The 45,406-nt window shown below is 62.7% G+C and carries 36 protein-coding genes; 20 read left to right on the top strand and 16 right to left on the bottom strand.

Annotation, left to right across the window (positions count from 1 at the left end; all coding sequences use genetic code 11):
* Positions 1–316, top strand: a 316-nt coding sequence (locus tag BMX99_RS19780) for a hypothetical protein (protein WP_175480278.1), incomplete at its 5' end; no start/stop codon positions are given.
* Positions 317–452: 136 nt separating this feature from the next.
* Here BMX99_RS19780 and BMX99_RS18315 read toward each other — a convergent pair.
* From BMX99_RS18315 to BMX99_RS18340, 6 genes are all read right to left on the bottom strand, one after another.
* Positions 453–875 carry a VPLPA-CTERM sorting domain-containing protein gene (locus tag BMX99_RS18315; RefSeq protein WP_093455031.1) on the bottom strand — a complete coding sequence of 141 codons (423 nt, stop codon included), beginning with the start codon at positions 873–875 and terminating at the stop codon, positions 453–455.
* A 330-nt stretch (positions 876–1,205) separates the two neighbouring features.
* Positions 1,206–1,949: a rhomboid family intramembrane serine protease gene (locus BMX99_RS18320; RefSeq protein WP_093455032.1), complete on the bottom strand. Its 744-nt coding sequence runs from the start codon at positions 1,947–1,949 to the stop codon at positions 1,206–1,208.
* A gap of 41 nt (positions 1,950–1,990) precedes the next feature.
* Entirely contained in the window at positions 1,991–3,463 is a 1,473-nt protein-coding gene (locus BMX99_RS18325) for a hypothetical protein (RefSeq protein WP_093455033.1), read from the bottom strand.
* Between the two features lie 25 nt (positions 3,464–3,488).
* Complete coding sequence (locus tag BMX99_RS18330) at positions 3,489–4,097, bottom strand: polysaccharide biosynthesis/export family protein (protein ID WP_244525693.1); 609 nt, start codon at positions 4,095–4,097, stop codon at positions 3,489–3,491.
* A gap of 973 nt (positions 4,098–5,070) precedes the next feature.
* Positions 5,071–7,548, bottom strand: coding sequence for a tetratricopeptide repeat protein (locus BMX99_RS18335; RefSeq protein WP_170848868.1), 2,478 nt, complete (start codon positions 7,546–7,548; stop codon positions 5,071–5,073).
* A gap of 183 nt (positions 7,549–7,731) precedes the next feature.
* The gene (locus tag BMX99_RS18340) at positions 7,732–8,430 is read right to left on the bottom strand and encodes a sugar transferase (protein ID WP_093455035.1); all 699 of its coding nucleotides are present in this window, start codon (positions 8,428–8,430) and stop codon (positions 7,732–7,734) included.
* A 689-nt stretch (positions 8,431–9,119) separates the two neighbouring features.
* On the opposite strand from BMX99_RS18340, the gene BMX99_RS18345 reads away from it, so the two are divergent.
* The 9 genes from BMX99_RS18345 to BMX99_RS18385 all read left to right on the top strand — a co-directional run bounded on the left by BMX99_RS18345 (position 9,120) and on the right by BMX99_RS18385 (position 16,847).
* Positions 9,120–9,977 carry an ExeA family protein gene (locus BMX99_RS18345; protein ID WP_093455036.1) on the top strand — a complete coding sequence of 286 codons (858 nt, stop codon included), beginning with the start codon at positions 9,120–9,122 and terminating at the stop codon, positions 9,975–9,977.
* A complete protein-coding gene (locus BMX99_RS18350) occupies positions 9,977–11,539 on the top strand; it encodes a GumC family protein (RefSeq protein ID WP_093455037.1) in 1,563 nt (520 codons plus the stop codon). The genes BMX99_RS18345 and BMX99_RS18350 overlap by 1 nt, the downstream gene beginning before the upstream one ends.
* 31 nt (positions 11,540–11,570) lie before the next feature.
* Positions 11,571–12,410, top strand: coding sequence for a tyrosine-protein kinase family protein (locus BMX99_RS18355; RefSeq protein ID WP_093455038.1), 840 nt, complete (start codon positions 11,571–11,573; stop codon positions 12,408–12,410).
* Between the two features lie 49 nt (positions 12,411–12,459).
* Positions 12,460–13,029: a dTDP-4-dehydrorhamnose 3,5-epimerase gene (gene rfbC / locus BMX99_RS18360; RefSeq protein WP_093455039.1), complete on the top strand. Its 570-nt coding sequence runs from the start codon at positions 12,460–12,462 to the stop codon at positions 13,027–13,029.
* Positions 13,026–14,078 carry a dTDP-glucose 4,6-dehydratase gene (rfbB, locus tag BMX99_RS18365; protein WP_093455040.1) on the top strand — a complete coding sequence of 351 codons (1,053 nt, stop codon included), beginning with the start codon at positions 13,026–13,028 and terminating at the stop codon, positions 14,076–14,078. The genes rfbC and rfbB overlap by 4 nt, the downstream gene beginning before the upstream one ends.
* The gene (locus tag BMX99_RS18370) at positions 14,078–14,776 is read left to right on the top strand and encodes a sulfotransferase family 2 domain-containing protein (protein WP_093455041.1); all 699 of its coding nucleotides are present in this window, start codon (positions 14,078–14,080) and stop codon (positions 14,774–14,776) included. The genes rfbB and BMX99_RS18370 overlap by 1 nt, the downstream gene beginning before the upstream one ends.
* Positions 14,773–15,627, top strand: coding sequence for a dTDP-4-dehydrorhamnose reductase (gene rfbD / locus BMX99_RS18375; protein ID WP_093455042.1), 855 nt, complete (start codon positions 14,773–14,775; stop codon positions 15,625–15,627). The genes BMX99_RS18370 and rfbD overlap by 4 nt, the downstream gene beginning before the upstream one ends.
* Positions 15,624–16,499 carry a glucose-1-phosphate thymidylyltransferase RfbA gene (gene rfbA, locus BMX99_RS18380; RefSeq protein ID WP_093455043.1) on the top strand — a complete coding sequence of 292 codons (876 nt, stop codon included), beginning with the start codon at positions 15,624–15,626 and terminating at the stop codon, positions 16,497–16,499. The genes rfbD and rfbA overlap by 4 nt, the downstream gene beginning before the upstream one ends.
* A gap of 84 nt (positions 16,500–16,583) precedes the next feature.
* Positions 16,584–16,847, top strand: a complete 264-nt coding sequence (locus tag BMX99_RS18385) for a spike base protein, RCAP_Rcc01079 family (RefSeq protein ID WP_093455044.1) — start codon at positions 16,584–16,586, stop codon at positions 16,845–16,847.
* Position 16,848: 1 nt separating this feature from the next.
* On the opposite strand, the gene BMX99_RS18390 is transcribed toward BMX99_RS18385, so the two are convergent.
* Genes BMX99_RS18390 through BMX99_RS18405 form a run of 4 tightly spaced genes read right to left on the bottom strand, consistent with a single transcriptional unit; the run spans position 16,849 to position 20,826 of the window.
* Positions 16,849–18,195, bottom strand: a complete 1,347-nt coding sequence (locus BMX99_RS18390; RefSeq protein WP_093455045.1) for an oligosaccharide flippase family protein — start codon at positions 18,193–18,195, stop codon at positions 16,849–16,851.
* A gap of 7 nt (positions 18,196–18,202) precedes the next feature.
* Complete coding sequence (locus BMX99_RS18395) at positions 18,203–19,174, bottom strand: glycosyltransferase family 2 protein (RefSeq protein ID WP_244525694.1); 972 nt, start codon at positions 19,172–19,174, stop codon at positions 18,203–18,205.
* A complete protein-coding gene (locus tag BMX99_RS18400; protein ID WP_093455047.1) occupies positions 19,167–19,835 on the bottom strand; it encodes a serine O-acetyltransferase in 669 nt (222 codons plus the stop codon). Before BMX99_RS18400 ends, BMX99_RS18395 begins: the two co-directional genes overlap by 8 nt.
* Positions 19,828–20,826, bottom strand: a complete 999-nt coding sequence (locus tag BMX99_RS18405; protein ID WP_170848869.1) for a glycosyltransferase family 2 protein — start codon at positions 20,824–20,826, stop codon at positions 19,828–19,830. The genes BMX99_RS18400 and BMX99_RS18405 overlap by 8 nt, the downstream gene beginning before the upstream one ends.
* A 278-nt stretch (positions 20,827–21,104) precedes the next feature.
* Between BMX99_RS18405 and BMX99_RS18410 the strand changes: the two genes are divergently transcribed.
* Positions 21,105–23,705 (top strand): AMP-binding protein, encoded by a 2,601-nt coding sequence (locus tag BMX99_RS18410; protein ID WP_170848870.1) that lies wholly within the window; start codon positions 21,105–21,107, stop codon positions 23,703–23,705.
* A 16-nt stretch (positions 23,706–23,721) separates the two neighbouring features.
* Positions 23,722–24,675: a glycosyltransferase family 2 protein gene (locus tag BMX99_RS18415; protein WP_093455049.1), complete on the top strand. Its 954-nt coding sequence runs from the start codon at positions 23,722–23,724 to the stop codon at positions 24,673–24,675.
* Between the two features lie 56 nt (positions 24,676–24,731).
* On the opposite strand, the gene BMX99_RS18420 is transcribed toward BMX99_RS18415, so the two are convergent.
* On the bottom strand, positions 24,732–26,009 hold the full coding sequence (locus BMX99_RS18420; RefSeq protein WP_093455050.1) for a glycosyltransferase: 1,278 nt from the start codon (positions 26,007–26,009) through the stop codon (positions 24,732–24,734).
* A gap of 123 nt (positions 26,010–26,132) precedes the next feature.
* On the opposite strand from BMX99_RS18420, the gene BMX99_RS18425 reads away from it, so the two are divergent.
* Positions 26,133–26,942, top strand: coding sequence for a WecB/TagA/CpsF family glycosyltransferase (locus BMX99_RS18425; RefSeq protein ID WP_254772009.1), 810 nt, complete (start codon positions 26,133–26,135; stop codon positions 26,940–26,942).
* A gap of 83 nt (positions 26,943–27,025) precedes the next feature.
* Here BMX99_RS18425 and BMX99_RS19785 read toward each other — a convergent pair whose 3' ends face one another.
* Complete coding sequence (locus tag BMX99_RS19785; RefSeq protein ID WP_175480279.1) at positions 27,026–30,499, bottom strand: calcium-binding protein; 3,474 nt, start codon at positions 30,497–30,499, stop codon at positions 27,026–27,028.
* A gap of 287 nt (positions 30,500–30,786) precedes the next feature.
* Entirely contained in the window at positions 30,787–31,920 is a 1,134-nt protein-coding gene (locus BMX99_RS18435) for a sulfotransferase family protein (RefSeq protein ID WP_093455052.1), read from the bottom strand.
* A gap of 18 nt (positions 31,921–31,938) precedes the next feature.
* On the opposite strand from BMX99_RS18435, the gene BMX99_RS18440 reads away from it, so the two are divergent.
* The gene (locus tag BMX99_RS18440; protein ID WP_093455053.1) at positions 31,939–33,258 is read left to right on the top strand and encodes a glycosyltransferase; all 1,320 of its coding nucleotides are present in this window, start codon (positions 31,939–31,941) and stop codon (positions 33,256–33,258) included.
* On the top strand, positions 33,255–34,328 hold the full coding sequence (locus tag BMX99_RS18445) for a glycosyltransferase family protein (protein WP_093455054.1): 1,074 nt from the start codon (positions 33,255–33,257) through the stop codon (positions 34,326–34,328). Before BMX99_RS18440 ends, BMX99_RS18445 begins: the two co-directional genes overlap by 4 nt.
* Positions 34,329–34,337: 9 nt before the next feature.
* Here BMX99_RS18445 and xrtD read toward each other — a convergent pair whose 3' ends face one another.
* Positions 34,338–35,951: a VPLPA-CTERM-specific exosortase XrtD gene (gene xrtD / locus BMX99_RS18450; RefSeq protein ID WP_093455055.1), complete on the bottom strand. Its 1,614-nt coding sequence runs from the start codon at positions 35,949–35,951 to the stop codon at positions 34,338–34,340.
* 400 nt (positions 35,952–36,351) lie between these two features.
* Here xrtD and BMX99_RS18455 point away from each other — a divergent pair, with 400 nt between their 5' ends.
* From BMX99_RS18455 to BMX99_RS18470, 4 genes are all read left to right on the top strand, one after another.
* On the top strand, positions 36,352–36,561 hold the full coding sequence (locus BMX99_RS18455) for a hypothetical protein (protein WP_093455056.1): 210 nt from the start codon (positions 36,352–36,354) through the stop codon (positions 36,559–36,561).
* A 219-nt stretch (positions 36,562–36,780) separates the two neighbouring features.
* Positions 36,781–38,235, top strand: coding sequence for a mannose-1-phosphate guanylyltransferase/mannose-6-phosphate isomerase (locus BMX99_RS18460; RefSeq protein ID WP_093455057.1), 1,455 nt, complete (start codon positions 36,781–36,783; stop codon positions 38,233–38,235).
* A gap of 3 nt (positions 38,236–38,238) precedes the next feature.
* Positions 38,239–39,405 (top strand): nucleotide sugar dehydrogenase, encoded by a 1,167-nt coding sequence (locus BMX99_RS18465; RefSeq protein ID WP_093455058.1) that lies wholly within the window; start codon positions 38,239–38,241, stop codon positions 39,403–39,405.
* A gap of 43 nt (positions 39,406–39,448) precedes the next feature.
* On the top strand, positions 39,449–41,302 hold the full coding sequence (locus BMX99_RS18470; RefSeq protein ID WP_093455059.1) for an acyltransferase family protein: 1,854 nt from the start codon (positions 39,449–39,451) through the stop codon (positions 41,300–41,302).
* A gap of 8 nt (positions 41,303–41,310) precedes the next feature.
* Here BMX99_RS18470 and BMX99_RS18475 read toward each other — a convergent pair whose 3' ends face one another.
* Together BMX99_RS18475 and BMX99_RS18480 are read right to left on the bottom strand one after the other, a co-directional pair.
* Positions 41,311–42,810, bottom strand: coding sequence for a hypothetical protein (locus tag BMX99_RS18475; RefSeq protein ID WP_093455060.1), 1,500 nt, complete (start codon positions 42,808–42,810; stop codon positions 41,311–41,313).
* Between the two features lie 149 nt (positions 42,811–42,959).
* On the bottom strand, positions 42,960–43,949 hold the full coding sequence (locus BMX99_RS18480) for a replication initiator protein A (RefSeq protein WP_093455061.1): 990 nt from the start codon (positions 43,947–43,949) through the stop codon (positions 42,960–42,962).
* 517 nt (positions 43,950–44,466) lie between these two features.
* On the opposite strand from BMX99_RS18480, the gene BMX99_RS18485 reads away from it, so the two are divergent.
* Positions 44,467–45,406, top strand: a 940-nt coding sequence (locus BMX99_RS18485; protein WP_093455065.1) for an AAA family ATPase, incomplete at its 3' end; no start/stop codon positions are given.

The raw sequence follows: 45,406 nt of genomic DNA on the forward strand, positions 1-45,406 counted from the left end.
CAAGCCGATCCGCTTCTCGGATCCGCTCCCGCAGGATGGGGAATTCTGGCTGAAGTACTGGATTGATGCCTACAGCTATGCCCGCGATGCGGCAGGGCCGAATTGCCATTTCTTCTGCTATGAAAACCTTCGGGAACATCCGGTCGAGACGCTTTCTGGGCTGGCCGATTGTTTGAGTATTTCGGACAAGGCCGGGTTCATCGCTAATCAGTCACAGATCCGCGCTCCGCGTCATATGCCCGATGAAGGTCCGAAAACGGACCTCGAGGCTGAAGCATTGGCCCTCTACGAAGATTTGCGTCAGCGCGCTCTTTGAGCATTCTCGATCAGGATTTCACATAAGAAGTCTTGCGCGTCATCTTGTGCTGTACCCACCCTCACAACAAAAAACTGCCCCGAAGGGCAGCCTTTCGTCATCCGGAACGGATGATACTGGGAAGCGGTAGAGGGCCTCAGGCCGCCTTGGTCTTGCGGCGGGCAGCGTAGCCCAGGCCGCCGAGGCCGAGGGCCAGCAGCGGGGCAGAGGCGGGCAGCGGGACGGCGGGGGCGCTGTCTTCGGTCTCGATGGTGAATTCGACCGTGGTGCCCGCGTAGGCGGGGTTCAGGATGAAGGCGATGTAATCGCCGGCCACCAGGTCGGCGGTCAGTGTCTCGGCACCGGCGGCGACGGGGCCGCTGAAGCCCGAGAAGAGAACGATCGAGAAACCGCCCACATCGGTGCTGAAGGAATAGGTGGTGTCTTCAGCCAGGGTGAAGGAGGTGGCGCCAGCGCCGAAGCCGGTGTTGACGGTCAGGGTCTGAACCGTGACGGCCCAGGCCGAGCTGGCAACGGTGAATGCGGCTGCAGCGACGGCTGCAAAAAGGCTTTTATTCATAACGATTACTCCTGATGAGCGGATGAACAACTGTTTCCCAAGGTAGCACGGTTTGTTGATCGAAACATTACAATGCCACCCCGGGACGATGATTTTTCTGCAGGTGCGAAGCTTTTGCGCGACTCTTCGCCGATCTCTGTCTGGTTTGCCCGGTTTGACGCCGGTTTTCAGATCTCGACCGCTGCATTTTGCGGCGTCTTGCTTAAGAAAGCGTTAATTTGACCTTGCTTCATTGGGGATTTAGGCCGCGATCCACACCGGTCCAGTGCCCCTGCCCCGGTTTTTTCCGCCCCGGACCTGGAATATTTCTCGCCTCAGGGTGGTGTCAGGTCAACCGGATTCGCCGCGATTCCCGGCCTCTTCGCCCGGAGAAATGCTGCGGTCCAGCACAGAGATCGCCAGCCAGCCGCCCAGGAACCCGCCCAGGTGCGTTTCCCAGGCCAGCTGCCCGCCCATGACGTAATACATCAGCACGTTCAGCGCGATCAGCCCCAGCACCGACAGCGTCAGCGCCCGCACCACCAGCCGCCCCGGCTCGCGGCTGTCGATCCTTTCGGTGATCGACACCACGATGACCCCGGCGGCCAGGCCGAACAGCGCACCCGAGGCGCCGACCATCGGGGTGATGCCCGTGCTCATCAGCGCATAGCCCACGGCACCGCCCAGGATCGACAGGGTATACAGCAGCAGAAACCGCCGCTGGCCCAGGCGCTCGATCAGGATCTGCCCGAGCGAGACCAGCGTCATCATGTTCAGCACCAGGTGCCACAGACCCGCATGCAGGAAGCCGTAGGTCAGGAACATCAGCGCCGGCTGGCCGGGATAGTTGGGCTTCCAGTCGCCCAGCAGCCCGGGCCAGAAGGCACCGTATTGATAGACCAGCTGGCGCAGCCGCGCGGGCGCCCCGGACCACAGGCCCAGATCGGCGGCCTGCAGCGCGGCCTCGGGCAGGATGGACAGGATCAGCAGGACGATCAGCGCCGGCTGTCTCCAGCCGCGACCCTGGGCAGGACCTTGGGCGGGACCTTGGTCAGCACGCTGGTCTGCGGGGGGCGGGGAAGCCGCCCCGCTCATGGCCGGGCCTGGCGGCTGTGGCGCGCGCTGCCCCGCATGGCTCAGGGCCGGATGTCGAAGCTGCGACCCAGGGTGACGAAGACCGCATTGCCCTGCGCCGTGCCGGCGGCGCGGTGATAGCGGCGATGCTCGACGCCGGCGCTCATCTGCCAGTCTTCGGTCAGGGCGCGGTTGTAGGTCACCGAGATCGTGCTGCGGTCGCTTTCGGCGGTGGCCCCTGCCCCGCCGTCCTCGACACGGGCAAAGCTGACGCCGAAATCAACCGAAGAGACCGCGTCGATCTCGTGGTTGTAATTGGCGTTGAGCCGGGTCGAGAGCACGTCTTCCAGCGCGTCATTGGTCGCGACGCCGCGCGACAGCGACAGCCCCATGGATCCGCGCAGCAGCTCTCGCGAGACGCTGGCGTCGGCAATGACCGAGGTCGTGCCGGCCGTCCCGCGGGTCAGGCCAAGCGACAGGCCGATCTGCATCAGCGGGGTTTCGCGGTTGTGGCGCAGCTGCAGCGTGTCGCGGCTGCCATTGGTGTCCAGGCTGCGGCTGTAGCTCAGCCCCAGTTGTCCGGTCGGCAGGGCGCGGGTGGCGCCAAGCCCGAAGGTGGTGCCTTCGCGCACGGTCGTGCCGCCGAATTGCAGGATCTCGATCCGGCTGGTGCCGACACTGGCGGTCAGCTGCATCAGCTCGCCGATGTCATGGCTGAGGCCAAGCGACAGGCTGCGCGTCTCGCGCTGTGTCGCGGCCAGGTCGCGGGCGGTGTAATCGCTACCGCTGGCGGTCAGCGTCGCCACGGTCGTGGGCGTCAGATCCAGCCGCAGGCTGGCGCTGGCGCTGTCGGTTTCCGTGTCATAGCGCGTGGTGCCGACAGTGCCGTCATAATCCAGTTCGGAGTGATCCAGCCGCAGGCTGAGCCCCAGGGGCATGTCGCGCCCGGTCTCGTAGCCCAGGCCATAGCCCAGGGCGGTCCGGGTGCCGGTCGAAGGCGTCAGGATCAGGTTGCCCGGCGCATTGGGATCTTCGATCAGGATCGGATCGCGCAGGGGATCGACGAAATCCAGATCGGCGCGGTTGTAGCGCGCGTTCAGGGTCAGGCTGCTGCGGGCCCCGGTGCGGGTATAGCCAAAGCGCAGGCTGGGATCCTCGATCGCGGACAGCGATCCGGCTGGGGCGGGAAGCCGCGCCGCCCGGGCCGTGGTCGCCGCCGAGAAGGTCAGGGTGGAATTCCGCGTCTCGCTGGTCAGATCAAAGCTGAGCTGCGTGTCAAAGACCGTGCCACGCCCGCTGGAGGGCGTGGAGAGGTTGTAGTTGCTGTCAGAGCGCAGCGAGGATTGCACGCCAAAGCGCATCTGCAACCCGCCGCTATCCTGGGCCCAGACGGGCGTCAGCGCGGCCAGGGTCAGCCCGCCGCAGCAGGTCGCGGCAATCAGCGCCTGGGATGTCCTGCGCCGACTGCCGGCAGGCGCAACAGGTCTGCCGTCGGATGGCCCGATATGGCGGCCGGCCGTCTGCCTTCCCCGCATGGAGAGCCCCCCTCAGGTTGTCCGGTTACTCAAACAGGCCGCGTTCCGGAACGACGATCACATCGCCTTCGGAAAGAACCGTGGCACCAGAGATGCCGGCGCCGGTCTTGTAGTTGTAGGTATAGACCCGCGTCTTGCCGCCCTGGGTGCGGCGCAGCTGTACGCGTTTCTGCGCCCCGAAGCGGGTGAAGCCACCGGCCTGGGCAAGCGCCTGCAGCAGGGTGGTCGAGGGGTCGACCTCGATCAGGCCGGCCTGGTTGACCTCGCCCATGATGTAGATCCGCATGGTGTCGGGGGCCGCGGGCACCAGCGGGCCCTTGTCGGCCAAGCGGGCGACGGTGACGAAGACATTGGGCTCATTCGCGAAGTTCGAGGCCAGCTTGCGGGTGATCACGGCGCGGACCTGCGACACCGACTGACCGGCGGCGCGGATGGTGCCGACCAGCGGGAAGGTGATCGTGCCATCGGGCAGCACCAGGGTGCCGCGGTTCAGGCTGCTGTCTTCCAGCACTTCGATCTGCAGCTGGTCGCCGGGCTGAATGGCGTATTGGGCCGCGGCCTTGCCCCCGGACAGGGTCAGGAAACCGGCGGCGGCGATCAGGGCCAGCATCAGGCCGGACAGAAATCTGGTCATGGAAAGATCCTCGATGTCCCTCGTTTTTTCCGCACCTTACGGGCAAAGCCCCTGTCCCGCTAGTGTCCTGCGCACCGGGATGCGGCTTTCGCAGGGTTTTTTGGCCCGAGTGACGCAGGAAAGCCGCGTTTCCCGGGGTCTGCGGCGGGCTGCGGGGATTTGAGGGTGGATCCGGGCGTGATTTCGGACGGGATTTGGCAAAAACGCGTGTTTTTGGCCCTGAGGTACCAAATCCGGCGTCAAATTTTGCGGAAAATGGGTGTTATCCTTTTGTTTCTGAAAGGTATTGTTGGTTGGGGCTGTTTCCACGAAAATTTTCGCGGACTTAACAATACTTAACACTTTTGCCCGACGCGCGAGAGCGGGATTCGACGGATTTGAGGGCGGGATCGGGTGTGGTTTCGGGGGGCGTTCAGGTCCGGGACGCGCAACAGGGTGTTTCCTGAAGTCGGGGGATCCGCTGCCCCCCTCACCCCCCTAGATACCCTTGGGCAAAGGCACCCGCCCGGCGTATACGCCGGGCAGCGCCGTCCCGCCCCCCTGGGGCGGCGCTTATGCGCCACCCCGCGGGACGGCGCTGCCCTTTGTGATGACCTCTGAGGTTGGCGGTCCGGTTTGAGGGAGACTGTGCCCCGGGGCTCCGTCCGTGATCAGGCTTCCTGCGGACGGCCCGTGCCCTCAGCGCTGACCTCTGAGGGTTGGCGCGCCGGTTTGGGGCTGGAGGTTCGCCGCGAAGATCAAGCTTCGTGGTGCCTCTTTTGGAATGAGGCTGCCCTTTGCAATGAGCCTTGGTGTGGGGAGAGCGGGTTTGAAGGGACCTGCGCGCGCCAGAAACCAAACGTCCAAAAACAGATCGCGCCCCCGGATGGGAGCGCGATCAAGGCTTGAGGTGGGACGTCAGATCCGGGGGCCGTTTGCTACGAACAGCCCCGGATCAGCCCCGGATCAGCCCAGGATCAACCCGGGGTCCGGATCACTCCGTGGTACCCGTCTCTGCCGAGCCGGGGGCCGGCAGGGCCTTCAGACCGTCGGAAATGCGCGAGGCAAGTCCCGGCGGCTGAGTGTTGGCGTCCTCAAGCAGCTGCATGGCAGTCTCATAGGCGCTGCGCGCCTCTTCGGTGCGGCCCAGGGCGGCATAGACCTCGGCCAGGTGGTAGCGGACCGTGGGGTCGCCCGGCAGGCCTTCGGCCGCGGCCTCCATCGGGGCCAGCGCTTCCTGGGCGTCGCCCTTGCGGAAGGCGATCCAGCCATAGGTGTCCTGGAAGGCGGGGGTGTTGTTGCCCTTCAGGCGGCGGGCCACGGTATAGGCGCGGTCGATGCTTTCGGGGTCGTCGCGATAGCTCGACAGCAGGCTGGCCAGGTTGTTGGCCACGACCACCAGGGTCGAATTCTGCTCGTAAAGCTTTTCGTAGATCCCGATCGCGCCGTCGATGTCGCCTGCGGCTTCCAGCTCACCGGCCTTGATCCACTGCAGGTTCAGGCTGCCGGGGTTGGCTTCCAGCGCGCGGTCCAGCGCGTTCGAGGCCTCTTCCGGCTGATCGGTGCGGCGATAGGCGTTGAACAGCGCGCTCCAGGCCTGTTCCGCCTGCGGCGCATCCTGAACCGTTTCCTCCAGCATCGGGATGCCGTCTTCGAAGTCCCCGGTGATGGTCAGCACCAGCGCGCGGATGAAGCGGGCGGCGGGATCCTCGGGGTTGGCCTCGATCAGCGCCTGCGACTGGCTCAGCGCCTCTTCGGTGCGCCCCGACAGCAGGTTGGCGCGGATCACGGCGGCGTCCGAGTTCACGTCGCCCTGCCCCAGCTGTTCAAGGAAGCTGGTCAGGTCGTCGGTCTTGCGCTGGCGGGCCAGAAGCTGGGCCTGCATCTCGTCGGCCAGGGCGGTGGCGCGGGGATCGTCCAGCTGGCGCAGCCGTTCGATGTCCTGCTCGGCCCGGGCCCAGTCTTCCATCGCCAGGTGCACGCGGCCCAGGGTCGACAGCAGGCCAAGATCCTGCGGGGCCAGGCGCAGAGAGTTGATCAGAACCTCTTCTGCGGCGCGGTATTTTTCCTGCTGTGCCAGGAAGTTGGCATAGCGGATCGAGGTCTGCGGTGCCCGGTTCGAGGCCTCGACCGCCAGCGACAGCATCTCGGCCATCAGCTCTCGGTTGCCTTCGCGTTCATAGGCGGCGGACAGCAGGGTCATGATCTCGGCGTCGCGCGGCGCTTCGGACAGGGCCGAGCGCAGGTTGACGATCGCCTCGGCGGTCTGGTCGTCCATCACCTGCCAGCTGGCCTTGAGCTTGAGCGCGCTCACATCCGAGGCATCCGCGGCCAGGACCTCTTCGACCAGCGCACGTGCAGCGACCTGGTTGCCCACGGCGCCCTGCATCTGTGCCAGCGAGACCTTGTAGCGGTTCAGCCGGTCCAGCGCCTCGCCCTCGGGGGTTTCGGTGCCCTGGGCGTCGACCAGGTCCTGCATCTCGGCAATGGCTTCCTGGGTCTTGCCGGTCGAGAAAAGGAAACCCGCGTGCAGCGCCCGGAAGGTCGCGGGATCGGCGGCCACGTCGGCAGGCTGCGGATCCATGGCCAGGGTGGTTTCCAACTCTTCCAGCGCCGGCTGCGGGCCGCGCAGTTCGGACAGGAAGCGCACCAGGGTCAGGCGCGGTTCGGGATTGTCGGCGGCCGGGTCGATGCGGTCGCGCAGCCAGGCCTCGGCCTCGTCGATGCGCTTTTCCGAGATGTACCAGCGCACCAGGGTGGCGCCGACATCGTCATCCTCGGGGAAGAGCACGACCATGCGCTTCAGCTGATCTTCGATCCCGCCCTTGTCGCCCAGCTGGCTGAGCACGGAAAAGCGGATCGCGTAAAGATCGCGGTCGGTTTCGTTGCGGGCCAGGCCCGCGTCGATGGTTTCCAGCGCTGCGCCGAAGCGCTGCTGGCGCAGCAGGTCGGCAATGACCACGCGGCGCGCCACGTCCAGGCTGTCGTCACTGGCCAGAAGCTCGGCCGCGTCACGGCCGGCGGTGCCCATGGCCTCGTCGCTTTTGTCCAGGGTCGCCTGGCGATAGGCCAGCGCGGTGCGGATCGCGGCCAGTTCGGAATCGCCGGGGGTCAGTTCCTCGGCCTTGTCCAGGTAGCGTTCGGCGTCGGTGAACTGGTTGGCCTGGAAGGCGATCAGCGCCAGTTCGCGGTTGCCGGCGGGATCCTCGGGGAAGGCTTCGACCAGGCGGCGGTAATTGTTGAAGGCGCCCTGGACGTTGCCGCGTTCCTTCTGGATCTCGGCCATCATCAGCAGCGCGTCGTGGTTCTTGGGATCCAGCTTCAGCGCATTGCGCAGCTCGATCACCGCGCGATCCGGGTCACCGGCTTCGACATATTCCACGGCAGAGGAAAGGTGTTCCTTGGCGCGGTCCTCGGCAGAGTCACACGCAGATGCCAGCAACAGCAGGGCAATAACGAAAATCTTTTTCACGAATTTGGTCCCGATTTCACACTTTGGCAGGACGGTAGCATGCCCGATCCGGGCCTCCCACCCTGAACCGTTCACATCCTGGTGCCGGCCCCCCGGCGGCACATGGTGTCATCAGGCCGCCCAGCCGGCCGTTCAATCTGGTCTGCCCGAAAGGATGTCGCATCGTTCCGGACAGGGTGCCGGTCAGAGACCGGTGCTGCGCAGCACGACCGAGACGGTCCGCCAAAGCAGACGCAGGTCGGTGCCGAAGCTGACGTCGCGGTAGTATTCCGCATCGAACAGCGCGCGATCGGCAAAGGTCGACTGGTTGCGGTCCGAGACCTGCCAGGGACCGGTGATGCCCGGACGCAGCGCGTAATAGGCCTTGCCCGGATAAAGCGCGCGCTGGCACTCCATGAAGGGGCGCGGGCCGACCAGGCTCATGTCGCCCTTCAGCACGTTGACCAGCTGCGGCAGTTCATCCAGCGAAGACTTCCGCAGGAAGTTGCCGAAGCGGGTGATCCGGGGGTCATGGCGCAGTTTCTGGTGGCTGTCCCATTCGGCGCGGGCCGCGGGGTTGGCCGCCAGGTAGTCCTCGAGCCGCTGTTCGGCATTGGGCACCATGGTGCGGATCTTGTAGATATCGTAGACCCGACCGTTCCGGCCGATGCGGCGCTGGCGGTAGATCGGGGAATGTCCGTCGAGCGAGGCCAGCACCAGGATGATCGCCATCAGCGGGATCAGGACGGGTGCAGTCAGGATGAGGGCGGCGGAAACAACGAAAATGTCGATCCCGCGCTTCAGGCGATCCGCATAAATACGGCGGCTTACCTTGTGATCCTTGCGCAGAAGGCTTCGCGGAAGCGGCTCGGCAACAGGCGTTTCACGCAGTTGAAAGGTCATAGATCAAAGATCCGTTCGTCTAAATATGGGTGCACGTCTAAAGGCCTGGTGGAACTCTGGCAACTGGGTTCCGGCGGTGTCTGCCGTGCTCTTGGTATCAAAAGTATGGGGTGCTCTGGCTGCAAGTAAACTAAATCTTTTGAGCTGAAAAAAGGCAAAAAATGTTATCCGCTTGTAATGTATGGGAAAAACCATAGGCGAGATCATGCCGCAACGCGGCATTTGCCTAGAATCGGGCAGTTTTGCTGGAACAATCGGCAGATGGGCTTCGTGATTGTTCCAGAGGCGTGAACCAAATGTGACGCGAGCATGGCAAAATGCCCCCGTGCGGTCATAGAATCGGCGCAACCAAGCGTCAGTTTGCCGCCAGCCCAAGGTCCCGGCGAAGGACCCGGCGCAGATCCGGTGCCGGCCTGGTCCTGGCAGGTTGGGGATTGGGCAGATTGAGAGGCGGTCAGGACCAGTCCTGCCCCGCAAGAGAGATTGTTTCGGCTTTTGCCCGCGCAGAATGCGGCAGAGGTCACAACTTTGCAGGAGGGCGGTCCTTTCCATGCTGCAGGCTTTAACTGCCCCCCGGGCATCCCTATACAGTTGCCAACCCGAAGGGCCTTGGTGCCGCCTGTTGCGCGCGCCGGGGGCCAACAATATCGGGCCCGAGTATTCGAGCAGGTATTTGAGCAGCGAGATCCATGTCGTCTGAAACCCTTTATGCAGACTTTTTCGGGCTGAACGAACGACCGTTCACCCTGCTGCCGGACCCCAGTTTCCTTTATTGGTCCAGCCAGCATGTCCGTGCCTTTTCCGTTCTTGAATTTGGCGTGCTGTCGCGCGCGCCCATCACGCTGATCACCGGCGAGGTCGGCGCCGGCAAGACCACGCTGGTGCAGCATCTGCTCAGCCGGCTTGATGTGGATCTGACCGTGGGGCTGATCTCGAACGCCCAGGGCGGCCGGGGTGAGCTGCTGCAATGGGTGCTCAATGCCTTTTCGATCGACCTGCCCAATGGCCAGGTCGATTACGTGCGCATGTTCCAGACGTTCCAGGATTTCCTGGTCAGCGAATACGCCGAGGGCCGGCGCGTGGTGCTGATCATCGACGAGGCGCAGAACCTGTCCGTCGAGGGCCTGGAAGAGATCCGCATGCTGACCAACGTCAATGCCAACAAGGACCACCTGATCCAGCTGATCCTGGTCGGCCAGCCCGAATTGCGCGACATCGTGCGCAAGCCTGAAATGCGCCAGCTGGCGCAGCGGGTCTCGGCCAGTTTCCACCTCAAGGAAATGGATGCCGAAACCGTGTCTGCCTATATTTCGCACCGTTTGACCAAGGCGGGCGGCACGGGCAACGAATTCACCCCCGAGGCCATGCGCATCGTGTATGAACAGACCCGTGGCGTGCCGCGCCTGGTCAACCAGTTCTGCGAATTCGCGATGATCTATGCCTGGAGCAGCGAACAAAAACGCGTCACCGAAGAGCTTGTCCGCCAGGTGCTGGACGACGGTCTTTTCTTCAGCGCGACCCCTGTTGAAAGCGAGGAACAGGTCTGATGTCGAATATCCGCTACTATATTTCCATCTTTGCCCGGCGGATGCCCTGGTTCCTGATCGTGGCCGGCCTGATCTCGGGTTTTGCGGTGGCGGTGGCGATCACCCTGCCCCCGGCCTATGTCTCCTCGACCCGGCTGCTGGTGGAAAGCTCGCAGATCCCCGGTCAGCTGGCCGCGCCCACGGTCGAGCTGTCGGGCGAGGAACGGCTGCAGATCTTCGAGACCCAGCTGCTGACCCGCGCCAACATGCTGGAAATCGCCCGCGAACTGGATGTGCTGCCCGATCAGCGCAACCTCAGCCCCGATGAAATCGTTGCCGGCATGCGCTCGCGCACCTCGATCCGCAACCAGGCGGGCCGCAACCGGGCCACGCTGATGACCATCAGTTTTGAAAGCGAGGACCCCCGCAAGGCGGCTGCGGTGCTGAATGAATACCTGACGCGGGTGCTGAACCTCGACACTGAATACCGCACCGGCCGCGCCACCCAGACCCAGCAGTTCTTCGAACAGGAAGTGCAGCGCCTGGGCGAGCAGCTGGACCAGCAAAGCGGCGAGATCCTGCGCTTCAAGACCGAACATGCCGACGCCCTGCCCGATGCCCAGGACTTCCGCCGCAACCGCCAGACGGCGCTGCAGGAACGCCTGGTCCAGACCGAGCGTGACATCTCGGAGCTGGAAGACCAGAAACAGCGGTTGGAACAGGTCTTCGTGGCCACAGGCCAGGTCCAGGCGGGCGAAGTGGGGGCCAATCGCAGCCCCGACCAGGTTGCCCTGGACGAAGCCCGCACCCAGCTGCGCGAGGCGCTGCTGATCTATTCCGAGACCAACCCCCGGGTGAAGATGCTGCAGGCGCGTGTCGACCAGCTGGCGCTGGTGGTGGCCGAAGCCCAGGTCGAGGCCGAGGGCAGCGGCACCCGCGACGCCACGGTGCCGGTGAACCCGGCGCAGACGCTTTATGAACTTCAGGTGGCCGAGCTGGACAGCAAGCTGGCCTCGCTCACCGATCAGAAACAGCGCACCGAGGTCGAGCTGGACAAGCTCGAGGATGCGATCGCCCGGACCTCGGCCAATGCCATCGCGCTTGAAGCGCTGGAGCGTGACTACACCAACATCCAGGACCAGTATAACCAGGCCTCGGCCCGGCTTGCGACCGCCTCGACCGGGGAACGGATCGAGCTTCTGTCGCGCGGCCAGCGAGTCACGGTGGTGGAACAGCCCTCGGTGCCGACCGAACCGACCAAGCCCAACCGCCTGAAGCTGGGCGCGGCCGGTGTCGGTGCGGGGATCCTGGCGGGGGCGGCGCTGATCGCCCTGCTGGAAATGCTCAACACCTCGGCCCGCCGTCCGATCGACCTGGTCAACGGGCTGGGCATCACGCCGCTGGCCACCGTGCCCTACCTGCGCACCCGGCGCGAAAAGTTCCGCCGCCGGGCCAGCCTGATCGCGGTGATCCTGGTGATCGGCGCGGCGATCCCCGCCTCGATCTACGCGGTGCACACCTATTACCAGCCCCTCGACCTGATCGCGGATCGCATCATGAACAAGCTGGGCGTGCGCGGCTGAGGCCGCCCCCGGAGAGAAGGACCCAGAGACGATGGAAAAGCTTCAGATCGCATTGGAAAAGGCCCGCGCCAGCCGGGCAGAGGCCGCCCTGGGGGAACGCGCCGCCAAGGCCGCGCCCGCCGCGACCCGCACAGCCCCCGCCGGCCGCGACGCGCTGGACGAGGCCTGGTCGGTCTTCCCCGCGCTCGACATCAACAAAAAACGCCTGGAGGCGCGCCGCCTTCTGGCCTTTGAAGGCGGGCCGGCCGCGGCGTCCTATGACCTGCTGCGCACCAAGCTGATCCAGGCCGCCAGCCGCGAAAACTGGAAACGCATCGCGGTGGTGTCCCCCGGGGCCGGTGCCGGCAAGACCACGACCATGGCCAACCTGGCCGTGTCGCTGGCGCGCCAGCCCGACCTGCGCACCATCGCGCTGGATTTCGACCTGCGCCGCCCGGCGCTGCACCAGGTGCTGGGGCAAAGCCCGTCGCAGGGCATGGTCGACGTGATCTACAACCGGGTCGGCTTTGACCAGCATGGCCGCCGCCTGAACCGCAACCTGGTCTTCGGCATGAACGACCGCGCGGTGCGCAATTCCTCCGAGGTGCTGCAAAGCCACCAGACCGAGGAACTGCTGAGCGCGCTGGAGGAGACCTTCCAGCCCGATTACATGCTTTTCGACATGCCCCCGATGCTGGCCGCCGACGATGCCTATGGCTTCCTCACACACGTGGATGCGGCGCTGATCGTGGTCGAGGCCGAGAAGACCCCGATGGCCCAGGTCGACGTGGTCGAGCGCCAGATCTCCGAGGTCACGGGCGTGCTGGGCGTGGTTCTGAACAAGTGCAATTACACCGATGGCGTCTATGCCTCGGACTATGGATATTATTGAGCTGACGGATCTGTCCGGGTCCCGGACCCGGGCCTGAAAGGAATTTGAGATGCAGATCGACACCACCGCATTGGACGGTGTTTACGTGATCACGCCGAAACGCTTCGGCGATGCGCGGGGCTTCTTCTCGGAAAGCTGGAACCGCAAGGCCCTGCTGGCCGAGGGCCTGGAGCTGCCCGAGTTCGTGCAGGACAACCATTCCATGTCGGCCCAGACCGGCACCATCCGGGGCCTGCACTTCCAGTCGCCCCCCCATGCCCAAGGCAAGCTGGTGCGCTGCGGCCGCGGCCGCCTGTTCGACGTGGCCGTGGACGTGCGCAGGGGCTCTCCCAGCTATGGCAAATGGATCGGAGAGGAGCTGTCCTTCGACAATGGCCGCCAGCTCTGGATTCCGGCCGGTTTCCTGCATGGCTTCCTGACCTTGGAGCCGGATACCGAGATCATCTACAAATGCACCGACCATTACGCGCCTGCGTGTGACGGCGCGGTCAGATGGGACAGCTGCGGCGTGGACTGGCCGATTTCCCCTGAAACAGAGCCGCTTTTGTCGGAAAAAGACGCTGCCGCTCAGGTGCTGGCGGAGTTCGACAGCCCGTTTGTCTGGGGGGATGCGCAATGAAACTCCTCATCACCGGCGGGGCCGGGTTCATCGGGTCCGCCGTCGTGCGGCTGGCCATGGCGCGGGGGCACGAGGTGGTGAACCTCGATGCGCTGACCTATGCCGCTTGTCTGGACAACGTGGCGAGCGTGGCGGATCAGCCGGGCTATGTCTTTGAACAGGCCGACATCCGCGATCTGCCCGCGCTGAAACGCATCTTTGCCGAACATCAGCCCGATGCGGTCATGCATCTGGCGGCGGAATCCCATGTGGACCGCTCGATCGACGGGCCGGGGGCCTTTATCGAAACCAACGTCATGGGCACCTACAATATGCTCGAGGCCGCGCGCGAGTATTGGATCGCGCAGGGCCGGCCCGAGGGCTTCCGATTCCACCATATCTCGACCGATGAGGTCTTCGGCTCTCTCCCCGCCGATCCGAGCGTGATGTTCACCGAAGACACCGCCTATGATCCGCGCTCGCCCTATTCGGCGTCCAAGGCGTCCTCGGATCACCTGGTCCGTGCCTGGCACGAGACCTACGGGCTTCCCGTGGTCCTGACCAATTGTTCCAACAATTACGGTCCCTTCCACTTCCCCGAAAAGCTGATCCCCGTGGTCATCCTGAACGCGCTGGCCGGCAAGCCGCTGCCGATCTATGGCAAGGGCGAAAACATCCGCGACTGGCTTTATGTCGAGGATCACGCCGACGCGCTGCTGCTGGTGGTCGAGAAGGGCGCGCTTGGCCGCAGCTACAATATCGGCGGCGAGAATGAGCGCACGAACCTCGACCTGGTCAAGACGCTCTGCGGGATCCTGGATGCGAAACGCCCCCGGGCGGATGGTAAGCCTTACGCCGAGCAGATCACCTTTGTCACCGACCGCCCCGGCCATGACGCGCGCTATGCGATCGACCCGTCGCGCATCCGCGATGAACTGGGCTGGCGGCCTTCAGTGACGGTGGAAGAAGGGCTGGACCGGACGGTCCAGTGGTATCTTGAGAACGAAGACTGGTGGCGTGCGCTTCAGGAGCGTGACGGGGTTGGTGAACGGCTGGGGAAAAGCGCCTGATGCCCATCCTGAGAATTGAGGAAAAGCTTGTCTATTTCGCGCATGTGCCTAAATGCGCGGGAACTTCGGTCGAGGAATATGCAATTAAGCGCTTCGGTCCTATTGCTCTTCAAGATCGGCGCTTTTTCGACTTGTCTCCTGTGACCCGCTGGAGCCGAACGTCACCACAACACATTGACGCGGCTTCTTTGGAGCGACTGTTCCCCCGGGAATTTTTTGTCGATGGTTTTACGATTGTACGACATCCGGTTCACCGTCTCATTAGTGCTTTCCGGCACGCGCAGCGCCATCGGGGTTTAACATGGGTCGGATTTCCGAAATTCATGGAAAGGCTTGAACGGGATAGAAATCAGGATCCATTCTGTTTTGACAACCATTTCAGACCAATGAGTGATCTGGTGCCTGATTGGACTACGACAGTTTTGAAGCTGGAAGATGGTGAAGCGCCGATCATTGCTTATTTTGATCGGTTGGCCGGCAATCAGGATGGGCCGCGGGCTTTACCTCATGCGCAAAAAGGCCATGAAACGGTCGAACCGGCCAAGGGCCTACGTGGCTTCAAGCGCATGAAAGAGCGTCCATCGGTGCCTTTGCTTACGGAAGAATTGTGTCGTCGGATCCATGCCGTCTACCGCGAGGATTACGAGCGTTTCGGCTATGGATGGGATGATATTTTACATGAAAAGACAGTGATATGACCCTCCTCGTCTTCGGCAAAACCGGCCAGGTCGCCACCGAACTTGCCCGCCTTGCGCCTGATGCGATCTTCCTAGGCCGCGATCAGGCGGATCTGTCGGATCCGCAGGCCTGCGTGCAGGCGATCCGCGCCCATGCGCCGAGCGCGGTGATCAATGCCGCCGCCTGGACCGCCGTCGACAAGGCCGAGGATCACGAGGCCGAGGCGCTGGTTATCAATGGCGATACGCCGACGGCGCTGGCCGTCGAATGCGCCGCGCGGGACATTCCCTTCGTGCATATCTCGACCGATTACGTCTTTGCGGGCGACGGAACGACCCCCTGGACCCCCGAGGATGTGGTGAACCCGGCCAATGCCTATGGCCGCACGAAACTGGCCGGAGAGGATGGCATCCGCGCCGCCGGCGGGCGCTTTGCGATCCTGCGCACGTCGTGGGTGTTTTCCGCCCATGGGGCGAACTTCGTGAAGACCATGCTGCGTCTGTCCGAGACGCGCGATGCGCTGAGCATCGTCGGCGATCAGATCGGCGGCCCGACCCCTGCGGCGGATATCGCCGGGGCCTGCCTGCGGATTGCAGAAGTGCTGCAAAACAGACCCGAAACCAGCGGAACCTACCATTTTTCCGGGGCACCGGACGTCTCCTGGGCCGATTTCGCCCAGGCGATCTTTGATCAGGCTGGGCGGTCCGTCACCGTGACAGAAATCCCCACGGCCCAATACCCCACCCCCGCCGCGCGACCGCTGAATTCCCGCATGGACTGCGGCGCGCTTCATGCGGCATTTGATATTGAAAGGCCCGACTGGGCCCGCGGCCTGCGCGCCGTCCTGACAGATCTGGGAGCATTGAAATGACCAAACGCAAGGGCATCATCCTGGCCGGGGGCTCGGGGACGCGGCTCTATCCGATCACCATGGGCGTCTCGAAGCAGCTGCTGCCGCTTTATGACAAGCCGATGATCTACTACCCGCTGACGGTGCTGATGTTCGCCGGCATCCGAGAGATCCTGATCATCACCACTCCCGACGACCAGGCCCAGTTTCAGCGTCTTCTGGGCGATGGATCGCAATGGGGGCTGTCGCTGTCCTACGTTGTCCAGCCCTCGCCCGATGGTCTGGCGCAGGCCTATCTTCTGGCCGAGGATTTCCTGGACGGCGCGCCTTCGGCCATGGTGCTGGGCGACAATATCTTCTTTGGCGTGGGCCTGCCCAAGCTGCTGGCCTCGGCCGATGCCAAGCCCCAGGGCGGCACGGTCTTTGGCTATCACGTGGCTGATCCCGAGCGTTACGGCGTGGTGGACTTCGCCCCCGACGGCACGGTGAAGGAGATCATCGAGAAACCGCCCGTGCCGCCTTCGGATTACGCGGTGACGGGGCTGTATTTCCTGGATGGCACGGCGCCCGAGCGCGCCAAGGCGGTCACTCCTTCGGATCGCGGAGAGCTTGAGATCGTGACGCTGCTGCAGATGTACCTGGACGACGGTCTTCTGTCGGTGGAACGGATGGGCCGCGGCTATGCCTGGCTGGACACCGGCACCCATGCCTCGCTTCTGGATGCGGGCAACTTCGTGCGGACCCTGACGATGCGCCAGGGCCTCCAGGTCGGCAGCCCCGACGAGATCGCCTATGAACAGGGCTGGATCGACGACGAGGGGTTGATGCGCCGCGCCGCGCTGTTTGGCAAAACGGAGTACGGCAAGTACCTGGCGCGGCTGGCGGGGAAGTGACGCAACGCACGGTCGCTTAAGGGGTCGTAAACCGGTTCGGAGCATAAGCACCGGACCCGCGTTTGACCCCGAAAGGATGCGCCGATGCCCCAGGATCCCTTCGCCGGCACCCAGTCCGGCCTGCAAAGCCCCGCCCTGCATATCGAGGCGATCACCCCAGACGACACGACCGACCTTGCGCGGGTGACCCGTGCGATCAACGTCGCTCAGGCGGGAACCCTGCGCGTGATCACGGCCACTGGTGTAACGGGCGATGTGCATGTGGCGGCCGGCGTGGCCTTCCCCCTGCGCGTGCGCCGGGTTCTGGCGACAGGCACGACGGCCCTGGGGATCGTGGGGCTGTCGTAGGTCAGTAGGTCAGATAGACCGCCACGGCCGTCAGCAGGATGGCCACGACCCAGAGCACCTGCCGTGCGGCGTAACCTTCGCCCAAGAGCGGCCGGATCAGCCAGATCGTATAGGGTGCCGAACTGAGAGGCGTGAGCGCCACTGCGAGAAGCGCGCCAGGTACCTCTGCCACTGCAAAAGCTGCAGGTAGAAGAGACACGACGACAACAGCGCGTATACCGGAGACAACCATCATAGCCCGGCTGTTTCCGTGATTCAGAATGAGCATGTTCATTGAGTCGAAGCGCAGTGTCAGAAAGCCTAGGCTAAGAAGTGTCAGATAGTGACCCGCTGTCTGATAACTTCCGGTATAAAGAAGATTGATGAAAGGCTCTCCAAAGAAAAACATCGCGATGAAGGCTAAAATGCAAAGGCCGTCAAATACACGCTGAAACCGCTTGAACAAAGAAGGTGCGTCATTTGGACGGACTCTCAACACCTCACCGATAGCAGCAAAGCCAACGCCTTGGGATAGGCGGTTCAATAATGTTTGACCGGCAGAAATCCACACCAATGCAATAGCATAAAGCCCAAATTCTGCCGACTCCAGAAAGCTGGCCAAAATAAATTTATCGGCATTTGTTGCTGCGAATGTTAACGTGGAGGAGGCCATCAGGAATTTCCCAAAATTCCAAATGCGGTTAGATATTTCTTGGTTTGGCTTCCAAGCCATCCTTGGACCTTGAAATACCAAATGTGAAATAAGTGTCTTCACTAATTGCCCCAAGGTGGTGCCAATGATCAGGGACCACACTGAAGGCCAAAAATACGCGATAGAAACCTGTACTACGAGTGCCGAAAATTGACCCGCAATCTGAACTGCAGCAGATCGCCCGTTGTGAAATAGACGCGATGCTAAAAATTGGTTGGTGGATTTCAGTGCATCCAGAAAGGGCACAAGGGTAATAGCTGCCAAAAGGAAAGGAAGTTGCGGGTCTGCATAGACCGTACCTTCCGGGGCATAATGCGGCGCAAACAAACCTGTCAGGACCGCAGTCAGAAAAATTCCTGCAGCAATCAGGCTGCCGCGATAAATCTGGAGAACCCATGCTGCACGCAAATAGTGCGTAGTATTTCCATCTGCATCTCGAATGACAGAACGTTGAATTCCGATATCGCTCAGCAAGGTAAAGGCTGTGACGATAGTCATTACAAAAGACATCAAGCCGAACGCTTCAGGAACCAGAAGCCGCGTCATGATCAAGTTGCTGCCTAGGCGCATCAGGTTCCCAAGAACAACTTGGAAAAGCTGCCACCCGCCCGCTTTCACGGTGCGCTTTTTCAGGCTGCCCTGTGGCTCTGCGCTCATCTCTGCCTCACTTGTATTCGATCAACCCCGACCGGCGGCCCGACAGCCGGCTCCGGTGGTATTGGAGTACGCCCTGGGTCTCGGCGAACTTGCCGACAGTCAGAAGCCAGGCGCGTTCCCAGGCCTCCCCGCCGCCGCCCGAGCGCAGGGCCAGCCGGGCGATCTGTAGCGGATAGATCAGCACCAGCGCCAGGGCCCAGGGGCTGACCAGCAGCGCCAGCGCCAGAATCACCAGGGGCAGCACCAGCCCCCAAAGCAGCACGCGGCGGACCTGCGGCACGCTGTGGCGTTCCGGCGGGGCCCCGTGCATCGCGGCCCCCTCGGCCCAGGCGTGGCCGCCCCGCTTGGCGCGTTTCCAGAACTGGCCAAAACGCATCATCGCGGCGTCGTGCAGGGTCATCTCGGCATCCAAGCGCCAGATCTCCCAGCCCTTGGCGCGCAGGCGGACGCACATCTCGGGCTCCTCCCCCGCGATCAGCGTAGGATCATAGCCGCCGACTTCCTCCAATGCTTCCATCCGCATCAGAGCATCCCCGCCGCAAGAACGCGTCTTGCCCAGGGGCGTGTCCCATTCGAAGTCGCACAGCCGGTTGTAGATCGAGGCCTCGGGGAAGCGTTCGCGGCGCCGGCCACAGGCGACAGCGGCCTGGGGGTTGGCCACAAGGAAGGCCCGGGCCGTGGCGATCCAGCCGGGCTGCAATTCGCAATCGCCGTCGATGAATTGCACCAGATCGGGCGTTTTTCCCTGACGTAGAGCCTCAATTCCCGCATTGCGCGCCCGCGCGGCGGTAAACGGCTTGCTCATGTCGAGCGCCACGACCTCGGCCCCCGCGGCCCGCGCTGCCTCGACCGAGCCATCGGTGGAGCCGCTGTCCACATAGACCACCCGGTCCAGATCCTTGACCGAGGCGAGGGAGGCCAGCAGCCGCGCCCCTTCGTTGCGCCCGATGAGGATGGCGGCGATCACCGGCTCAGTCATTCGGGCGCTCATTCACGGTCTCGCTCGCGGTCCCATTCCGGGCATCCTCCGCGCCCTCATGGCCGGGCCGCATCTTCAGGACCCGCGCGGGAATACCCCCGGCCACGGCCCCGGCGGGCACATGGCGGGTCACCACGGCATTGGCCCCGATCACCGCGCCCTCGCCCACATGCACCGATCCGACGATCACCGCGCCGGCCCCGATCTCGACACCCTTGCCGATGACGGGACGGTTCTGCAGACCCGAGAGCCCGGCAATCCCGAAGGTGGTGTTCTGCCGGATGATCACGTCGTCGCCGATGGCCTGGGCCACCAGGATCATGCCGCCGAAGTGCTCCAGCCGGACACGGCGGCCGACGCGCACCGTATAGGGCAGGAAGATGCCGCCCATCCATTCCGTCAGCTTGGCCATCAGCCGATAGATCAGCGTGGCCAGCACACGGGCGGGCTTGGGCAGGCCCATGCGCCAATTGCCGAAGCGGTGCCAGAACAGCGCCCAGAACCCCTGGGACAGGGGATCGCTGTCATGGGTGCGATAATCCTCGGCCACCAGCGACCAGAAGGACAGACCCTTGGGGTTTTCATTGGAAACCCCTAGATTAGGGTCGAATAGCGCCGGATCGACGCCGGCGGGCAGGTCCCTTGGGGCAAGCTCAGCCATGCGGGGCCCCCGCGATCAGCGGGCGCATCACGTGACGCCAGAAATCGGGATAGAAGTTGCGCGGGGCCTTGGGGGCCTGTCCGCGTAGCGGCGCGATTACATAGTTCAGACCGGCCCCGGCCATCCAGGCCAGCCCCGACAGGATCGCCCCGCCCCGTCCATGGGTCTTGGCGTGGTAATGGCGCCAGCTGTCGTACCAGTAGGCCGGCCTTGCGCGACGCTCGGTCCGGCTGCTTTTCTGATCGGTCGCGGCCCCTTCGGCATGGATCACCCGCGCCTGCGGCACATAGAGGATCGTCCAGCCCGCCTGTCTGGCGCGATGCATCAGCTCGACCTCTTCATAATAGAGGAAGAAGACCGGATCGAAGAACCCGATCTCTTGCAGCATGGAAAACCGCATCAGCACCGCGGCACCGGCAACCCAATCGACCGGCCCTTCGGGCTGATCGGGGGGAAGCGCGACCTCGACCGTCCTGAACAGCCGGCTGATCGGCCCGAAGTTCACCGCATGGGCAAAATCCGCCCGGGCCGAAGGGAACCTGAAGGCCGCCGTCACGGGGCGCCCCCCCGGCAGGGAAATCCCCGCCCCCGCCATGCCGATGCGCGCATCGGCCTCGGCGCGGGCCAGGAGGATCGACAGCACGTCGTTTTCCAGCTGCGCATCGGGGTTCAGCAGAAAGACGTAATCGGGCGGTGTGCCTTGGGCGGCAAGCCGGTCCAGCACGACATTGTTGCCCCGCCCGAAGCCGTGGTTTTCAGTCTCTAGATAAAGCGAAACCCGCGTGCCCCAGCCCCTGTCCGCATGTGCCTGCGACAGGACCGCCGCATCCCCCGAGGGCGAGGCATTGTCGACCAGGTGCACCTGCGCCTCATAGCCCTTTGCCCCTTCGGCCTGCTGCTGCGCCAGCACGCTGTCGACGGCCTGAATGGTCAGGTCGGCCGTGCCGTAATTGACGATGATTACGGCGATGGAACGGGGGGGCTGGGGCATGGGAAAAAAGAAGGTCAAACGTCTGAAACTGCTGTTCGGGTGTCTAGCAGGTTTCCATGACTGCGACAGCCTTTTTCCGGTCCGCAGGGGCTGATCCTGGCAGGGCTCCATGGCCAACCGCCGGAATTCAGGGCATCTTCCGCAACACGGGGCCATGCGCCAGACCAAACAGGGTGACGGGCCGGGGGCAGCTATGCTATGCCGCAGCAACCCGGTCACATAAGGACCGGGGCAGATTTGAGCATGAACAATTCGGGCCGAGACACTTGCCCTCCAGCATGACGACCTTCACCGATCAGGATTTTCTGGTTGTCGCGGCCAAGAGCTCTCCGGAATTCGTGCGCCGCGTCTTCGATCTTTATGCCAAGGGTCAGCCCTTCGCGATCCAGCGGGCCGATACCGCCGATGATCCGCGGTTTGCCACGGCGACGCGGGTTGCGCTTGGCGCATCGGGCCCCGGCTGGGTCACCGAAAGCTTTACCCCCATCCGCAGCGATGCCCCCGCACAGGTGGTGTTTTCCTCGGGCACCGAAGGCCTGCCCAAGGCCATCGTGCTGAGCCACCGCAACCTTGCGGATGTGGTGGACCGGCTGAACGACGTCATGCAGGTGACCGACGAGATCCGCGAATATATCGGCGTGCCGGTGACCTATTCCTTTGGCCTGGGCCGGGCCCGCGCCGTGGCCACCGCCGGGGGGCAGGCCTATATCCCCGCCAACTTCGATCCCGGTGAAATCCGCCGCATGCTTGACGCCGGAGAGATCAACGCCATTTCCGCCGTGCCCAGCCTGTGGCGCGTGATCCTTGCGAACCCTCAGGCCCTGGCCCCCGTGGCCGACCGGGTGCGCTGGATCGAGATCGGCAGTCAGTTCATGTCGGCCGAGGAAAAGCAGGCGATGCGCAATCTGTTCCCGAAGGCGCGGATCGTCCAGCACTATGGTCTGACCGAGGCCTCGCGCTCGACCTTCCTGGATATTTCGGCGGCCCCTGCGGATGCTCTTGGCTCGGTCGGGCCAGTGGACGGTGCCGTGGGCGTGCGGATCAGTGACGATGGCGCGATCTGCGTGAAGGGCGATCACGTGGCGCTTGGCATTCTGGCCCCCGATGGCGGGCTCGATCCGCTGATCACCCCCGAGGGCTGGCTGATCACCAAGGACAAGGGCGAGATCCGCGACGGCCATCTTTATTTCCTCGGGCGGCTCGACGACCAGATCAATATCTCGGGCATCAAGATCGCCGCTGAGGCGGTCGAACGTGAGATCGCCGGGATGGTCAGCGGCGTGGACGATCGCTTTGCCGTCACCGGCGTCGAAGACCCGATGCGCGGTGAGGTGCTGCTGGTCGCCGTGGAAGAGGCGATCGCCGCCAAGGCCCCGCTGATCGAGGCCGCCGCCCGCGTGGTGCTGGACGGCAAATCGGTGTCCGGCGGTGGCGTCGTGCATATGACGCAGGTTGAAACCCTGCCCCGCACCGGCACCAACAAGCTGCGCCGCGCCGCCCTGCGCGAGGCCTGGGTGCCGGCGGGTCCCCTGGCTGGCGCGTCGGGCGATGGCGAAGTGACCCTGACCCCCGAGCAGGAGGCGATCGCCGCCATCTGGCGCCGGGTCATGGGCGTGGGTCAGGTGCATCCCGATCAGTGTTTCTATGATCTCGGCGGGGATTCCCTCAGCTCGATCCACGTCAGCCTGAGCATGGAGGGCGCGGGCCTGAGCCGCGAGGCGGTGCGCGCCACCCTGGAAGGCCAGCCGCTGGCCCAGGTGGCCGTGCTGTCGGACCCTGCCGGTGCCGCTGCAGGAGAGACCCTGCACCGCGCCCCCCTGCCCGACCAGACGGTGCGCCAATGGGCGCTGAGCCTGACACGGGCCTTCATGGTGGTGACGCTGCTTCTGTCGCATTGGGGGCCGGGGCTTTTCGCCCGCCTGCCCACGCCATCCTGGTTCGAGGACATGCTGATGGTCTTCTACCGCATGGGCACCCCGGGGTTTGCCATGGTCTATGGCATGGGGGTCGGGCTTTACATGCTGCCGACCTACCGGGTGCGGCCCGATACGGTGCTGAAACGCGCCCGCCTGTCCTTTGCCCTGGTCTTTGGCGGGCTGTGCCTGGTGGTGGCGTTGCGCATGGGGCTTCTGCTGCGCGGCGGCGGCACGCTGACCGGGCTGAGCCTGTCGAACATGTTCTTCAACGTGCTGGCCTTCTATGCGCTGGCGCTTGGCACCATGCCGCTCTGGCTACCGCCCTTTGCGCGGATGCGCGACCCGATCCCGGCGCTTCTGCTGGCAGCGCCGCTGCTCTGGCTGGGCTGGCAGGTGGCCGAGGCCGGGTTCGGCAATGAACAGCTTCAGTCGCCCCTGGAATGGGTGCGCCTGATGTCCATCGCGCAATACAGTGTCTTCAAGATGGGCATGATGGTCCTTCTGGGCATGGCCGCGGGCTATTGGCTGCACAGCCACCCCGAAACCGCCCGCGCGGCCGCCCTCTTGCGTCTGGGCGGCATTCTAGGCGCGCTTTTCTGCGGCTTCATCGTGGCCGAGAGCGTCGGGCTTTCTGATCTGCGCAGCCGGGCCGGCGTGACCTATACCTCGGCCGTGGGGCTGTTGTTCTACGCGGCCTTCGCGCTGCTGCTTCTGGGCGGCTTCATCGGCCTTCTGCGCCATTGGCACGGGCTCTGGTCGGGGCTGCGCGGGCTGCTGAAACTTGGCATCGTCATGGGCGGCCTGGCCCTGCCGATCTATGTCGGCCAGCAGGTGGTGATCCCGCTGAAGACCCTGCTGCTGTCGCTTGGCCTCATCTCGCCTCTGGCGCTACTTCTTCCCCTCGGGGCGTTCCTGATCGGCATCGGATATGCCGGACATCGCCTTTACAGGGTCTATTTCTGAGCAGGATCATCTTTCCATGACCACATCCCCTTCCCGCCGCTACGCCCTGATCACCCCCTGCCGGGACGAGGCCGATTTCATGCGCCGCACGCTCGACAGCGTGGTGGCGCAGAGCGAACAACCGACCCTGTGGCTGATCATCGACGATGGATCCACCGATGAAACCCCGCAGATCCTGGCGGAATATGCCGCGCAGCACGATTGGATCCGGGTGGTGTCGAAACCCGACCGCGGCGGCCGCGCTGTCGGCCCCGGCGTGATCGAGGCCTTCTATTTCGGGCTCGATCAGATCGACATCGACGCCTACGACTACATCTGCAAGTTCGACCTCGATCTGGAAATGCCCAGGGGCTATTTCGCCGGCCTCATGGACCGGATGGAGGCCAATCCGCGCATCGGGTCCTGCTCGGGCAAGCCCTGGTTTACCCTGAATGGCGCGCGGATCTCGGAAAAATGCGGCGACGAGATGTCGGTTGGCATGACCAAGTTCTACCGCGTGCAGTGTTTCAAAGAGATCGGCGGATTTGTCCGAGAGGTCATGTGGGACGCGATCGACTGTCACAAGTCGCGCCAGATGGGCTGGATCGCCTGTTCCTTTGCCGATGCAGAGCTGGAGTTCGAACACCTCCGCCCCATGGGGACCAGCCACAAGTCGGTCTACACGGGCCGCCGCCGCCATGGCTTTGGTCAGTATTTCATGGGCTCGGATTTCTTCTTCTTCACCGCCACCTGCATTTTCCGCATGGCGCATCCGCCCTATCTGACGGGCGGGATTGCCACATGGTGGGGCTATGTGAAGGCGGCCCTGTCCGGCACCCCGCAGCTGGATGATCCCGAGCTGCGCGCCTTCATCCGCGCCTACCAGCGCCGCGCCCTGGTGGTCGGCAAATCCCGCGCCACCGCCGAGGTGGTCGCCCGCCAGACCCCGGTCTGGGAGGCGCGCTTGGCCCCTAAAGCCGTGCTGGTCTGAAGTCCGGCCTGAGTTCTGGTCCTAATTCTGGCCAGAAACTTGGCCCGGACGGTGGCCTAACGGATCACCGCACCCTCACGGGCGTCAATATCTTCGATGAAACGGGCGATGCGCCGGGCCTCTTTCACCGTGTCGAAATTGGCCTCGACCTTGGCGCGGCCGGCGGTGCCCATGGCGGCGAGGCGGTCAGCGCTTTCCATCAGTTCGACCATGCGCGCGCCCAGGGTGTCCGCGTCGCCCGGAGGCACGGCAAAGCCGGAAACGCCGTCCTCGACCAGTTCCTCGACGCCGGCGACCTTGGGGCCGATGACGGGCATGCGGGCGGCCATGGCCTCCATCAGCACCACGGGCACCCCTTCCGAGAAGGAGGGCAGCACGAAGATGTCGGCCGCATCCAGCTGGGCCGCGACCTCTTCGGTCGAGAGATAGCCGGTGAACGTGACCGAATTCCCCAGGGATAGAGCCTTTGCGCGGGTCTCCAGCTGGGCCCGCAGTTCGCCGTCGCCGACAATGGTCAGATGGCCGTCGGGATGGGCCGCGCGGGTGCGGGCGAAGGCATCCAGCAGGACCGAGACACCCTTGATCGGGGCCAGCCGCCCGACGAAGATCAGGTGCTTGCCGGGGGCAGAACGGTCGGCATGGCCGTAGCGCTCGGGCTCGATCCCGCAGTGCACGATCTTCATCTTCGACCAATGGGCGGGATCGGCAAAGATCATCCCCTGGCCGCGGCAATAATGCGAAATGCAGGCGACGAAAGAGGCCCGCGCGATCTTTTCGTCAATGCGCCATTTGCGCGGCTCGAAGAAGATCGACGGCCCGTGCAGGGTGAAGCTGAAGGGCACGCCCGACATCTCGGACGCCAGCATGGCGACGGTGCAGCTGGAATTGGCGAAATGGTTGTGCAGGTGGCGGATGCCGCGATCCTTCAGCCGCTGCGCCAACACGCCCGCCTCGAGAAAGTAGAACACCTGCCAGAGCGCTTCTTTCAGCCCCGGCGGACAGGTACGCCGCGCCAGGCCCATGGCACGAAACCAGCGCCCGGCATCCGCCTTGAGCAGCGCCAGATGCGACTTGATCAGGGTCATGGGGCGCTTTGCCGCCTGCTGAACCGAAAAGGTGTTGCGCTGTTCCTCGGCCTGGATCGGGCCTACGACGTCTTTTTCGGCGGTGCGCCGGATGGTCATCGTCTCGACGGTGAGGCCCAGCTTGCGCAGGGCAAAGATCTCACGCTCGATGAAGGTATGGGAGACCTTGGGGTATTCGCCGGTCAGATAGGCGATTGGGGCAGCAGAGGCCTCTGGTGCGCTGTGATGGCCCTGTTCCGTGTCGCTCATGCAATTCCCGGATCGTCTAAAGTCAGTCAAAATCTCTTTGTCGCAATGGTCTTACCCTGTTTGCCGATCCGCTGTATACCCAAAGCCGCATTGCAGCGACGCGCCGGGGAAGAGGCAGGATATTTGACGGGTATTTCGGCAACAGAGCAGGGGCGGCAGATCATCCATTTCGGATCCGGAAACGGACCCGGCCCCATTCCGGAGGATGCGGTGCGGATCACCGTGCCGACGCGGAAGGAATTGCTTGAGGATCTGGGCGGGCGGATGGAACGCAAGGAAGGGTTCACGCTGGCGACGCTGAACCTGGATCACGCGGTGAAGCTGAAAAGCGATCCCGCTTTCCGCGGGGCCTATCTGGCGCAGAGCCACGTGGTGGCCGATGGCAATCCGATCGTCTGGCTGTGCCGGCTTGCGGGCTATCGGGTTGAATTGATCCCCGGATCCGAGCTGGTTCAGCCGCTCTGCGCCCTGGCCGCGCAGACGGGCCGGGGGGTGGCGCTTTTCGGCTCGACCCAGGACAGCCTGGACCTGGCGGCGACCCGGCTCGAGGCGCAGCATCCGGGGCTGAAGGTGGTGTCGAAGATCTCTCCGCCCATGGGGTTCGATCCCGACAGCGATGACGCGGCCCGCCTGCTGGGCGAGCTGCGCGAGAGCGGGGCGGGTCTGTGTTTCCTGGCGCTTGGTGCGCCGAAGCAGGAACGTCTTGCCGCCCGCGCGGCCGAGCTGGTGCCGGGTTGCGGCTTTGCCTCGGTCGGGGCGGGGGTGGATTTCATCGCCGGTCACCAGACGCGGGCCCCGGCCTGGGTGCGGCGCATCGCGATGGAATGGTTCTGGCGCATGATGGGCAATCCCCGGCGCATGGCGGCCCGCTATGGGGCCTGTTTCGCCATCCTGCCGGAACTGGGCGCAACGGCGGTACGGGACCGGGGCTAGATCCGCGGTGCTTTGTTAGGGCTGTTGCATGCAAAAACCCCCGGAGATTCTCCGGGGGTTTTGTTTTCGCTTTCGGCTCTAACTCAGGCGAAAAGGCCCATGTCGACGATGCTGTCGGCCGCGACGGTGAAGAGATCCACGTCGAAGGAGAGGCCGCCGGAATAGCCCAGGCGCGACCCGAGGGTGTCGAGATCGTACCGCTCACCGCTTTCGAAGAGCAGGGTTTCGACATCGCTCAGGCGGTCATAACCATCCGCGCCGGTCACCACGAACTGATTACCGTTGAAGGACAGGTGATAGCCGGAGGCACTACCCGAGAAGAGCGCAGTGTCGTCGCCGGCACCGCCCCGCATAACATCATTGCCGCTGCCGCCGTAGAAGATGTCATCGAACTCACGGCCCAGGAACAGGTCGTTCCGGGTGCTGCCAACGACGGCTTCGACATCGTTCAGCACGTCACCAAAGGCCTCGGCCACCTCGAGGACGCTGTCACCCAGGGCAGCCCCGCCGCGACCGGCGATACCTTCCTGCAAGGTCCAGTAATTGGCCCCATGGGTCACACCATCGAAGTCGGCCGTCGCGCCCTTGTCGGTCGAGACATAGGCCTTGGTGTCGGAGGTCATGTAGAGCTCCTTGCCGAGCGCCGTGAAGCGGTTGATCCCCTGGATCGTCAGCCCGCTGTCGCTCTGGCTCAGCTGGGCAAAGAGATCGGCGTAGGACGGACCCTGTGCCTCCTGCATCAGCAGATCGCCGATGGCCACGATATTGCCGTCGTCAAAGGCGACCTGTTCGACATTCACCACCGTGTCGGTGTTCTCGAGACCAGTGATCGTATAGGTCGTGCCGTCGGTCTCGACGATGCGGTAATCTTCGATCGTGCCGCTGAGGCGCAGCAGGTCGATGCCTTCGCCGCCGTCGATATAATCGTTGCCGGCCCCGCCAAGCAGGACGTCTGCGCCGTCGCCACCGAAGATCTTGTCATTGCCGTTGCCTCCGATCAGCAGATCGTCGCCACCATTGCCGGCAATGTAGTCGTCACCATCGGCACCGGCAAAATGATCATTCGCGTCACGACCCTGGTAGTTGTCGCCATAGGCGCTGCCGACCATGGCCGACGTCGCGCCGGTCACGACCGAGCCGAACTGCATCGCCACGTCGAGCGCGCTGGTACCAAGGCTTGCACCGGCCTTGCCGGTCAGGGCTTCCTGCACCGAGTAATAGGAGGCCGCAACGGAGATCCCGTCAAAGTCGACCATCTTGTCCTGTTCATAGACGACATAGTCATGACCACCCGCGCTCAGCCCCAGTTCCTTGCCCAGGGCCGAGAAGCTGTTGATCGCATGGATCGCCAGACCACCGGTGCTCGTCAGCGAAACGGTTCCGGTCTCGGAGACCTCGGTCGCATTGGCCACCACTTCAGACTTTTCGAAGACCACGGGGCCTTTGGCCTCTTCCTCGACCGGGGTCGGGGTCGGTTCTTCGATGACAACCGGGGCTTCCGGCTCTTCCACCGGGGTTTCCGGGACATTCGGGGTTTCACCCATGCCAGTTTCCGACTGCATCGTGGTCAGGTCCAGAACCTCGCCGCTGCTGAAGCGGATGGCTTCCACCTCGACCAGCGTGTCCGTGCCCTCGGGGCCTTCGACCGTGACGACGTTGCCATCCTTGGTGACCGTATAATCCGCCAGCGCACCGCGCATCACCACGACGTCATAGCCGTCGCCACCATGGGCCCCATCATCGCCGAGCCCAAGGACAAAGACATCGTCCCCGCCCTTGCCGACCAGGTAATCCTCCTGAGCCGAACCCATGTGGATTTCGCCCTCGTCGGTCCCGATCAGGGTCACACCGTTCTGGTAGTGCATGCCGCCGACGGCATCCCACCAGGGGTCGGTGGTTTGGCTAAGGTACTCTAGAACTTCAGAGCGAGGTGTACTGTCATCAAGCGACGTGTAGAGTCCCCAGGACCCAGTCTTGCTCGTGCTTTGCACGTCACCAAATTGCATGAAAGGATTTTCGCTGATTTCAGCCCAACCATCCCAGAGAGCCTGATAGAGGTTAGCCATTTCTTCACTGCGGACGAAATCGATCATGAAGTCCGTCAACACAGAGATATCAGTATCCGTCAGTCCGCGGACTGCAAAGCTGTGGTGCACATGCTGCCCGCCTTCGTAGGCAACCATCTTCAGCCCGTAGCTTTCAATGATGTCGTTTGCGTCTTTAAGTAGCTCTAGCTTTGCCGGGATTGAGCCTCCAAAGCTCGGATCCATCAGCTTTTCCGCCAGCCACTTCGTCGCGTTTACGTTTGGATCCAAAATCTGGGAAATCAGATCCGCACGAACCCTCTCGCCAGTAACAACTTGGCTACCAAAATACGTCGTCACCGCCACTTCTTCGAAAACTGTTGTGGGATCGACAAAGGAATCCGGATCATTGGCTTTCCAGACTGAAGCAGAAAGAAGTTTCTCTGCCGAGTTTGGGCCAGATTGCGAACCAATAACATTCACCAACCGAGCATCAGCTTCGTCCCCGAAGACTTCTTCCCAGATCAGAGCCGTCTCGACCGCTTTCTTAACTTGGTAATTGAGTGTCTTGTTGTAGATGTTCCCGTCTTCACCCCATTCCGCTTTGGTTTGTTCCATCAACCACTGCGTCTGGTCGAAAGCGTAGTTCCAAGTCTCATTTGAATATTCGACACGCACTTGAAGCTCTGGATCAAGATTGTCCCGCACATATATGGCGAATTCGCGAATAAACGCTTCATCGGCCATATGAGGGATATTGAACCAAGGGTCGGCCCCTGTTTCATTGGCTAGCTTAACCATGTCTTCAACGCTGGCGCCGTTATAATCTTCCCATGATACGGTTTTTGAGTTATTCGTCTTCATCCAGTCCATGAAGCGGATCTGACGCGCGTCTTCGATCAGCGCCAACCATTCGGGGTTGAAAGTCGCGCCGAGTTCAAGAAGTTCCACGTACTCCTCTCGCACAACTGAAATATTCTTAACGAAATCGCCAGACCCTGCAGGATCTGTCGCAGTCACCCAGACCTGCAGATTGCTTTCGCTGTCCAAAGTGAAGGTGATCTTGCCATTTTCTTCTGACAGGATAGTTCCTCCGGAGATCTTAATCGTTCCGGTACCCTCGTAATTCAGAACATAGGTTCCCGCGCGACCTTCAACGGCAGTCCAGTGCATACCCAGCTTTCCACCCTCCGGGATGGCTAGGATTTCGCCCGTTTCGGTGATGTACTCTTCCTCAATTAACTCGGCTTCACGGATAGCAGCCCATTCGTTGTTGATTACGGCAAGCCAGGGCGTGCTTTTTGTCAGATCGAGATACTGCATCCCGGGCGACCAGTAGTTTTCTGGTGCCAGCCCGTAGGCGAGCGTCGGGTTGTCGTTGCCATAGGCCACGTCTGCGGAAAGAGGATCGATGCCTGCTGCCAAGGTCTCTGCCGTCGTCGTCATCAAGAGCGCTCCTGCGAGGGCCCCCATGAACGCTGTCTTCAGCAGCTGCCAAGGTCGGCCCGAGTGATCGTTTGTCTTGATGCTCATTTTTCTTCCGATTGGTGCGCTGGCTTGATCATTGTGTGACCTTAATGTGTTCGGCCACATCAATGCCACTCAAGTTTCGCACGTATTTATTGGGTAAAACCAATATGTTCACGAAGGGCGAACGCATCGTTCGCTGCCCGGAAACACCGGATGACCAAACGTAAGCGCGAAACTTACCTTTCCCTGTTTTGCGGCAGTTTCCGCCAGTTTGACCCCCGCCACAAACAAGAAGACCCCTCTGGGCAGCATCCTGCGCAAAGGGGTCCAAGGGTTGATTCGGGGGATTCTTACTTCAACCTGAGCGTGTCTGTCTGGTTCATCCGCAGGCGCAGGCGGCCATGCGGGCCCTGCAGCCGGGCCAGGCGGGTCAGCTTCTCGGCCAGGAAGGTGCCGGCCCCGTAGGTCCGCGCGCCGTGCAACCAAAGGTGCAGCTTTTCCGAGATCCCCATGCCGCTCCGCTCGACCAGGGACGGGCGGCGCGCCCGGCCCGTCACCGCATAGCCGCGCGCGGTGACCAGGGTGCCGGCCCGCCCCTCGAGCAGGGCGATCTGGTCCGGGTCGCAGCGGGTCTTCCACTGGGCGATCAGGCTGGCATCCGGCGCGTCATAGGTGCTGGTCTCGGCATAGCGCAGCATCGCCCCGTCCCAGGGCAGCCCGAGAAAGCCACAGACGCGGCGCAGATCCTCTTTCGGGGTCTGGACAAGCTGTTCATAGCGCAGGGTCAGCACCTGCTGCGGCACCAGCCAGGGGGCGACGCAGTCCCAGTCGCTCTCGACCTCGATCCAGTGTCCGACGGCATGATAAAGATGATGCGCCCAGCCCATGGCCACCGAGGACCGCGCCACATCGCGCGGATCGCGCAGCACATGGATCAGCCGGGCGTCGGGGTAGATCCAGTTCACCAGCCGCAGGTTGCGGTGGATGTTCAGGGTCAGCACCTGGCCCCGTCTCAGCCGCACGCGCATCTGGCGGATCATGTCCTCCAGCAGGTCCAGCCCGTCCAGATTAGGATCAAGGGTCAGGTCCTGCGCCAAGAAGATCCGGTTCTGCAGCAGCGCCGGGCGGTCATAGCGCCAGCCGCTTGGATGCATGTTGCTGGGCAGGAGGTGATCGAAAAGAAAATCCACCTCTCCCGGATTGGCGATTTTCGGATGCTGATCCAGCATCAGCCGGAACATCGTCGTGCCCGAGCGCAGCGCGCCGTAGATGAAGACCGGGTCCAGCTTTGCGGCCAGCATCTCGGGGGTCCTTGCCGGCGGCTCTTCCCGAGCGGGGGGCTGGGGACCCGTTTGAGGGAGCGCCTCGGGTAACGTCTCGGCAAGGGCCTCGGGCAGGGTGTCGGACCAGATCAGGTCATCGATCGGATCGGTCAGGGGGCTGTGTTCCTTCGCCTGCGGCCGGGGCGAGAGTAGGACGGACATGGCAGTGCTCCATTCGCTATGCGCGATACAGGCTGTTCCCGCCTGCAGGGCACTCCCACCGGGGTGGATAAGACGCGTTTATCGTTAAAAATCTGTGAAGACGTCGGGAACCGTGAGGGTTGCCTTGACCGGTCGGTTCTGCGCCCCTACCACGATAACCGAAAAGGATGCATCAACAACAGGGTGCAACTGGTCGATTTCATGGATGCATTTCTTTCTCGGTTCGTTTTCAGGCGCGGTTTGTCCACGGCTGTTCAGTCCTATCTGGCCCGCCCTTTCTCACGCCGCACGTCCGAGCAACATAGGTTGCTGATCTACTACAATCCGGCTGAAATCAGCTTTGTTCAGGTCTATCCTTTTATCGCTTGGCGCAGGGCTTTGGCACAGGCCTATGGCACCCAAATCAGGGCCGTGCCCGTGGACCGTTTCCTGAATCAGGAATGCGCCATACATAGACAGGCAGATACCATTCTGGTTGGGCCGTGGTTCACGACATCCCCAGATCTTCTGTCAGAGCGTCTCGCTCATATGCGAGAAGTGAACCCGAAAGCAGTCATCGGCTTTCTGGACAGTTATGCAGCCAATGATCTCCGCCTGGCAAAGGCTGTTGACCCCTACATCGACTGGTACTTGAAGAAGTCCTTCTTCAAGGAACGCGAGCAGCATCTCGTAGCCTTTCGTGGAGATACCAATCTGACCCAATACTATGGGGATCTTTATGGCATCTCTGCCGAGCCGGTGGACTGGCAGGTTCCATCAAGCATTCTCGCCAAGTTGAGGCTTAGTCCGAACTTCCTGACTGCACCACAATTCTTGGGCCATTTCCCGAAAGGACAGGTGCCTGAGCAAGCAGGTCGAGCGCTGGATATGCAGACCCGTCTCGGGAAGAAGGGCACACCTTGGTACAGCGCCATGCGCGAAGACGCCCTGCAACGCACCAATGCCCTGCCTGGCGTAACCCGCTCTTCTGCCGAAAGAGTGAACTACAAGGTGTACATGGACGAAATGCGCCGCTCTCGTCTCTGTTTTAGCCCATTTGGCTATGGAGAGCTGTGCTGGCGGGACATCGAAGCGTTCCAGACGGGAGCCGTGCTGATCAAGCCCGACATGGATCATCTGGACACTCTGCCAGATCTCTATGTTCCCGAGGAAACCTATCTTCCCGTGAAATGGGATTTTTCGGACTTGGAAGACGTTGTCCAGCGTGCCTTGGCTGATGATGACCTGCGGCAGAGGCTCGCGATAAACGCCTACGAGCGATGCGCAGATTATCTTTCAGGCACTTCGTTTATCTCTGACATGAGTTTTCTTTTCGAACCGCGGCCGCACCAAATATGAAGTCTCTTCCTCGTTTTCTGATGCATCGCGCACGCGAACTCGCGCTTTATGCACGCTCTTTCAAATCCGGAAAGGGAAGGCTGCTTTTTGTCCCCTCAACCGGAAAGCAGTTTGCTGGCCTTCTCCGCAGCTACGAGATCGCTGACGAATTGCGCAAGAGGGGGTGGAATTGTCTCGTGCTCCCCAAGCAACTGGAACCGGCTCAGCGCCGTCGTGTAGCCCGGATCTATCGCCCTGATCTGGTGATCCTGCTGAAGTCGCGCGACGATCAGAACTATCCCCATTTTTTTGCGGGAACGCCCTATATCTACGATCTAGATGATGCGGATTTTGTTGATCCCAATCTTGTGAGCCGCATTCGGGAAGATGTTACCGGAGCCCGCGCGGTCATGGCCGGTAGCCGCTACGTGGCGAACTGGTGCCGAGAGCACAATCCGAATACGCACGTGGTCTGGACCGGCTCTCGTCCCATGGAGGCGAACTGGCCCGCTCACAAGGACCGCCGCCAGATTTTGACCTGGGCTCAATCCAATCCGATCAACTACCCCAGAGAGTTCGACTTTGTCGTTTCGGTAATGGAGACTATCGCGAAAGAGAGACAGGGGCTTACCCTCAGACTCTATGGAGGGGACGCCAGCCAGGACGGTGGAAGAAGCCGCTACCTCGAACGCCGGGGAGTATCAGTTCAGTGGATGCCTTTCATGGACTACGACGCCTTTGTCCGCTCCTTGGGGGATACGGTAATCGGGTTCTCGCCCATTTCGATCGAGTCTGAGTTCAGTCGAGGCAAATCCTTCGGCAAAATTCTTGCCTATCTGACAGCCCGCGTTCCGGTCATCACTTCTGACGAAGTCGATCACTCAGCCTTTTTCACCAGAGAAAGTGGGGTCGTATCAAACGACCCGGAAGTCTGGGTTTCCGAAGCACTCTCTCTTTTGGCATCTGATGCAAAACGCACCGAGATGGCAAAGAAAGCTCATGACCTCTTCATGAGCAAGCTTTCACTCGATGTAACGACCGACAAGATAGAGAGATTGGTTCAAGACACCCTGCCCCTCGAACATTCCTGAGCGCAGAGATCACTGCCCCGGCACGAACCGGGGCATCTGGTCGACGGTCAGAAGGAACATCTCCTTCAGGCGTTTTTCGGCCTGGGCCTCGGTCTCGTGCTGGCCGATCGGGGTGATCAGGCGCATCAGCGCGCCGTCGGTGCGGCCGATGGTGAAGCCGTCGATCAGCAGATACATCTTGGCGGCGAAGTCCCAGGCCACGTGGCGGCCGTGCTGTTCGAACCAGTAATAGGCGATCATCCGGGCCTCGCCCTTCTGGATCACCGCGCGGTTCAGCATGAAGGGTTCGTCAAAGCCCACTTCCGGCGCGATATCAACACGTTCCAGCCAAGCGATCTCCCAGCCGGCACCGGGCAGGCAGATCTCGGGCGAATGGGTGCCGCCCTGGGTCTGGTCATTGTACCAGGCCATGAACAGCTCGACCGGGGCCTCGACTTCACGTTTGAAGAAATGCACCGAATGGTAGTCGTCCGCCCCCAGCGTCTTTTCGACGTTCGGAGCCAGCGCCCGCGGTGCGGTCGACTGCCACTCGCCCAGCTGACGGGGGAAGAGCGCGAAGGGCTCGCGCGGGGGCACGCGGGTCTCGGCCTCGGGGGCCATCTGCCAGGCCGCCGCCCCGGCGATCAGCAGAACCGCCCCGGCGATCAGCGCCAGCGAGGGCTGCACGAAACGCACGCGCGCCAGCTGGGTGCCCAGGCCCGAGGTCTCGAGGTCCAGCGCCTCGGTCAGGCTGGGCTTGTTCGGATGCAGGAACAGCATCAGCCAGGCGAGGAAGAACAGGATCAGCACACAGGCCATGAAGATGACCCAGCCTTCGAAGAAATGCGAAAAGCCCTCGACGTGGTCGATGCCCCAGTTCTCGACGATGATGCCGGCGATGGCGATCCGGACCGAGTTCATGAAGACCGTGATCGGCGCGGCCGAGATCAGCAGAACCGCCTTGTGCCACATCGGCCCCTGGTAGAGCACCGCGAAGATGTAGCTGAAGCTGAGGATCGGGAAGAGGTAACGCAGGCCGGAACAGGCCTCGGCCACGTGCAGCTTGAAGACGCCCAGGTCGATGATGTTGCCTTCCAGGAAGACGGTCACGCCCAGCACATGCAGGAACCAGACACCCAGTTCGGACGACACCATCTGCAGGAAGGTCGAGAGCTTGAAGTACAGCACCCCGGGCAGCGGAAGCATGTAGACCAGGTGCAGAACCGGCGGCCAGAAATGCTTGCCCTGCTGCCAGCCGAAGGAGATCAGCAGGATCGCCCCCACCCAGAGGATCAGCGCATAGGCCACCACGTCGTCGATGCCCGAGAAATTCCCCAGCATGCCAAAGCCCATGGCCACGATCAGCAGTACCACGCCCGGCCAGCGGTCACGCTGCGGGCCCAGGTGCACCGGTTCGGTCTTCAGCTGACGCAGGAACAGCAGCAGAGACAGCAGCGGGATCAGCGGCCCGTGGCTGTATTCCGGCAGCTGCCAGGCCACCAGCAGCGCATCGATGCCGTTCCAGAAAAACGCCAGCGCGCCCAGGGTTGCGACAATCAGCCAGAAAAGGCCGGCATTCAGGAACTGCCCGATGGCAGGACGCTGCGACAACGGATCCGAGGACATGTTGGGGGAAAGCGACATCTTCAGCTGTGACCTTTTGATAAATCGGAACGACCGCAACCCGAGGGTCCTCCGGGATCCGGAAGGCTTAGGGACGACGGCATAATTTTGCCAAAAGTATAAAGACAACGCCCCCTCAGAACAGCCCCCCTGCGCCCATTCGGGCAAAAGTTATCGTGATAGCGGGTCCTTTCCGCCGCAGGGCGGCATGCCGCGCCTTTTTCGGGCCCGGGTTCAGAAACAATGCCCGGCGGGCTGCGGGGATTGGTCCGGGAATCACCCATCAAGGGCCGCGAACTCTCCCCCCCTGGGTCACAATTCGGCCTTTATCAACCTGTCTATTCGATACTGCCGAGGGGCAGACCATCGCCCCGAGTGCAGCCAAGACGACACCTGAGACGACAGGCGCAAAGGACAGGCCATGCCGCTGATCATTCTGATTGTAGGAACCATTCCGGGGTATTTCGCCGCCTGGTTCGCCCTGTCGCAGGGCAGCTCCTGGCTGATGGCACTGCTGGTTCTGTCCGGTGTCGGCACGCTCTGCACGCTGATCCTGGCCATGTTGATCGCCTCCGCCCCCCGCGGACCGCGCGCGCCCCGCGCCATGCCTGTGGCCGTGCCCGCCCGCTGATCGCCGGACAGGCCCCTGCCTGCAAAGGCGCAACGGCCCGGGGCTCTGAGGCCCCCCTCTTCCGGGACGCCGCCTTTTCCAAAGCCTCCTCCCGGAAACGCCCTGATTTGAGCCGGAATTGCCCTGGCTCCTCCCTCACATCATTTACCTTGTTGACGCCACCGGGTTACACAGGTGCCATAGGGCCCGTGAGCCGTCTCACTTTGCTGAATTTGGACGATGACTTTGCAGATCACCCCCGTTCTTCTCGTTGGCGGATCCGGCACGCGGCTCTGGCCGCTGTCCCGCAAAAGCTACCCCAAGCAATTCGCGCCGCTGATCGGGCAGGAAACCCTGTTCCAGGCCTCGGCCAAGCGGCTCTCGGGGGCGGCGCAGGGTCTGGACTTCACCGCCCCGCTGACCATGACCAATTCGGATTTCCGGTTCATCGTGACCGAACAGCTGGCCGAGGCGGGGATCGACCCCGGGGCCATCCTGATCGAACCCGAAGGCCGCAACACCGCGCCCGCCGTTCTGGCCGCGGCGCTGTACCTGGCCGCCAGGGACCCCGAGGCGGTGATGCTGGTGGCACCCTCGGATCACGTGATCCCCGACAGTGACGCCTTCCGCGCCGCCGTCCGGCAGGGGCTGAGCGCCGTCGAACAGGGCCAGCTGGTCACCTTTGGCATCACGCCCGACCGCCCCGAGACCGGCTATGGATACCTTAACCTGACCGCCGCGCCCGATGGCAGCGGTGCCGCGATCCCGCTGGAGCGTTTTGTCGAAAAACCCGACCTCGCCACCGCCGAAGAGATGCTGAAAGCCGGCACCTACCTGTGGAACGCCGGCATCTTCCTGTTCCGTGCGCGCGACATCCTGGCCGCCTTTGAAACCCATGCCCCCGGTCTGATCGGCCCCGTCGGCCGCGCCGTGGCCGAAGCCGAGACCGACCTGGGCTTCCTGCGCCTGGCCCCTGCCCCCTGGAGCGAGGCCGAGGATATCTCGATCGACTACGCGGTGATGGAGCGGGCCCGGAACCTTTCCGTCGTGCCCTTTGCCGGTGCCTGGTCCGATCTGGGTGGCTGGGACGCCGTCTGGCGCGAGATGGGGCCGGATGCAGAGGGCGTGGTGACATCCGGCGCGGCCTCGGCGATCGATTGTTCGAATTCGCTGCTGCGCTCGGACAGCGAAAGGCTCCAAGTTGTGGGAATCGGGCTGGAAAACACCCTGGTCGTGGCGATGAACGATGCGGTCCTGGTGGCCGACATGACCCGCGCCCAGGATGTCAAAAAGGCCGTCGAGGTGCTGAAGGAAAAGGGTGCCTCCCAGGCGACGCATTTCCCCAAGGATCACCGCCCCTGGGGCTGGTTCGAAAGCCTTGTCGTGGGCGGCCGCTTCCAGGTGAAACGCATCATGGTGCATCCCGGCGCCTCGCTGTCGCTGCAATCGCATTTCCACCGCTCCGAACATTGGATCGTGGTCGAGGGCACGGCCCGGGTCACCGTGGATGACGAGGTCAAGCTCGTCACCGAAAACGAGAGCGTCTACATCCCCCTCGGGGCCGTGCACCGGATGGAGAACCCCGGCAAGGTGCCCATGGTGCTGATCGAGGTGCAGACCGGATCCTACGTCGGCGAGGACGACATCGTCCGCTACGAGGACATGTATGCCCGTGGTCAGGGCGAGAAGGGATAAGCCATGAAAGTTGCCGTTGCCGGGATCGGCTATGTGGGTCTGTCGAACGCGGTCCTGCTGGCCCAGCACAATGATGTCGTGGCCGTTGATATCTCGGCCCCCCGCGTCGCCGCGGTCAATGACCGCCGCAGCCCCATCGTCGATGACGAGCTCTCCGTCTATCTGGCGGAAAAGCCGCTGCACCTGAGCGCCACAACCAACGGGACCGCGGCCTATGCCGGGGCCGATTACGTCATCGTCGCCACGCCAACGAATTACGACCCCGAGACGAATTACTTCGACACATCGTCCGTCGAGACCGTCATCAAGCAGGTCATCGCGGTCAACACCACGGCCACGATCGTCGTGAAATCCACCATCCCTGTCGGCTTCACCGACCGGATTTCCGCCGAATTAGACACTACCCAAGTGATCTTCTCCCCGGAATTCCTGCGCGAAGGCCGGGCGCTTTACGACAACCTGCACCCCTCGCGCATCATCGTCGGCGAAGACAGTGCCCGCGCCCGCACCTTCGCGGATCTGCTGGTGCAGGGCGCGATCAAGAAGGACGCCCCCACCCTCTTTACCGGCGCGGCCGAGGCCGAGGCGATCAAGCTTTTCGCCAATACCTACCTCGCCATGCGGGTCGCCTATTTCAACGAGCTCGACAGCTATGCCATGGCCGCCGGCATGGACAGCCGCCAGATCATCGACGGCGTCGGCCTCGATCCGCGGATCGGGTCGCACTACAACAACCCGTCCTTCGGCTATGGTGGCTATTGCCTGCCCAAGGACACCAAGCAGCTGCTGGCGAATTACTCCGAGGTGCCGCAGAACATGATCCGCGCGATCGTCGATGCGAACACAACCCGCAAGGATTTCATCGCCGCCCAGATCGTCGCGCGTCAGCCGAAGGTCGTGGGGATCTATCGTCTGGTGATGAAGGCGGGATCGGACAATTTCCGCCAGTCGTCCATTCAGGGCATCATGAAGCGCATCAAGGCCAAGGGGATCGAGGTCATCGTCTATGAACCCGCCCTGGAGGCCGAGGATTTCTTCCGCTCCCGCGTGGTGCGGGACCTGGATGCCTTCAAGGCCGAGGCCGACGTGATCGTCGCCAACCGCGCGACGGAGGATCTGTCAGACGTCGCGGGGAAGGTCTTTACCCGGGATTTGTTCGGGGCGGATTGAGCCTATTCCGCTAATTTAGAGACGCTGGAAGGACGCAGTACCCGTGAAATACCGCCCCGAGATTGACGGCCTGCGCACCATTGCGGTGCTGCCGGTCATCCTCTTCCACGCCGAGATCGCGCCCTTCCACGGCGGCTATGTCGGCGTCGATGTCTTCTTCGTCATCTCGGGCTACCTGATCACCTCGCTGCTGCTGGGCGATATCGCGGCGGGCCATTTCTCGATCGTGAATTTCTATGAACGCCGGATCCGGCGGATCCTCCCCGCGCTTTTCACGGTGATGCTGGCCACCCTGCCCTTCGCCTATATCTTCCTGCTGCCCACCGAATTCGAGGCCTATGGCAAAAGCCTGATCGCCGTGCCGACCTTCGTGTCGAACGTGCTGTTCTGGAGCGAGCGGGGCTATTTCGGGGCCGCCGCGGACCTCAAGCCGCTGGTCCACACCTGGAGCCTCGCCGTCGAGGAGCAGTTCTATATCTTCTTCCCGCCGCTCCTGGCCTTTCTCGCCCATCGGGCCCGCTGGCTGAAGGCCGGAGCCTTCGGGGGGGTCTTCCTGCTTTCGCTGATTGCCAGCTGGTATCTGACACGTCTGCATTTCGAGACCGGGTTCTACCTGCCCGTGTCGCGGATCTGGGAGCTTCTGACCGGCGCGGCCTGCGCCGTCTGGCTGCGCCGCCACGCGCCCCTCCCCGGTATTGGCGGGGCGGCCCTGGCGGCATTGGGCCTGGCACTGATCCTGTGGTCGGTCTTTGCCTTCGACAGCCGGACGATCTTTCCGGGCGTCATGGCCGCGGTGCCAGTGGCGGGCACGGCCCTGGTCATCCTGGCCGGTCTGCCCGGTAACCCGGTGGCAGGCGTTCTGGCCTCGCGCCCCTTCGTCTTCATCGGGCTTCTGTCCTATTCGCTCTATCTCTGGCACCAGCCGATCTTTGCCTTCCTGCGCCATGCTGGACACGGGGACGAATGGGCGCTTCTGGCCAGCTTGCCGCTGGTCTTCCTGGTTAGCTGGCTGAGCTACCGATTCATCGAGACCCCGGTCCGCCGCAACCGCGCCCTGACCCGCCGGCAGATCTTTGGCTGGGCCCTTGCGGGCAGCCTGGCCTTCATCGCAATTGGTGCGGCCATCGTCCTGAGCCGGGGGGCCATCAACCGCTATGCGCCGGAGGACGTGGCCCTGATGGAGCAGTTTGAGCAGACGCCAGAGTATAGCGAACTGGCCTTCAACGCGGCCCAGTTCCGCCCCTTCGACACTTCGAACCGGCGCAAGATCGTGGTCGCCGGGGACAGCTATGGACGGGATTTTTTCAATATTCTGATGGAGGCTGGACTGGATGAGGAATTCCAGTTTTCAACCAAACGGATCAATTCCGAGTGTGGGAACATCTTTGGGCAAGACGATCTGAGCGAGCTCATTTCCCCCCTCCGACAGGAGCGGTGCCGGGTCATGATGCGATTGGACCACCCCGATATGCAACCGCTGCTGGAGGAAGCCGACGAAATCTGGCTTGTCAGTCGCTGGAATACTTGGGTCATCGACTTTTTGCCTGAGACGATTTCAAATCTCGAAACCACCTACGGTGCCAAGGTGCGGGTCTTTGGGTTGAAGCATTTTGGCCTGATCGATCTACCGACAGCCCTCGCCATCCCGATTGAAGCGCGTCCGGAGTTCCGGCAAGCCGCGGCCGATTACATCGTGAATATCAATGCCTACATGCGGAACGTGGTCCCGTCGGACAAGGTCACCGAACTCCTGGATCCCTTCTGCGAGGGCGATCACACAAGCTGTCGTGCCTTCTCGGACCAAGGCCTGATCCTGACCGTCGACGGGGGGCACCTGACACAGGAAGGGGCCAGATACCTCGTTCCGATCGTTCGAAGTTTGATCAAAGACAACTAAAAGTCTGCTCAAATACGGCGTGTCCGCGTCGCTGCTAGGGATTTTCGTTCCATCATAGGCTGGCGCGTTTTGCTTGCTCTTTCCGGAACGGCTTTAGCTGCCCGCTGGCGCTCATACCACCCGGTCAAGGCTCCTGCGACAAGCCAAGTCAGTGGCGTCAGACCGGAATTCGGGATCAGGTCAATCAGGTTGGCAGTCAGTATCAACACCAGTCCACCGGTTGCCACACCAATTTCCAGGGTTTTGCGCCTCCAGGCGATTGCGAGTATCGATAGCGTGAGTAGCCCGAATTCTGACAGGTAGCCGAGCCAGCCATACTGGCCGATTGTAATGACCCAACGTCCGTCCGGAATGCTTTCCTTCTCCCCCCGTTCGTCAAAAACAAGCCAACGGCCTTGCCCGCCCCAACCCGCCAGAGGTTTCAGCGCTGCCCGTTCGAGCAGGATGTCTTCATTCTCCAGCCTGAACTGCATCGACTCAGCACGTTGCTCCTCAACCGAAGCTGCAAAGCTCACAATTCGGTCGACCGGGATCCAGCCCGCACCACGCAGCATTGGATAGAGCAAAATAACCAGCGCAAAAACGGCTGATACCAAAACCTGTGTTCTCATGGGCACGAAAAGCGCAATCGGCACGAAGACACATGCGATCATGAAAGAGCCCAGAGATTTGGTCATCCAGAACACAATGAAAAGAGGAATTAGCCCCAACAGAAGCCATGTTTTCCTCTTCGCCTGTTCCGGCAACCGCGCAGAGACCGCCGTGGCGATGATCCCCATGGCAAGGAAGATCGCGACCCTCAGGCCATGCTCCGTAAATAAGATTGGACGATAGCCACCTCTGCGAATGTGCTGCCGCCAGTCGTGAGCAAAAAAACCATAAAGCTTACGGTTCAAAGTTGGAGCCATTCGCACTTCGTACAGAGAAAGGAGCATGTAGACGAGAACAGCAACGACGAAGGCCCAAATAATCGCGCGGTGTGCCTCGACCGTGGATAGATACTTCCGTGCCAGAAAAAACGGCATGAGCATCACCAGCGCCGTCACGACTGCCCGTCCAGCGTCATACAGTTGAAAGCCAGCTTGAGTGCGAACACCACGAAACAGAGGTTCCGCGTTTGTCAAAGTCGTCACAACGGGTCCCGCGATCGCCACGAAAACCAGTAGATTCACAAGCCACCAGCCACGAGACCGCTCGGCCGGTGTTTCGGCACCGTCCGGAGACTGTTGCCCTTCCGAGCCAGCTCTACGCCTCGCAATGGCCGCCAAACGCAATTCCCGACGCTGCGCCACGCCAACAAGGATCAAGGCGCAAAGAGCCGGGACAAAAGTCTTGTCGATATACGGCAAGCCAGGAACCGGCAGATCGATGACAGGCCGAACGGGCAGAAACAGATACCCGGCAAGGATCGTCCAGATGATGCCTTTCGTAGCGCCGAGGCGGTTGAAGAGGATGACGGCCAGGAACGGAAAGGAAAACAGGACGATATAAGACAGAAGGTTGGACATGTTCTTGTTCCGGTAACGTCTTCCTGAAATTCATACTGGCCCGCAGGTGCGCTTTGCCTACCTCATCCCACACCATCGGGAAAGCCTCGGGGCCGAACCAAGACCTTCCTGAGGCAAGCCCCCGTTTCGCACGCGAAACACTGCCGCCCCTACCCCCGCGTCTTCAGCCACCCAACAAACGCCCGCCCGGGCGAGCGCAGCTTGGGGCGGCCCGAAGACGCCCACCAGGCGCGCCATTCGGCTTCCAGGGCGTGGATGTCGTGGCCGGGGACCAGGGCGCGGGCTTCCTCCAGCACGTCCGATGACAACGGTGCCAGCTGGGGGCCGTCGTCGACCACGCGGCGGGGGGTGATGCGGATGATGTCGTCGCCGACCTCTTCAAAAAAGTAATCCGGCAGGGCGTCGCGCTTGATGATCTCGCGCAGCATGGCGCGGAAGACCCGGCGCGGAGAGGCAGAGCCGGACTTCTTGCACAGCACCTCGACCGAGACATGCCAGTCGCGCTGGCGGCCGCAGTGCTTGCGGGCCAGCTCGTAAAGACGCCGCTCCAGCGGTTTGCGCAAGGAGAAATAGTCTCTGTTCAAGGTCAAAACGGATTTCGACAGCACCGCCCGGAACAGCCATTCGGACAGGGTCACGGAGACCGAAACCATCCGCCCGGCCCGCGTGCGGCGCACGATCTGCCAGCTTTCGATCAACCCGAAGCCTGTGGTGGTCTCGACCGGATCTTCCGCCGGGCCGGTGGCGATATTGGTGGTGATGCGGGTGCCGGCCAGACGCTCGAAGGCGTCGCGCAGCCGCTTGTAACCGTCGCCCGAGGTCTCGCGCCCGGTGGCCTTCAGCAGGTCATGGGCGGTCAGCGTCAGGGTGCGCGCGACCGCGCGGCCGGCGTTCAGCGCAGCAGTCAGCTGAGAGATGCAGAAGATCAGGATGTCAGCGTCAAAGATCGTCGCCCGCCCCTTGACCGAGGGCGTGATCGTCACCTGGCATCCGTTGTGATCGTACTCCAGGATCCGCCGGTCCGGCCGGGTAGAGAGCGAGAACAGAGGATGCTCCATCGAGGCGAGGTCATGCTTGGGCACGGCGCCCAGGAAATCGCAGACGAAGAAATCGCGCATCGCGGGCGCGGGGGTGCTCATCGGCCTGAACGGGGGGAAGCCCCCCGGATGCGCGTCGGGATCATGCCTGTTCCTCGGGTCGCCCGCCCCGGTTTTCCGGTGATCAGGCATTTGCTGCTGCTTGGACGCCGGGAATCGCCCGGTTCGTCGTTTCATTGACACCCAGAGTATCAGAGGCCCCCGGACTGTCCACAACTTGTCCACAGGCGGGGCCCGGTTTGAATCGTGGGATCAGAGTCGCTCTGACGTGGGATCAGAGTCGCCTTATCGTGGGATCAGAGTCACCTGTCCTGGCGGGCTTTGGAAAAAACCCATTGGAGTCAGCTGGATGGGCCGGAAAATCCGCGCGCCACTCCCCCCTTAACTAATAAATAACAGGAATCTAACAAGACAGGGGCCCGCAAAACGTGGTATCCAGGCCACGGCCCACCACATTCCCTTGCTTAGAAAGCCCCGGAAATCAGGCTAATGTCCCGATAATTGTTGCATGTACCGCCTTTTGGCGTACCTTAAGGAAAACATGTGACATGAGGGTGAAATGAGCAGTGACAGCCTTCCTCCGTATTTCAACCTCTCGCCCGATCGGGCGCAGGAGGCATTGGGGGCATCCGAAACAACCGCGGGCTTTGCGGCCATAGCCGAGGCCTGCCGGGCCGGGCGCACCGACCTGGCCGAGAGGGGCCTGCAGGAGGACGGGACGCGCCGTCTGCGCCCCTTCTCGACCTGGGAGATCACCAAGTACCTGATCCCCGTCGCGCCCGCGCATTTCCGCCGCGTGCTGCGCCAGAACCCCGACCTGCCCCAAGGCGCGTCAGAAACCGAGGGCGGCGCCAAGTGGTTCTCCTTTGACGAGGTGCTGCAGCTGCGCGCCTTCTTCGGATCGCAGGGCTCGAAGGCCAAGAACTACCTGCCCTACCGCCCCGAAGGCCTGCCGGCAAAAATCGTCGCTGTGGCCAATTTCAAGGGCGGGGTCGGCAAAACCTCGACCGCGGCGCATCTGGCGATGTCGGCGGCGCTGGATGGCTACAGGGTGCTGGTGGTGGACCTCGACAGCCAGGGGTCGATGTCGTCGATCTTCGGCGCCCAGGTCGAGGATGAATGGGACACCGTCTTCCCCCTGCTCGCCCGGCACTACGCCCGCCACCTGCAATCCGACAACCAGCGGCGCCTCGACCGCGGAGAGGCCCCGGTCCCCCTGGACGAGACGCTGGAGGATGCGGTGAAGATGACGGCCAAGGATGTCATCCGGCCGACCCATTGGTCCAACATCGATCTGATCGGCGCCCAGCTGAACCTCTATTGGTCCGAATTCCAGATCCCCGTCTGGCGGATGCAGTCGCGCGGCTGGAAGCTATGGGATGCGCTGTCCGAAACGCTGGAAGAAGACGGGGTGCTGGATCAGTACGATGTGATCTTCGTCGATACCCCCCCTGCCCTCGGCTACCTCACGATCAACGGGCTGGCGGCGGCGGATATCC

The sequence above is a fragment of the Pseudooceanicola nitratireducens genome, from assembly GCF_900109195.1.
GTDB classification, from domain to species: Bacteria; Pseudomonadota; Alphaproteobacteria; order Rhodobacterales; family Rhodobacteraceae; genus Pseudooceanicola; species Pseudooceanicola nitratireducens.

Bases quoted from the DNA above. Each gene is read 5' to 3' on its own strand.
- BMX99_RS18420 (WP_093455050.1), bottom strand. From the start codon at position 26,009: ATGAGCGACACGGAACAGGGCCATCACAGCGCACCAGAGGCCTCTGCT.
- rfbD (WP_093455042.1), top strand. From the start codon at position 14,773: ATGACCCTCCTCGTCTTCGGCAAAACCGGCCAGGTCGCCACCGAACTT.
- rfbB (WP_093455040.1), top strand. From the start codon at position 13,026: ATGAAACTCCTCATCACCGGCGGGGCCGGGTTCATCGGGTCCGCCGTC.
- BMX99_RS18465 (WP_093455058.1), top strand. From the start codon at position 38,239: ATGAAAGTTGCCGTTGCCGGGATCGGCTATGTGGGTCTGTCGAACGCG.
- BMX99_RS18370 (WP_093455041.1), top strand. From the start codon at position 14,078: ATGCCCATCCTGAGAATTGAGGAAAAGCTTGTCTATTTCGCGCATGTG.
- BMX99_RS19785 (WP_175480279.1), bottom strand. From the start codon at position 30,499: ATGAGCATCAAGACAAACGATCACTCGGGCCGACCTTGGCAGCTGCTG.
- BMX99_RS18390 (WP_093455045.1), bottom strand. From the start codon at position 18,195: ATGAGCGCAGAGCCACAGGGCAGCCTGAAAAAGCGCACCGTGAAAGCG.
- BMX99_RS18350 (WP_093455037.1), top strand. From the start codon at position 9,977: ATGTCGAATATCCGCTACTATATTTCCATCTTTGCCCGGCGGATGCCC.
- BMX99_RS18385 (WP_093455044.1), top strand. From the start codon at position 16,584: ATGCCCCAGGATCCCTTCGCCGGCACCCAGTCCGGCCTGCAAAGCCCC.
- BMX99_RS18410 (WP_170848870.1), top strand. From the start codon at position 21,105: ATGACGACCTTCACCGATCAGGATTTTCTGGTTGTCGCGGCCAAGAGC.
- BMX99_RS18340 (WP_093455035.1), bottom strand. From the start codon at position 8,430: ATGACCTTTCAACTGCGTGAAACGCCTGTTGCCGAGCCGCTTCCGCGA.
- BMX99_RS18475 (WP_093455060.1), bottom strand. From the start codon at position 42,810: ATGTCCAACCTTCTGTCTTATATCGTCCTGTTTTCCTTTCCGTTCCTG.
- BMX99_RS18325 (WP_093455033.1), bottom strand. From the start codon at position 3,463: ATGCGGGGAAGGCAGACGGCCGGCCGCCATATCGGGCCATCCGACGGC.
- BMX99_RS18330 (WP_244525693.1), bottom strand. From the start codon at position 4,097: ATGACCAGATTTCTGTCCGGCCTGATGCTGGCCCTGATCGCCGCCGCC.
- BMX99_RS18320 (WP_093455032.1), bottom strand. From the start codon at position 1,949: ATGAGCGGGGCGGCTTCCCCGCCCCCCGCAGACCAGCGTGCTGACCAA.
- BMX99_RS18455 (WP_093455056.1), top strand. From the start codon at position 36,352: ATGCCGCTGATCATTCTGATTGTAGGAACCATTCCGGGGTATTTCGCC.
- rfbA (WP_093455043.1), top strand. From the start codon at position 15,624: ATGACCAAACGCAAGGGCATCATCCTGGCCGGGGGCTCGGGGACGCGG.
- BMX99_RS18395 (WP_244525694.1), bottom strand. From the start codon at position 19,174: ATGACTGAGCCGGTGATCGCCGCCATCCTCATCGGGCGCAACGAAGGG.
- BMX99_RS18445 (WP_093455054.1), top strand. From the start codon at position 33,255: ATGAAGTCTCTTCCTCGTTTTCTGATGCATCGCGCACGCGAACTCGCG.
- BMX99_RS18355 (WP_093455038.1), top strand. From the start codon at position 11,571: ATGGAAAAGCTTCAGATCGCATTGGAAAAGGCCCGCGCCAGCCGGGCA.
- rfbC (WP_093455039.1), top strand. From the start codon at position 12,460: ATGCAGATCGACACCACCGCATTGGACGGTGTTTACGTGATCACGCCG.
- BMX99_RS18460 (WP_093455057.1), top strand. From the start codon at position 36,781: ATGACTTTGCAGATCACCCCCGTTCTTCTCGTTGGCGGATCCGGCACG.
- BMX99_RS18440 (WP_093455053.1), top strand. From the start codon at position 31,939: ATGCGCGATACAGGCTGTTCCCGCCTGCAGGGCACTCCCACCGGGGTG.
- BMX99_RS18405 (WP_170848869.1), bottom strand. From the start codon at position 20,826: ATGCCCCAGCCCCCCCGTTCCATCGCCGTAATCATCGTCAATTACGGC.
- BMX99_RS18315 (WP_093455031.1), bottom strand. From the start codon at position 875: ATGAATAAAAGCCTTTTTGCAGCCGTCGCTGCAGCCGCATTCACCGTT.
- BMX99_RS18415 (WP_093455049.1), top strand. From the start codon at position 23,722: ATGACCACATCCCCTTCCCGCCGCTACGCCCTGATCACCCCCTGCCGG.
- BMX99_RS18435 (WP_093455052.1), bottom strand. From the start codon at position 31,920: ATGTCCGTCCTACTCTCGCCCCGGCCGCAGGCGAAGGAACACAGCCCC.
- BMX99_RS18345 (WP_093455036.1), top strand. From the start codon at position 9,120: ATGTCGTCTGAAACCCTTTATGCAGACTTTTTCGGGCTGAACGAACGA.
- xrtD (WP_093455055.1), bottom strand. From the start codon at position 35,951: ATGTCGCTTTCCCCCAACATGTCCTCGGATCCGTTGTCGCAGCGTCCT.
- BMX99_RS18400 (WP_093455047.1), bottom strand. From the start codon at position 19,835: ATGGCTGAGCTTGCCCCAAGGGACCTGCCCGCCGGCGTCGATCCGGCG.
- BMX99_RS18480 (WP_093455061.1), bottom strand. From the start codon at position 43,949: ATGAGCACCCCCGCGCCCGCGATGCGCGATTTCTTCGTCTGCGATTTC.